The following is a 56672-nucleotide window of genomic DNA, read 5'->3' on the forward strand; positions in this document are numbered from 1 at the left end:
TCGAGCAACTCGCCCAAGGCATCGAAAACACGGTGGTGGTTTTCGGCAGCGCCCGCTTTCCGGCACCCGAGCAGGCCGAGCAAGCCCTGAAACAGGCGCAGGAAGCGAATGATGCGCAAGCCTTGGCGCTGGCCGAGCGGCACGTGCGCAATGCCCACTACTATGACCAGGCACGGCTCTTTGCGCGGCTGGTGGCAGCCTACAGCAAACCCCGGTCCTCGCAAGACCAGCTGTTTATCTGCACCGGCGGCGGGCCAGGCATCATGGAAGCGGCCAACCGCGGCGCGCATGAGATGGGCGCCCTCACCGTGGGCCTGAACATCGCGCTGCCGCACGAGCAAAACTCCAACCCCTATGTGACGCCCTCGCTGAGTTTCAAGTTTCATTACTTCGCCCTGCGCAAGATGCATTTCATGATGCGGGCCAAGGCGTTGGTGGCTTTTCCGGGTGGCTTCGGCACGCTGGACGAATTGTTCGAGGTCATCACCCTGGTGCAAACCGGCAAGGCCAAGCCGGTGCCCATCATCCTGTTCGGCTCGGACTACTGGAAACGGCTGCTGAACTTTGACGTGATGGTTGAAGAAGGCGCAATCTCGCCCGAGGACCTGAAGCTTTTCCAGTATGTCGACGCGCCCCAAGACGCCTGGGACGCCATCAAAACTTTTTACAAGCTCTAGTCAGACGCGGCCCCCGAGGAAATGCATTTTCCTAGGGGTGACCTGTCGGAGAGTGTTCGGTCTTGTCCTTGAGCAGCCAGGCCACGCGGGAGCCGGCCCCCACCAGCGCACCTGTGGCCCAGAACACACCGGCAATCCCCACCACGGCGCCCATGGTGCCGAACAACATCGGCATCAGCACACTGGAAGCATTGATCGCCATCAGGCGCAGACCCAGGGCCTCGCCATGGCGGGCCTCGGGGGTGATCTGGTGCAACATGCTCATGATCATGGGCTGCACCGTGCCCAGGGCAAAGCCCAGCAGCACCGAACACACACCCATGCCCAGCGCCGTCCGCATAAAGGGGTAAACGCCAAACAGCACGGCGGTCATCAGCATGGCGCAGGCCAGCACCCGCCACTCGCGCAGGTGCGCCGCCAGCAGCGGCATCACCATGCGGATGGCGGCCGCCGCCATGGCAAATGCACCCAGGATGGAACCAATCACCGAGGCGCTGATGCCGCGTTCAAACCCCAGCACCGGCACCACAAAGGTGTGGACATCCCAGCAGGACGACAAAAACCAGTTCACCAGCATCAGGCGCCGAAAACTGGGCTCGCGCAACAAGTCCCAAGCCTTGGGCGGTGCGCTGCCAGCGGCAAGCACCACAGGCGGCAACTCGCGGGTGTGCCGCACCAGAAACCAGCTGGCCAGCGGCAACACCGCCATCAGGAAAAACGCAGCGCGGTAGCCGGACAAACTGCCGGGCATGGCGCCGGCGTGGTCAATCAGCAATCCGGCTGTGAAAGGCCCGATGAAATTGGAGATGGCCGGCCCAATCGACAACCAGCTGAACACCTGACGGAGCTGCAAAGCGCCCTCCGCAGCCCGCCCCACGTGGCGCTGCAATGAGATCACGGCCACACCCGTGGCGCCGCCCGTGAGCAGCGCGGCCAGGCACAAGACCGGAAACACCGGAAAAGCCACGGCCATCCCCGCCCCCAACACGGCGGCGATCACGCTGTAAGCAATCGGTCGTTTGAGGCCATTCCGATCAGCAAAACGGCCCGCCGGCAGCGCCAGAAAAACCTGCGTCAGGGCAAACAAGGCCAGCAGCACACCCACCGCCGCCGGGCTGTAGCCCTCGCGCAGCGCCAGCAAAGGCGCGGCCATGCGTGTGCCGGCCATGCAGGCGTGCAGACAGACCTGCGCCAGAATCAGGCGGGCCAATTCAGGGGTCATGCGTCACGGCTCATGAAAAACACATCAGTTGTCGTCCCCATCCTTGTCCAGCGGAATCAGGCGGGCAGACTCGGTCTCTGGCAAGGCTTCAACATTGCGCAAGGCCTTGCCCATCACGCGGCTGCGCTGTTCGGCGCTGCTGAGGGTGTTGAGCACGGTTTCGGTCTGCGATTTGACCTTGGCCAGCACGTCGCCGAACTTGCCGAACTCAGTCTTGACCGCACCCAGCACCTGCCAGACTTCGCTGGAGCGTTTTTCCAGCGCCAGCGTCCTGAAGCCCATCTGCAAGGAGTTCAACATGGCCAGCAAGGTGGTCGGGCCAGCCAGCGTGATCCGGTGATCCCGTTGCAGGCTCTCCATCAGGCCGGGCCGGCGCAAGACCTCGGCATACAAACCCTCGGTCGGCAAAAACAGGATGGCGAAATCGGTGGTGTAAGGCGGTTCAATGTATTTTTCAGAGATTGATTTGGCCTCCAGCCGAATCCGCACCTCCAGCGCCTTGCCCGCCAAGTCGGCCGCCGGTCCATCGGCGCGTTGCTGCGCATCCAGCAAGGCCTCGTAGTCGGCGCTGGGGAATTTCGCATCAATCGGCAGCCACAAGGGCTCCCCGGATTCAGAACGGCCCGGCAGCTTGATGGCAAAGTCCACCGGGTTTTTGCCACCCGGGCGCGTGACAATCTGCGCCGCGTATTGATCGACGGTAAACACCTGCTCCAGCAAGGCGGACAGTTGCGCCTCGCCAAAAATGCCGCGTGTCTTGACGTTGGTCAGCAAGTGTTTGAGGTCACCCACACCTTGCGCCAGCGTCTGCATTTCACCCAGGCCTTTGTGCACCTGCTCAAGACGATCGGCCACCTGCTTGAAGCTTTCACCCAGACGGGTTTCCAGCGTGGTTTGCAGTTTTTCGTCGACCGTCTTGCGCATCTCGTCGAGCTTGGCGGAATTGGTTTGCTGTAGCTGCGCGAGTTGCTTTTCCAGCGTCTCCCGCACTTCGCCCATGCGCCGTGCATTGGATTCGCTGACCGATTGCAGCTGCGTGCTCAAGGTGTCGGACAGCGTTTTTTGCAGCAAGGTCAGCTGCTGCGAAAACGCGTCGATCTGCGCGTTCTGGGTGCGGATGGCCTCGGCACTTTGCTGCACCAGGGTTTGCTGGAAGGTGGCAAAGGTGGTGGCCAATTCCTGGCGGCTGGCGCGCGAATTTTCACTGATCTCGCGCCGCAGTTCACGCTCGACCTTGTCGTGGCCCGCCGCCATGCCGGCCAGCAGTTCAGCATGGCCGCTGTCTGCCGGTTTGCGCAAAAGCAGCCAGACCAGCAGGAACAGGGTGAGCGCTGAAAGAAGCAGCAGCGGCCAGGTTTGCAAAAAATTCATGCTTGCTATTTATTTCGTAGCTAGTACCGCAGGGTTCAAGGGGGTCAGAGGCCTTTTCTCCTTAAAGAAACCGATCAAATTATCAACCGCCAGGTTGGCCATGGCCAGGCGTGTCGGCACCGTGGCGCTGGCGATATGCGGCGTCAGGACGACATTGGGCACGGTCAGCAGATCGGGATGCACCTTGGGCTCACCTTCATACACGTCCAGCCCGGCGGCGGAAATCGTCTTGTCGCGCAAGGCCTTGGCCAGCGCCGCGTCGTCCACAATGCCGCCGCGGGCAATATTGACCAGCGTGGCCGTGGGTTTCATCAGCGCCAGTTCGGCCGCGCCTATGGTGTGGTGCGAGGCCGGTGAATACGGCAGCACCAGCACCACGTGGTCTGCGGTTCTCAGCAGTTCCTCTTTGCTGACGTAGCTGGCCTTGCACTCGGCTTCCAGTGCCGCGTCCAGGCGCGAGCGGTTGTGGTAAATCACCGTCATGCCAAAGCCGAACGCACCACGCTTGGCAATGCCCTGCCCGATCCGGCCCATGCCGAGCACGCCCAGCGTGCTGCCATGGATGTCCGAACCCGCGAACATGTCATAACTCCACTTGTTCCACTTGCCGGCGCGCAGGTAATGTTCGCTCTCGGTCACCCGGCGGGCGGTGGCCATCAGCAGGGCAAAGCCAAAGTCCGCGGTGGTTTCGGTCAGCACATCCGGGGCGTTGGTGGCCAGCACCCCGGCTGCGGTCATCGCATCGAGATCGAAGTTGTTGTAACCCACCGCCATGTTGGCGCAAATCTTCAAGTTCGGGCAGGCGGCCAGCACATCGGCATCAATGCGGTCGCTGCCCGTGGTGAAAGCGCCATCCTTGCCCTGGAGCTTTTCGATCATCTGCGCTTTGGACCAGGACTCGTCGGTGAGGTTGGGCTCGACTTCGAAGTGCTGCTCCAGGCGGGCGATGACTTCAGGAAAAATCGCGCGGGCGACAAGAATTTTCGGTTTGCTCATGGGGCGTCTCTTTGATTTTGAAGAGTGAAAAAGGGGGCGTCTGAATTTACCTGAACCAGATAAATGTCATCACCACAAACAGCGGCACCAGTACCGCACCCGACCAGGCCATGTAGCCAAAAAAGCTGGGCATCTTGATGCCGCGGTCTTCAGCAATGGCCTTGACCATCAGGTTGGGCGCATTGCCGATGTAGGTATTGGCCCCCATGAACACCGCGCCAGCGGAAATCGCCGCCAAGGTCGGTGCCAGCGTGGTCATCAGGGTCTGCGCATCACCCCCGGCCGTGTTGAAAAACACCAGGTAAGTGGGCGCGTTGTCGAGAAAGGAACTCAGCAGCCCGGTGGCCCAGAAATACATGGCCGGATCGGGCTGGCCGTCGGGTCGGGTCACGGCGGACACCACGGCGCCGAAGGGACCGTTCAGCCCCGCCTTGAGCATGGCGATCACCGGAATGATGGTCAGGAAGATACCGGCAAACAGCTTGGCCACTTCCGCCATCGGCCCCCAGGAAAACTGGTTGTCCTTGTGGACCTTGTTGGCCGTCATCTTCAGCGACAGCAAGGTGATGGCCACCAGGCCGACGTCGCGCACCAGGCCCGGCAAGCCAACGTCGGTGCCATACAGGTCAAACACAACAGACGATTTCCAGAAACCGCTGAGCAGCACCAGCCCGGCCACGCCCGCCAGCAAGAAAAAGTTGAAAGCGCCATCAAAACCGAAACGCGGTGTATCGGGTGTCGGGTCGACCGGCAACACACCTTCCTTGCGGTAATACCAGCTGTCCAGCACGTAAAAAATGGCCAGCAGACTGCCAGTCAAAAACAGGGTCTCGGGAAAGATGTGTTTCACGGTCCAGAAAAAATCGATCCCTTTCAAAAAGCCCAGAAACAAGGGCGGGTCGCCCAGCGGGGTCAAGGAACCGCCCACGTTGGAGACGATAAAAATAAAGAAAACAACAATGTGTGCGCCATGACGCCGGTTGTCATTGGCCCGGATCAAGGGGCGAATCATCAACATGGAGGCACCGGTTGTCCCCATGAAACTGGCGAGGACCGCACCAATCAGCAGCAGCCCGGTATTCAGGCCGGGGCTGCCGTGCAGATTGCCGCGTATAAAAATGCCGCCCGCCACAGTGAACAAGGCCGTCAGCAAAATGATGAAGGGGATGTATTCGGCGACCAAGGCATGAACCAGGCTGCTGCCGGCCAGCGCCGGGCCAAAAGTCAGCGTGAACGGCAGGAAAAAGGCCAGTGTCCAGGCGGCGGAGATCTTGCCGAAATGGTGGTGCCAGAACGCCGGGGCCAGCAAAGGCAAGACGGCGATGGACAACAACAAGCCGGCAAAAGGAAGGCCCCACAAGGGCGACAACTGGCCGCCGTCAAAGTCGGCCGCCAGGGCGATGCCGGGCAAAAGAAGCAACCCGGCCAGGGCTGCGCCGCAACGCGAAATTTTCATGATGTCTCCATGGTTGTTGTTATTGACCGAAGGACGCCCGGATGGTCCGGGCCCTGGTCATGCAATTTCAAAAACCTGGCGCAGGTAAGCCAAGTATTTTTCGTCTTCACACATACTCTTGGACGGCGTGTCCGACAGTTTGGCGACCGGCTGGCCATTGCAACGAACCATCTTGATCACGATCTGCAGCGGCTCATAGCCCAGGTCATTGGTCAGGTTGGTACCAATACCGAAGGCCAGCAGGCAACGCCCCTTGAACTGCTGGTACAGCTCGATGGTGCGCGGCATGGTCAGGCCGTCGCTAAAGATCAGGGTCTTGGTCAAGGGGTCCACGCGGTTCTTCGCATAATGCGCGAGCATGCGTTCGCCCCACTGGAAAGGGTCACCACTGTCGTGGCGCGCGCCGTCAAACAGCTTGCAGAAATACATGTCAAAGTCGCGCAGGAAAGCACTCATGCCATACACGTCCGACAAGGCAATGCCCAGATCGCCCCGGTACTCCTTGGCCCAGGACTCAAAACCAAACACCTGGCTGTCACGCAAACGCGGCCCCAGCGCCTGACAGGCCTGCAGGTACTCATGCGCCATGGTCCCCAGCGGGATCAGGCCCAGCTTCATGGCAAACAGCACGTTGCTGGTGCCAGCAAGCTGGCCCTGGCGCCCCGTGCCCAGGCGCGCCATCAAGGTGCGCAAGACCTCTTCGTGCCAGGCCTTGCTGAAGCGCCGGCGCGTGCCGTAATCGGCAATTTTGAGTTCACGTAAACCATCGGCCTGCAGTTCCAGGATCTTGGCGTTCAAACGCTCGCGACCCTGGCTCAGGTCTGGTTTTTTGTGGGTGTTGCGAAAGTAGACCTCGTTGATGATGGCCAGCACCGGAATCTCAAACGGGATGGTATGCAGCCACGGCCCCTTGATGGAGACCTCGATCTCGCCGCTAGGCAAGGCCATGACATCCACATATTTTTCATTGAGCTTGAAGATGCCCAGAAAATCAACAAAGTCACTTTTGATGAAGCGCAGGCCTTTCAGGTAAGCCAGCTCGGCATCCTGAAAACGCAAGCTGCAAAGCCCACGAATCTCCTCACGGATCTCATTCACAAACGGTGCCAGCGGCGCAATGCCGGGGGCACCCGCGTTGCGACACTTGAACTTGTACTCGACCTCCGCCGCGGGAAACTGATGCAGGACAGCCTGCATCATGGTGAACTTGTAAAGGTCGGTATCAAGCAGGCTGGTGATGATCATGAGGAAGCCAGGTGGCGCTGGGCAATGCAGTTCTTACGAAAAAATCAGGTCCCCAGGAAATCCACTTCAAACAGCAAGGTGGCGTTCGGAGGAATCACGCCGCCGGCGCCGCGCGCGCCATAACCCAAAGCCGCCGGAATCACCAGGCGACGGGTGCCGCCCACCGACATGCCCTGCACGCCTTCGTCCCAGCCCTTGATCACCTGGCCGGCACCCAACGAAAACTCGAACGGCTGGCCGCGGTCCTTGCTGGAATCGAACTTGGCGCCCTGCACGCCGTCGTTGTACAACCAGCCGGTGTAATGCACCTTGACGTTCTGGCCGGCCTTGGCGATGGCGCCCGTGCCTAAGACGGTGTCTTCGTATTGCAGGCCGGAGGGAGATGTGATGAGGTTGGTCATAGCCGTGTCTTTCCAAAAAAATAAGGGGAAGCGCTGTTTGCGCGAACCCCTGACTTTACCCGCAAGCAGGCCCGTCCATGCAGCGACAGGCCGGTAAGCCTTAAGGTATGTCGCGCCTGGCTGCCCCAAGGTGAAACAGCCCTCTCTGGGGACAGCGCAGCACACACCGTGGCAAGCGTGGGGGCCCTTCAATCCAGCCAGGTGGTGAAGCCCTGCGGGCTGACGCGCGGCGTGTGATAGCTGTTGACCAGGGCGCTGTCGTCGGCATAACCCAGCGCCATGCCGCAGACCAGCATTTCATGTTCTCCTGCGCCCACGTGCGGCAGGATGATGTTGGCAAACCCGTTCCAGGCGGCCTGTGGACAGGTGTGCAAGCCATGGCCACGTGCGGCCACCATGATGTTTTGCAGGAACATGCCGTAGTCCACCAGGCTGCCGCGACCCATCACGCGGTCCAGCGTGAACATCAGGCCCACGGGCGCATCAAAAAACTGGTAGTTGCGGTGATGCTGGGCATGCATCTTGTCCTTGTCGCCCTTGCCTATGCCTAACAGGCCGTACAAGCCCCAGCCATTCTCACGGCGCCGGTCGATATAGGGCGACACCCATTTTTCCGGGTAGTAGGCATATTCTTCCTGGTACTGCGCCGCCAGTTCCGGGTTGGCGCGGATTGCGTCATGGGCGGCACAGACCTTGTCGGCCAGACTGTCGCGACTGGCGCCCTGCAACACATAAACCTTCCAGGGCTGGGTGTTGGTACCGGAGGGCGCGCGACTGGCGATGGCCAGCAGATGCGCCAGCGTGTCGCGCGGCACCGGTGTTGGCAGGAAAGCACGTGTCGACATGCGGCTGTGGATGGCGGCATCTACCGCGTTCAAGGGTTCGGTCACTTCAAGGTCTCCAATACAGTCAGCAATTGGGGCGGCAAAGGCACAGGCCGGCGGGTCTGCCGGTCCACATACACATGGATGAAATGGCCCTTGGCGGCCGTGAGTTCCGCCGCCGGGTCACCGGCGCGGCCGGAAAACAGGCCGACCTCGTAACGCACACTGGACGAGCCCACATGGGCGACGCGGATGCCGGCCAGCACCGGATCAGGAAAAGCCAGCGGCGAAAAATAATGGCACTGGGTCTCCACCACCAGCCCGATCACCTTGCCGGCATGGATATCGATCGCGCCAGAATCAATCAGATAACCATTCACCGCGGTGTCGAACCAGCTGTAATAAACGACGTTGTTGACGTGGCCATACACGTCGTTGTCGGACCAGCGCGTGGCGATGGGGCGAAAGATCTTGTAGGCGCTGCGGGCTTCGGCTTGGGGACGTGTCGGTGAGCTCATGAGGACCTATTTTGCCAGCGCGGGTTATGAACACGACCACGCTGGGATTTTGACAATTTTCCGACGGGCCGCCCCTAGGAAAATTAGCCCCCTCGGGGGGGGCGAAGCACACGAAGTGACAAGCGTGGGGGCACTATCCGTTCCAACGCTGCCAATAGTCCAGCGCCACGCGGTAAGTGTTGACCTGCACCTGCACGGTCTCGTCGATATCCACGCCATAACCACCGGCCATGGCAAACGCCATGGGAATACGCTTGTGCCAGGCCCAGTCGAAAACACGCCGGTCCCGGGCTTCCAGCCCATCGAAGCTCAGGCTGAGCCGGCCCAGCCTGTCCCCTTCAAACGGGTCGGCGCCGGCCAGGTAAATCACCAGGCCGGGGGAGAAACGCTGGTCGAGTTCGTCCAGTGCATGTTCCAGCGCTTGCAGGTAGGCGGCATCGGTGCAGCCGTCGGGCAGGTCCACGTCCAGGTCGCTGGCCTCCTTGCGGAAGGGAAAATTCTTTTGGCCATGGATAGACAGCGTGAAAACACTGGGGTCGCTGCTGAAAATACTCGCCGTGCCGTTGCCCTGGTGCACATCCAGGTCGATGACCGCGACCCGTAACGGCTGCTGATGGCTGCGCCCCCACTCTGCCTGCATCAGGCGGGCCGCCACGGCCGCATCGTTAAAAACACAAAAGCCGCCACCTTTGCCCGCCGACGCGTGATGCGTGCCGCCGGCCAGGTTGGCCGCCAGGCCTTGGACACGGCCTTGCAGCCCCAGCGCCGCGCGTGCCGCGGCAATCGTGGCACCGGCCGAACGGCGTGAACGCTCGACCATCTCGGGGCTCCACGGAAACCCGATCTCGCGCACGGCCGCCGGGCTCAAGGTGCCGTTCGCCACCGCCTGGATATAAGCCGGCTCATGCGCCAGCGCCAGTTCGCCGTCGCTGGCGCGCGGCGCCACACCCATTTGCACCCGCGGCAACTCCTGCGCCACGCGGTCGCGCAGGCGCTGGTACTTGACCATCGGAAAGCGGTGGCCGTCCGGCAAAGGCAGGACAAAGTGATCGGCGTAAAAGGCTTGCAAGGTCGTGAGCAGGTAGAAAAACAGAGGGGAAACCGCGGGTGACGTCCCTGAGACTGCATTGTGTCCGGATCAAGAACACCCGCATGCCCCCTTTGAAGCTAGAGCTTGACCCCTAAAATGCTGCACTGCAGCAAAAATCACTTGCAATCGTTTGGCCAATCCCTATACTTCAAATTATGTTGCAGTGCAGCAATTGACAAATGAGCCAGCAAATTGTCCAGCAGCGCAACTAGTTGAAATTGTTAAACCCCATTTATATATTGGAGATTTGAATATGTTGACCGCTGAACAAATTATTGCTTCCCACAAAGCCAACATCGAGACCCTGTTTGGTCTGACCAGCAAGGCTTTTGAAGGTGTTGAAAAACTGGTGGAACTCAATGTCCAGGCTTCCAAAGCGGCCCTGGCTGAAACCGCCAACCACACACAATCCCTGCTGGGTGTGAAAGACGCACAAGAACTGTTGGCCCTGCAAGCCGGCCTGTTCCAGCCCCTGGCTGAAAAAACCGCTGCCTACAGCCGTCACCTGTACGACATCGCCACCGCCACCGGTGCTGAAGTCGGCAAGTCGATTGAAGGCCAGGCCGCCGAAGCCCAAGCCAAACTCATGGGCCTGGTGGACAGCGCTTCCAAAAACGCACCGGCCGGTTCCGAAACCGCCGTGGCTGTGATGAAAAGCGCCGTGGCTGCTGCCAACAACGCTGTCGAATCCATGCAAAAAGCCGTCAAACAAGCCACCGAGATGGCCGAAGCCAACTTCACCGCCGTGACCAACACTGCTGTGAACGCTTCCAAGACCGCTGCCAAAAAGCGTTAATTACAGGGCTTGAATTAGCTGGCAAAGCCCGCCAGCTGATTCATACCGGGTTTGCCAGCCAGCGTCGCATTGGCGTTTTGGCTGGAGCACAAACCCTAAACATTCAGGCGTTGGGTCCCGATAATCCCTTATCGGAACCCAGTTCCAACAAGTTGTCTCCTCGGGTCCTTCCAGAAATTCAGTTTCACGGACCCCTTAAAGCCCGATTGCAAGATCGGGCTTTTTTTTGGCCGCTCCAAAGCCGCAACGCCCGCCTGCCCAAGCCTCAGAATTTTTGATGAAATAAGCCTCTAGCCCAGAAAGGACGGGCGCAAGAAGCTATCAATAACAGAGCAAGTAACGGAGCGCTAGCGGGCCTGCAGGGCTTCCAGCCTGGCCTTGAGCGCCGGCAGCGCCGCCAACATCGCTGCCCGGCCGGCGTCGATGGCGCGCTGGCGGGCCGAAAAATCGGCGCTTTTCAGGCCCACTTGTGAGGGCGATACCACCAGGTCGGCGTCCTTAAGTTCGTACTGGTTGATGCTTTTGCCCATGATGGCAAAGGTTTGCAGCAGGATTTGCAGCGTCCCGCTGGCCGGGTTCGCCTCGGGCGGGCTGGAGATGTCGACTGCAATCACCAGGTCAGCCCCCATTTGCCGCGCAAAACGCACCGGCACCGGCGACACCAGGCCCCCGTCCACATACTCGCGCCCATTGATCTTGACCGGCACAAACACCGCCGGCACGGCGCTGGAAGCGCGCACCGCGCTACCGGTGTCGCCGCGCTGGAACAACACGGCCTGGCCGCTGTTCAGGTCGGTCGCCACAATGCCCAGCGGGATCACCATGTTTTCGATGGTCCGGCCCCCCAGCAAGTCGTTGACATAACGGCTCAGCGCCTCGCCGCGAAACATGCCGCGCCCGAAAATCGGCAACATCCAGTCGGTGATGGCGACCTCTTCCATGTTCAGTGCCGTCTGCTGCAACTGCGCGCTGCTTTTGCCGCTGGCGTACAGGGCTGCCACCAGGCTGCCGGCCGAGGTACCGACGACCACCGACGGTTTCAGGCCGGCCTCTTCCAGCACCGCAATCACGCCCACATGGGCGAAGCCGCGGGCGGCGCCGCCGCCCAGGGCCAGGCCGATCTTCACAGGTTTGGACGTGGGCAACTGAACCTGCACGGCCGGTGTGGCCGCAGGCAGACCCGGACCCTGGGTCGCACAACCGGCCATCAACAGCGCGCCGGACAACGCCAACAGACCCCTTCCTCGAATACCCATAAAACGATTAAGAATAATTCGCGTTTGTATTAAAATCTCACACATCACTAGCTTCACGGACTGTTGCCTCATGTTTAAAACTACATCTTCATTGGCCGCCATGGCCCTGGCCACCGCCACCCTGCTGGGCGCAGCAGGCGGAGCCAGTGCGCAAGAACAGGTCGTCAACCTGTATTCTGCACGCCATTACCAGACCGATGAAGGCATGTACGAAGCCTTTACCCGCATCACCGGCATCAAGATCAACCGCGTGGACGCCGACGACGCCGGCATTCTGGCGCGCCTGAAAGCCGAAGGCGCGGCCTCCCCGGCCGACGTGATTTTGCTGGTCGACGCCGCCAGGCTGGCTTCGGCCGACGCCCAGGGCCTGTTCCGGCCCTTCAAGTCCAAGGTGCTGGACGCCGCCATCCCGGCCAACCTGCGCGCCGCCGCCACGCCTGAGGGCGTGACCTGGACCGGTTTCTCCACCCGCGCCCGCGTCATTGTTTTCGATCCGGCCCGTGTCAAGGCCAGCGATGTGGACAGCTACGAAAAACTCGCCGACCCCAAGCTCAAGGGTTTGCTCTGCACACGTTCCGGCTCGCACCCTTACAACCTGTCGCTGTTCAGCACCGTGGTTGAACGCCTGGGCGACGTCAAAGGTGAAGCCTGGCTCAAGGGCCTGGTGGCCAACATGGCGCGTGCCCCCAAGGGCGGCGACACCGACCAGGTCAAGGCCGTGGCCTCCGGCGAATGCGGCGTGGTGCTGACCAACAGCTACTACGTGGCACGCCTGATCAAGTCCGACAAGGCTGAGGACAAAGCCGTCATGCAAAAGGTCAAGGTCATGTTCCCCAACCAGGCCACGGCCGGTACCCACGTGAACATCGCCGGCGCCGCCATGGCCAAACATGCGAAAAACACAGACAACGCGGTCAAGTTCATGGAATTCCTCGCCAGCCCGTTTGCGCAAGACTACTTCGCCAATGGCAACAACGAATTTCCGGCCGCCAAAGGCGTGAGCGCCAGCAATCCGGCGATTGTCGCCATGGGCGGCGCCAGCTTCAAGCAGGAAAACATCCCGCTCGGCGTGATCGCGAAAAACCAGACCAAGGTGCAGCAGATGCTGGACCGGGTGGGTTATAAGTAAGACGCGAAGCGAAGGGCGAGGGCCCCGCGCAGCGGGATCGACCAGCGCAGCGGCTGGCAAACATGGCGCCCTCGATGGGCGCCATGTGAGAGCCCATTGACCCACTCAGCTCTTGCAAAGCCCGGTCCGCCGGGCTTTTTTTATGCGCGATAATCCCCTCTGACGTTGACGTTCACGTCAACCAAAAGTCACTTCCTCTTTACTCTTCCAAGGACACCCAATGGACATCGCAGGCAAAGTATTCATCGTCACCGGCGGCGCATCCGGCCTCGGCGAAGGCACGGCACGCATGCTGGCGGCCAAAGGCGGCAAGGTCGTGATTGCCGACATGCAGGTTGAAAAAGGCGAAGCCATCGCCAAGGACATCGGCGGCGCTTTTGTCAAATGCGACGTCAGCCAGGAGGTCGACGGCCAGGCGGTGGTGACCCAGGCCGTGTCCATGGGCAAGCTCATGGGCCTGGTCAACTGTGCCGGCATTGCGCCGGCGGAAAAAACCGTCGGTAAAAACGGCGCCCACAACCTGGCCGTGTTCAGCAAAACCATCACCGTCAACCTGATCGGCAGCTTCAACATGATCCGCCTGGCGTCCGAGGCCATGTGCAAAAACGAACCCGAAGCCACCGGCGAGCGTGGTGTGATGATCTCCACCGCCTCGGTCGCGGCTTACGACGGCCAGATCGGCCAGGCCGCCTACAGCGCGTCCAAGGGCGGCATTGTTGGCATGACCTTGCCGATCGCGCGCGACCTGGCTCGTAACGGCATACGCAACATGACGATTGCCCCCGGCATCTTCGGCACACCCATGATGTTTGGCATGCCGCAGGAAGTGCAGGATTCGCTGGCCGCGTCGGTCCCCTTCCCTTCACGCCTGGGCACGCCGCAGGACTACGCCAAGCTGGCCCAGCATATTTTTGAAAACGACATGCTCAACGGCGAAGTGATCCGCCTGGACGGCGCGATCCGCCTGGCGCCACGTTAAGAAAACCCAAGGCGCAGACGCTACTGAATCAGTAGCTGCTTGCGCCCGTCCATTAAGGACTAGAGGCCGATTTGACTGTTAACCCAGCCAGATCGGCCTTTTTCATGGTGAAGGCGATCCGCTGGCGACGCCTGCCCCGTCAAGTTTTTGCCGGCTTGCGCGGGTTTAACATGCCATGCTCCCCGGAACATCCATGACAAACCCTCGCCTCCTGACCCTGCCAGCCTTCCCACGCTTCGCCCGGCCCCTGGCCGCTGCCCTGCTGCTCGCGGGCTGTACATCGGCCCCGCCTTTCAGTACCAACACGCCCGAGCAACCCGAAGCCGCGTCAGGCTACACCGCCCAACCCGGCTGGGCGAGCACACGGTTTGCCGTGGCGGCCGCCAACCCGCTGGCCACCGACGCCGGCTACCAGGTGCTCAAGGCCGGTGGCACGGCGGTCGACGCCGCCGTGGCCGTGCAAATGGTGCTGAGCCTGGTCGAGCCGCAATCGAGCGGCATTGGCGGCGGCGCCTTCCTGCTGCACCACGACGGCAAAACGGTCGAGGCCTTTGACGGCCGCGAAACCGCCCCCGCCGCCGTCGACGACAAACTGTTTCTCGGGGCCGATGGCCGGCCCATCGCCTTTTACGAAGGTGTGGTCGGCGGCCGGGCGGTCGGTGTGCCGGGCGCGGTCCGTATGCTGGAGATGGCGCACAGCCAACACGGCAAGTTGCCCTGGGCGCAACTGCTGGCACCGGCCATCCGCCTTGCCGAAGAAGGTTTTCCGATCAGCGCGCGCCTGCACACCCTGCTCAAGAACGACCGTTACCTGAAACAGGATCTAGTGGCTGCCGCCTATTTCTATCAACCCAAGGGCGAGCCCAAGCCTGTCGGCACGATGCTGCGCAACCCCGCGCTGGCCGAGGTGCTGAAAAAAATCGCCGCCCAAGGCGCCAAGGGACTGCTCGAAGGCGAGGTGGCGCAAGACATCGTGCGCAAGGTGCAAGGCCACCCCAGCAATCCCGGCAAGCTGGCGCTCAGCGACCTGGCGGGTTACCCGGCCAAAAAACGCGAACCGCTGTGCCACGACTACCGCGCGCAGGCCAGGGACTACCGCATCTGCGGCATGCCGCCGCCCAGTTCGGGCGCCATCGCCATCGGGCAAATCCTGGGCCTGCTGAACCACACACGGGCGGCCAGCCTGCCGCTGGCCACCGACACAAGTGGCCAGCCCGCGCCATCGGCCGACTGGCTGCATCTGTACACCGAGGCGGCCCGCCTGGCCTTTGCCGACCGTGCCCAATACATCGCCGACCCCGACTTCGTGCAGCCGCCCGGCGGCAGCTGGATGAGCTTGCTGGCGCCGAGCTACCTGACGGAGCGCGCCAGGCTGATCGCCCAACAGCCCGGCGGCCAGCGCATGAAAATCGCCCCTGCCGGCACACCCGGCGGCGTGCAGGCCGCGTATGCGCCCATGGCCGCGCAACCCGAGTACGGCACCTCACACATCAGCATCGTCGATGCCTACGGCAACGCCCTGGCCATGACAACCACCGTCGAGAACCAGTTCGGCGCACGCCAGATGGTGCGGGGCTTTTTGCTGAACAACCAGCTGACCGATTTCAGCTACGCGCCCACCGACGCGCAAGGCCGGCCGGTGGCCAACCGCGTGCAGCCCGGCAAACGGCCGCAATCGTCGATGGCGCCTACGCTGGTGTTTGACAAGGCCAGCGGCCAACTGATCATGAGTGCCGGCAGCCCGGGCGGCGCGCTGATCATTCACTACACGGCCAAAACGCTGTACGGCGTCTTCAACTGGGAGCTGAACGTGCAGCAGGCCATCGACCTGCCGAACTTCGGCACCCTCAACGGTCCGGCCCTGCTGGAAGAAAACCGTTTTCCCGCCGCAACGACAGCCGCCTTGCGCGCCCGCGGCCACGAGGTCCGCGAGCAGGCCCTGACCAGCGGCCTGCAAGGCATCCAGCGCACAGCCACGGGCTGGTTCGGCGGCGCCGACCCGCGCCGCGAAGGCCGGGTGATGGGCGATTAAGCGCGACGGCCGACGCCGTCCCCGGCTCGCACCCGCCGCTTTGTGCGAACATGCTTCGAGGCCACACGCCTGATAATGACGCTCAATTTCCGGAGACCCGCATGCTGAACCTCTTTAAAAAACCCTTTCTCGCCACCTGTTCCCTCTTGAGCCTGGCGGCCCTGACGGCACCGGCCCACGCCGGCAAAACGCTGGATGCCATCAAGGCACGTGGCCAGCTGGTCTGCGGCGTGAGCAGCGGTGTGGCCGGTTTTTCGCAGGCCGACAGCGCGGGCAAATGGTCAGGCCTGGACGTCGACATCTGCCGGGCGATTGCCGCCAGCGTGCTGGGCGACGCCAACAAGGTCAAATGGGTGCCGCTGGTCTCGCAGCAGCGTTTTGCCGCCTTGCAATCCGGCGAGGTCGACATCCTCTCGCGCAACACCAGCTGGACACTGACGCGTGATACCTCGCTGGGCCTGGTCTTCACAGGGACCACTTATTACGACGGCCAGGGTTTCATGGTGCCGGCGAAAAGCAAGGTCAAAAGCGCCAAGCAGCTGAAAAACGCCACCGTGTGTGTGCAGTCGGGCACCACCACGGAAAAAAACCTCTCCGAGTTTTCACGCATCCACCAGCTCAGCATCAAACCCGTGGTGTTTGAAAAATTCGATGCCGCCAACGCGGCTTATTTCTCCGGCCGCTGCCAGGCTTACACCACCGACGCCTCGGGCCTGGCCTCCATCCGCAACAAGGAAGCCAAGACCCCGGCAGAACATGTCGTGCTGCCCGAACTGATTTCCAAGGAGCCCTTGAGCCCGGCCGTGCGCCGCGGTGATGACGAGTTTTTTGCGATTGCCAAATGGGTGGTGTTTGGCCTGATCGAGGCCGAGGAATACGGCGTGACGCAAGCCAACGTCGATGCACTGCAAAAAGACAGCAAGGACCCCAATATCGGCCGACTGCTGGGCACCACGGAAGACACCGGCAAGCTGCTGGGCCTGGACAAGGACTGGCTGGCGCGCGCCGTCAAGGCCGGCGGCAACTATGGCGAGATCTTTGAACGCAACGTCGGCCCCAAAAGCCCGCTGGGCCTGCCGCGCGGCAGCAACAAGCTCTGGTCGCAAGGCGGCCTGATGTACGCGCCGCCCGTGCGCTGATGCCCGAGCCCTCAGCCCCCTTGATCCCGCCGCGCCCTGCCCCTGCGGCAACGCGGCATTTTTCATGGCGCGGCCGAAAGGCGCGCAGCGTGGCCTACCAGGTACTGGCCGTATTCGTGATCGTGCTGCTGGGCTGGCTGCTGGTCAGCAACACGCTGGCGAATATGCGGCTGCGCGGCATCCAGAGCGGTTTTGATTTTCTTTGGCAGCCGGCCGGTTTTGACATCGGTGAAGGCTGGCTAGGCTACGACGCGACCAGCCCCTACTGGAAAGCCTTTCTGGTCGGCATCGTCAACACCCTGCGCGTGGCGCTGATCGGCTGCGTACTGGCCACGCTGCTGGGAACGCTGCTGGGCATCGCCCGCTTTTCGCGCAATGCGCTGCTGCGGGGTTTGAGTTATGGCTACGTCGAACTGTTTCGCAATATTCCGCTGCTGCTGCAATTGCTGATGTGGTACCTGCTCTTTATCGAATACCTGCCGCCATCGAGTGAAGCCTTAAGCATTGGCAAGGCCATCTTCCTGAGCAAGAACGGGCTCTCGTTCCCGGCGCTCACTTGGGAGCATGGGCATCTGCAGTTCCAGTTACCTGTGGCCGGTGAAATGCAGGTCGAAGGCGGCAGCGCGCTCAGCCCCGAGTTCATGGCCGTGCTGCTGGGCCTGGTGCTCTACACCGCCGCGTTTATTGCCGAGGTCGTGCGGGCCGGCATTGCCTCGGTCCCCAAGGGCCAGCATGAAGCCGGCGCGTCGATCGGCCTGTCGCGCGCGCGCTCCATGCGCCTGATCGTGCTGCCGCAGGCGCTGCGCCTGATCATCCCGCCGCTGACCAACCAGTACCTGAACCTGACCAAAAATTCCTCATTGGCCGTCGCCGTGGGTTACCCCGAACTGGTCTCGATTGCCAACACCTCCCTGAACCAGTCCGGCCGCGCCGTCGAGTGCATTGTCATCATCATGGGGGTTTATTTGGTGCTGTCGCTCATCACCTCCGCCTTGATGAACTGGTTCAACCGCCGTGCGGCGATCAAAGAGCGTTAAGCCATGCTTGAGACTTTTCAGCCCATTCCGCCCAGGCCCGCGCCGGTCCACACCGCAGGCGCCATGGCAAGCCTGCGCCGCAATCTTTTCTCCAGCGTGCCCAACACCTTGCTGTCGCTGCTGCTGATGGCCTTGTTCGCCTGGCTGGTGGTGAAAGGCTTCAGCTGGGGCCTGGTGAATGCTGTGTTTGCGCCGGATGCAGACCGTTGCCAGGCCGCACGCGGGCTCGGCGCCTGCTGGGGCGTGATCAACGAAAAAGCCCGCTTCATCTTGCTGGGCCGCTACCCCCAGACCGAACAATGGCGACCCGTACTAGCCACCTTTGCGCTGATGGCACCGGTGCTGGCCAGTTGTAGCACGCGTTTCTGGAAACCTTCACTGGCCCTCATCTGGACGGCAGGGCTGGCGCTGTTTTTTGTGCTGATGGGCGGCGGTGTGGCAGGCCTTGAAAAAGTACCGACCGATGTCTGGGGCGGCCTGCCGCTGACCCTGATGCTGAGCGTGATCTCCATGGTGCTGGCTTTCCCGATCGCCGTGCTGGTGGCGCTGGGCCGGCGTTCGGACATGCCGGCGATACGCTCGCTGTGTGTGGTTTACGTTGAACTGGTGCGCGGCGTGCCGCTGATCTCGGTGCTGTTCATGGCGTCTTTTATGCTGCCGCTGTTTTTGCCGGTGGGAAAGTCGCCCGATGTGCTGGTTCGCGTGATTGTCGGCATCACGCTGTTTGCCGCGGCCTATATGGCCGAGATCATTCGCGGCGGCCTGCAGACGGTGGGCCGCGGCCAGGCGGAAGCAGCCGCCAGCATGGGCCTGAGCTATTGGCAGGCCCAGCGCAAGATCATCTTGCCGCAGGCGCTGGGTGCGGTGGTGCCCAGCATCGTGAACAACTTCATCTCGCTGTTCAAGGACACCTCGCTGGTCACCATCGTCTCGCTCTACGAACTCACGGGCGCGCTGTCGCTCGCGCTGGGTTCTGACCCGAACTGGCGGCCATTCAAGATCGAGGCCTACCTGTTTATTGCCGCCATCTATTTCGCCTTCTGCTACGCCATGTCGCGCTACAGCCTGCGGCTGGAAAAGCGGCTGGCCAGGAACGGGAAATGACGGGAAACAAAAGGACAAGAACGTGAGTAATCCCATCATCCGTTTCGACAAGCTCAACAAATGGTTTGGCAGCTTTCATGTGTTGCGCGACATAAACCTGTCGGTCCAGCCGGGCGAACGCATCGTGATCTGCGGGCCCTCCGGCTCGGGCAAGTCCACGCTGATCCGCTGCATCAATGCGCTGGAGGACTACCAGGAAGGCACCTTGACGGTGGCCGGCACCGTGCTGGGCGACAACCTCAAGGCGATTGAAGCCGTACGCCGTGAGGTTGGTATGGTGTTCCAGCAGTTCAACCTGTTCCCGCACCTGACGGTGCTGGAGAACCTGACACTTGCACCGATCTGGGTGGCCGGCCTGCCGAAAAAAGAAGCTGAGCAGATCGCCATGGCGCAACTGGAGCGCGTGCGTATTGCCGAGCAGGCCCATAAATACCCGCTGCAGCTTTCAGGCGGCCAGCAGCAGCGGGTGGCGATTGCCCGCTCGCTGTGCCTCACGCCAAAAATCATGCTGTTTGACGAGCCGACCTCGGCGCTTGACCCGGAAATGATCAAGGAAGTGCTGGACGTGATCGTCAGCCTCGCCGAGCAGGGCATGACCATGCTCTGCGTCACACACGAGATGGGTTTTGCGCGCGCGGTGGCCGACCGCGTCATCTTCATGGACGAAGGCCAGATTGTTGAAGAGAACACGCCCGAGGCTTTCTTTGCCGCACCCAGCACGGATCGCGGCCGCGATTTTCTGTCAAAAATCCTCGGCCACTAGGCAGCTGCCGGGCCTCCCATATTGAAAGAGAAAAACTGATTTTCTCCATACAGGACGGGCACAAGAAGCTATTTTTTTTATAGCAAACTGTTCGTACCGATCGCGTTCCCGTTCGATTGATCGCAACCGCCATGGAAAAGCAGCGCCGCTTAGCTCTCAGGCGTCCTCCAGCCACGCCAGCGCCTTCGCGTCGTCGGCAAAGGGGAAATGTTTGACTTCGGCCGAGGTGAAGTGTTTGCCGAGTAATTCCGCCATGCCGGCCAGCGGACTGTCCGTGACCACGGCGATGCGTTCGACCTGCTTGTGATGCTCGCGGACGAAATGCATGTGGGCGGTGAAGCCCCCGAAGTCTTCCCAGCCGGGAAAGCCCTTGGCGTAAATCATGACGCCGTGCAGCTTGGCGTTCTCGGCGAGATAGGCGTCCACGTCAGCGCTGAGGCCGGCAAAGTCTTCTTTACTTAGGGGCGTACTGGGGTTGAGCCGCAGAATGCCGCCTGGCCGCGTGATGGAATAGTGAAGCATGGGATTCTCCTGGAGCGGAGCCTTCACTGTAGGCCGTTCCGGGCGCCATGACACGCCCAATGGCATCGCGGCGCGGCCGCCTCAGTCCACCCGCCGGGCCAGGCTCACGCGCAAATCGTTGCCGCTGGGGCTTTGGTAGAGGCGCAGGCCAAACTCGGGAAGAATCGCCAGCAGGTGGTCAAAAATATCGCCCTGCACACTTTCGTAAGCCACCCAGGCCGTGGTGGCGGTAAAACAATACAACTCCAGCGGCACACCTTCGGGCGTGGGCTCCAGCGAACGAACCATCAAGGTCATGCCCTTGTGCACGCCCGGGTTGGCCCGCAGGTAAGCCTCGACGTAGGCGCGAAAAGTCCCGATATTGGTCAGGCGCCGCTGGTTGGCCAGCAACTCGGCCTTGTCACCCAGTTCGGCACGCGCCTGGGCATTGGCCTCGCGCACAGACACCATCTTGGCGTCCATATAGGACTGCAGCAGGCCGATGCGCGAGAAATAAGTCATTTCCTCCTCGTCCAGGAAACGCACCGAACTGGCATCCAGCCGCAGAGTGCGCTTGATGCGCCGCCCGCCCGACTCACTCATGCCGCGCCAGTTCTTGTAACTTTCGGACATCAGCCGCCAGGTCGGAATGGTGGTGATGGTTTTGTCCCAGTTCTGCACCTTGACGGTGTGCAGCGCAATGTCCACCACATCGCCATCGGCGCCGACCTGCGGCATTTCTATCCAGTCGCCCAGGCGCAACATGTCGTTGGACGAGAGCAGCACACCGGCCGTGAACGACAAGATGGTGTCCTTGAACACCAGCATCAGAACCGCCGACATGGCGCCCAGGCCGGACAACACAATCATGGGCGAACGGTCCAGCAAGGACGCCACCGCCACAATGACACCGGCCAGCATCAGCATCAACTTGGCCAGTTGCACATAACTTTTGATCGAACGCGCCTTCTGCACCGCCGCCTGGGAGCCGTCCAGTCCCTGGGCTTGCTGCAACTGCAACACGGCATCCAGCATGGCCATCAGTGCGCGCGCCACCTGGATCGCCACAAAGGCCACGGCCACGTTGCCAAGCACGGTGGCAAAGGTGCTGTCCAGGTGCGGCACCTGGTCCACCCCCGCACGCACCACGATCAAAGGCAGAATCCGCGCCAGGCGGTGCAACACCTCGTCATGCAGGACCACATCCGTCAGCCTGGATTGCGCGCGTGCACGCACCCGTCTGACCACGGGCATGAACAACCACAAGGCCAACAGACGCGTGGCCGTGGCCAGCAGCAGCAACAGCACCAGGCCGGCCGCGGCCTGGATCCAGGGGTCGGCCTGCGCCAGAAAGTTCAATGACAAGGTGTACGCCTCCAAAACTCAACCCAAGGGAAGAACGCAGCGACCGTCAAACATCAATCGCCACCGCCGAGCCGGCCAGCTTGCGCAACTCGAATTTCTGGATCTTGCCGGTCGAGGTTTTGGGCAGCTCGCCAAACACCACAGAGCGCGGCACCTTGAAACCGGCCAGGTGTTTCTTGCAGTGCGCCACGATGTCTTCGGGCGTGGTGCTTGCGCCGGCCTTCAACTCGACAAACGCACACGGGGTTTCGCCCCAGCGTAGATCGGGCTTGGCCACCACGGCCGCGGCCAGCACGTCGGGGTGGCGGTACAACACGTCTTCCACTTCAATGGAGGAGATGTTTTCGCCGCCGGAAATGATCACGTCCTTGCTGCGGTCCTTGATTTTCATGTAGCCGTCGGGGTACATCACGGCCAGGTCGCCACTGTGAAACCAGCCCCCGGCAAACGCCTCTTCGGTGGCCTGGGCGTTTTTCAGGTAACCCTTCATCGCGATATTGCCCTTGAACATGATCTCACCCATGGTTTCGCCGTCCAGGGGCACCGGTTGCATGGTTTGCGGGTCCAGCACACGCACATCGCGCTCCAGATGGTAACGCACGCCCTGACGCGCATTCAGGCGGGCGCGTTCGCCGATGTCGAGCTTTTCCCAGCCGTCCTGCGCGGCGCACACCGTCGCCGGGCCATACACCTCGGTCAGACCGTAGACATGGGTCAAATCAAAACCCAGCGCCTCCATGCCTTCGATCATGGACGCCGGTGGCGCCGCGCCGGCCACCATGGCCTTGACGCCACTGGGCAGGCCGTGTTTCATGCTCTCGGGCGCGTTGACCAGCAAGCCGTGCACGATGGGCGCGCCGCAATAATGGGTCACGCCGTGCTGGCGGATCGCATCAAAAATAGCTTGCGCCTCGACCTTGCGCAGGCAGACGTTGACACCGGCACGCGCCGCCACCGTCCACGGAAAACACCAGCCATTGCAGTGAAACATGGGCAGGGTCCACAAATACACCGCATGTTTGGGCATGTCCCACTCGAGGATGTTGGAGACCGCGTTGAGCGCCGCGCCGCGGTGGTGGTAAACCACACCCTTGGGATTACCGGTGGTGCCGCTGGTGTAGTTCAGCGCAATCGCATCCCACTCGTCGGCCGGCAGTTTCCAGGCGTAGGCCGCGTCGCCGTCGGCCAGAAATTCGTCGTAACGGATGCTGCCGATACGCACCACCGGCCCGGTGTACATCGCATCCTCCACATCAATCACCAGCAGCGGCGCGGTGGACTGGCGTAAAGCCAGGGCTTGTTGCATGACAGTGACAAACTCCGGATCGACGATCACCACTTTGGCCTCGCCATGGTCCAGCATGAAAGCAATGGTTTCTGCGTCCAGCCGCGTGTTCAGCGCATTGAGCACCGCGCCCGTCACCGGGATGCCGAAGTGGGCTTCGACCATGGGTGGGGTGTTGGGCAACATCACGGCCACCGTGTCGCCTTTGCCAACGCCGTGCCGCTCCAGCGCGCTGGCCAGCTGGCGGCAACGTATGAACACCTCAGACCAGCTGCGGCGCAAACCGCCATGCACCACCGCCGTGCGCTGCGGGTAAACCTCGGCGGCGCGTTCAATGAAAGACAGCGGCGACAAAGCAGCGTAATTCGCCTCGGTGCGTGGCAGGTCCTGGTCAAAAATGCTGGGCATGGGCAATTCACTCCGGTAGGTCTGAAGGGCCATGGTAGCCGCAGAACCGGGCACTGGCCTCCAGGCTGCTTGTAAAACAAGGTCGCCAATTTTTTATTTTGGCGAACGACAGAGGAGGCAATCCATTTTCCGCCGGGCCGCCCCAAGGAAAATGAAGCCCCCTCGGGGGGCAGGGAGCTACGCGAAGTGAGCGAGCGTGGGGGCAAGGAAGGCACAATACAGGTGTGGCCATTCCTCAATCATTTATCCAGGAGCTTTTAGCGCGCGCCGACGTGGTGGACATCGTCGGTCGTTATGTGCAGCTCAAAAAAGGCGGCGCCAATTTCATGGGGCTGTGCCCCTTTCACGGCGAAAAATCACCCTCGTTCAGCGTCAGTCCGTCCAAGCAGTTCTACCACTGCTTTGGCTGCGGCAAAAACGGCAATGCCATCAGTTTTCTGATGGAACACGGCGGCATGACGTTTGTCGAAGCCGTGAAAGACCTGGCCCAGCAATACGGCCTGCAAGTGCCCGAAGACGATGTGTCGCCGCAGGAGCGGGCGCGGGCAGCGCAGGCGCGCGAGCAGCAGGCAACGCTGACCAGCGTGCTGGAAAAAGCCGCCATCGCCTACATCAAAAATTTGCGCACCTCGCCGCGCGCGATTGATTATTTCAAGGGCCGCGGCCTGTCCGGTGAAGTCGCCAAAACCTTTGGCCTGGGTTATGCGCCCGAAGGCTGGCGCGCGCTGGCCAGCGTTTTCCCCGACTACAACGACGCACTTCTGGTCGAAAGCGGCCTGGTCATCACCGGCGAGCCCGGTGAAGAAAACGCGCAGGGTGAAGCCAAACGCTACGACCGCTTCCGCGACCGGGTGATGTTCCCTATCCGTAACGTCAAGGGCGAATGTATTGGTTTTGGCGGGCGGGTGCTGGGCGACGAAAAGCCCAAATACCTGAATTCGCCGGAAACCCCGGTGTTCAGCAAGGGCCGCGAACTTTATGGTCTGTTCGAAGCGCGCACCGCCCTGCGCGAACACGGCTACGCGCTGGTCACCGAAGGTTACATGGACGTGGTGGCGCTGGCCCAGCTGGGTTTTGCCAACGCCGTCGCCACCCTGGGCACGGCCTGTACCGCCGACCATGTGCAAAAGCTGTTTCGTTTCACCGATGCGGTGGTCTTCAGCTTTGACGGCGACAACGCCGGCCGTCGCGCCGCGCGCAAGGCGCTGGACGCCGCCCTGCCCTTTGCCACCGACGTGCGCAGCGTCAAGTTTTTGTTTTTGCCGCAAGAACACGACCCCGACAGCTATATCCGCGAACACGGCAAGGACGGTTTTGCGGCCTACGTCAGCAAGGCCGTGCCCTTGAGCAAATTCATGCTGGAAGCCGCCGGCGAAGGCTGCGAGCTGGAGACCGCCGAAGGCCGCGCCCACATGGCCAGCAACGCGCGTCCTCTGTGGAGCTTGCTGCCCGACGGCACCCTCAAGCGCCAGTTGCTGGCCGAGATCGCCGACAACGTGCAGATCGACAGCCGCGAGCTGCTGCAGCTTTGGCAGCCAGCCGCCACTGGCTATAAAAACAATAGCAACTCACGCCCGACCAGCAAGGGCCAGAGGCCAAAACAGCCCGAATATTCGGCGCCCGAGGAGCATTTCGAGGAGTTTTCCGGCAATTTTGCCGACTTGCACGACGAAGACGCGTACGCCGCCTCGTTTTCGGCCGCGTCCAGCGCCCCCGCCTCCGGGAGTTCCTCCGGCCGCAGTTTCCGGCGGGACGCGTCCGCCCCCCGTGCGCCGCGCCGCGTCGCCGGGCGCATGTTGCCCGCCAGCCGCGAAGACCGGGTGCTGCGCCTGATGCTGACCGCGCCGCAAAGCTGGGACAAACTCAGCAACGAGGAACATGTGTTGCTGTCGGAGCTGCCGGCGCCGCACGGCCCGCTGTTCGTCTGGCTGGAAAGTCAGCTGCATGAACACGGCCCACAGCCCTGGGCGGCGCTGCGCGAAGGTTTGCGCGAACATCCGCAGGAAAATTACGCGGTGCAGCAACTGGCGCAGATTCCCGAAGGCATCGAGGTCGACTGGAACGAGGTCCGCAGCATCGTGCAGCAGCTGGGCGCGCTCAAACGCCAGCAAATGCTGCAGGAACTGGCGGAAAAAGCCGCCACCGACCCGGCCGCCATGCAGGCCTACCGCGAGTTGCTGGCACGCCCTAAAAGCGTCTAAAAAAGGGGCCGGCGGGCGCGGAAAAACAAGGCTTCAGGGTATAATCCGATTTTTCCGCTACGGCAAGCGCGACAGCAGCACCTCCGGCACCAGCCCCCCGCGACATCGGGACCAACAGGTAACAGGGCCCCCTTCCCGCAAGGACTGCACACCAAATGTTCGCCCAAACAGCTTGCCCACAATGCCCAGCCTGACGGCGCGGGCATTTTTTGTGCCCGTGCCTTGATGCCCTCAAGCGCCGGGAGCCTGTTTGAATACGACGTTTTGACATCTGGAGTTCGCCATGCCTGCTCACCAGTCCGACAAGTCCGCCAAGCCCGTTGTGAAACCCAAGGCCGCGGCCCTGGCCTCTGGAAAGCCGCTTGCCAAAGCAAGTGCCAAAGGCGGCAAGCTTGAAAAACCCGGAAAAACCGCCATATCCAAACCAGCTCCCGGCCGTCCAGCCACGGCGCCCCAAGCGGCCCTGAAATCCGACAAGCCCCCGAAGAAAGCCCTCACCGTGACCCCCAAGTCCAGCCAAGCCAAGCTCATCGAAGCCGCTAACGCCCTGCTCGCCGCAGCCGCGCCTGCCAAAAAGAAACCCGGCCGCCCGCCCAAAAACCCGGCTGCCGCTGTAGAAGGCGCCGTCCCGGCTGCCGGTGCCAAGCGCGGCCGCAAGCCCAAAGCCACGATCAAGGGTGACGGCGACGAAGACATGTCCGACATCGAGGACGATCTGGTCGGCGAACCCGTGGTGGAAACGACTGAAAAGGTCAAACCACTGCGCATGAAAATCAGCAAGGCCAAAGAACGCGCCTTGATGAAGGAATTCGGCCTGGACGAAACCGTGCTGTCCGAAGAAGACATGCTCAAGCGCCGCATGCGCCTGAAGGCACTGATCAAGCTGGGCAAAACCCGCGGCTACCTGACCCACGGCGAAATTTCCGATCACCTGCCCGACAAGCTGATCGACGCCGAGACGCTGGACGCGGTGATCGTCACCCTGAACGATCTGGGTGTGGCTGTGTACGAGCAGACGCCTGACGCGGAAACCCTGCTGATCACCGCCAACGCGCCGGCCGGCTCCACCGAAGAAGAGGCTGAAGAAGCCGCCGAAGCCGCACTGTCCACCGTCGACAGCGAGTTCGGCCGCACCACCGACCCGGTCCGCATGTACATGCGCGAAATGGGCACGGTCGAGCTGCTGACACGTGAAGGCGAGATCGAGATCGCCAAGCGTATCGAGGGCGGCCTCATGAAAATGATGGAGGCCATCTCCGAAAGCCCCGCCACGATCGCTGAAATCCTGCGCCTGGGCGAAGAAATCCGCGAAGGCAAGGTCGTTATTTCCACCGTGGTTGACGGCTTCACCATCGCCAACGAAGCCGACGATTACGTGGCCGAGGAAGACTTTGATGAGTTCGACGAAGAAGACGACGACGACGGCAAAGGTGGCTCCAAGGCCCTGACCAAAAAACTCGAAGAGCTGAAAAAAGAAGCGCTGAGCCGCTTCGACAGCATTGCCATCCTGTTCGACAAGGTCCACAAGACCTACGACAAGGAAGGTTACGGCACACCGGCTTACACCAAGGCGCAAACAGCTCTGAGCGACGAGCTGATGACCGTGCGTTTCACCGCCAAAACCATTGAAAAGCTGTGCGATCTGTTGCGCGGCCAGGTGCTGGACGTGCGCAAGAAGGAGCGCGAGCTGCGCAAGATCATTGTCGAGAAATGCGGCATGCCGCAAGAAGTCTTCATCAAGGATTTCCCGCCCAACCTGCTGAACCTGAAATGGGTGGAAAAACAAGTTGCTTCCGGCAAGCCCTGGTCCATCGTGATGGCGCGCAACATCCCGCCCATCCAGGAGCTGCAGACCAAGCTGGCTGAACTGCAAGCCCGCGTGGTGGTGCCGCTGGCCCAGCTCAAGGACATCAACAAACGCATGAACGAAGGCGAGTCCAACTCGCGCGACGCCAAGAAAGAGATGATCGAGGCCAACTTGCGCCTGGTGATCTCGATTGCGAAAAAGTACACCAACCGCGGTTTGCAGTTCCTGGATCTGATCCAGGAAGGCAACATCGGTTTGATGAAGGCCGTGGACAAGTTCGAATACCGCCGCGGCTACAAATTCTCGACCTACGCCACCTGGTGGATTCGTCAGGCCATCACGCGTTCGATCGCGGACCAGGCCCGCACCATCCGTATCCCGGTGCACATGATCGAAACCATCAACAAGATGAACCGTTTGTCGCGCCAGCATTTGCAGGAATTCGGCTTTGAGCCGGATGCCAGCATCCTGGCCGAAAAGATGGAAATCCCTGAAGACAAGATCCGCAAGATCATGAAGATCGCCAAAGAGCCGATCTCCATGGAAACACCGATTGGTGACGATGACGACAGCCACCTGGGCGACTTCATCGAAGACGGCGCCAACACCGCACCGCTGGAAGCCGCGATGCAGGCCGGCCTGCGCGATGTGGTCAAAGACATCCTCGACAGCCTGACACCGCGCGAAGCCAAGGTGCTGCGCATGCGTTTCGGTATCGAAATGTCCACCGACCACACGCTGGAAGAAGTCGGCAAGCAGTTCGACGTGACACGTGAACGTATCCGCCAGATCGAAGCCAAGGCGCTGCGCAAACTCAAACACCCTTCGCGTTCGGACAAGCTGCGCAGCTTTATCGATACGCTGTAAATTGAAGTAAGCGCTGCAAGGCCAAACAAAAGGCCGCCACCCGTTTCGACGGGCGGCGGCCTTTTTCATGGAAGGTGCTGCAGAGGCTGGTCATCATTGCACAGCATTCCGGCAGACGCGGACCACTTCACTGGTGTTGAGCACCGAATGTCGGCTTCGGAGATAACCGAACTGCCCCTTAGGGAGACGGAAGTACACCTTTCCCGCAAGCCGACGCCAGGAAATCGCCGGGCGACGAGCGGCTAGCCCGGTTAATACTCAGACCCTCTCAAGGCGGATGTGTATGCCCATGCCCATGCCGATGATGGATGTCCGGATAGTGCGGATGCTTGTGTATCAACACCTCATGCCGGTGGGCATGCGTGTGTGCTTCCGCAGCCTTCCAGGCAAAGGCATGCGCGTGTTGGTGATGCGCGTCATGTGCATGCCTGTGGCTGTGCTCCAGCGGTTCATGGGCGTGTTCGTGCTCATGTCGCTCTCGAACGTGCAACCAGACGCCAAGGGCCATCAGCGCGGCAGCCATCCAGAAGAGTGGGCCAGGCAGGTCGGGCCACAGCACCAAAGAAATGGCCACGCCAAACAACGGCGCCACCGAAAAATAGGCACCCGTCCTGGCTGTGCCCAGCGTCCGCAGGGCCAGCACAAACAGCATCAAGCTCAGTCCGTACCCAAAAAAGCCCACAACCAGGCTGGCGCCCAGAGTCGTCAGCGATGGCAACGAAGCGCCACTGAGAAGTGCAAGAGCTGTATTGCTGACTCCGGCCAACAGCCCCTTCAGCCCGGCGACCAGCATGGCATCGTGCGTCGAGACCTTGCGGGTCAGATTGTTGTCTATCGCCCAACACAGGCACGCGCCGAAGATGAGCAATGCGCCGGACGAGAAGGCCGCGCCACCTGGCGCCCAGGACAGCAGCAAACCGCCGAGGACGATGACGACCATGCCCAGCACAATTGAACGGTCCGCGTTCTCCTTGAACACCCACCAAGCGATAAGAGCCGTCAGCACGCCCTCGACGTTCAGCAGCAGCGATGCTGACGCCCCGCTGGTCTGGGTCAGCCCGAGCATCAGCAGCGCTGGGCCGAGCACGCCGCCAAACACGATGGCGCCCAAGAGCCAGGGCATTTCGGCCCGGGGGATGCGCAGGGCCTCGGACGCGTGCTCGCCTTTTTCTCGCCTCAAGTGGCGAAACGCCAGCAACAGACACAGGCCGAGTCCACTGCCCAGGTAAAGCAGTCCGGCCAGCAGCAAAGGCGCGACCTCACCGACCAGCAACTTGGCCAGCGGGGTACTGGCGCCAAACAGCAGCGCTGCGGCCAGGGCGGGAGTGGCAGAACGAATCGACATGACGAAAGTAAAGCACAGCCGCAAAGACGGGTGGAAAAAAATTAGTGTTCCTTTTCTTGTATCAATCATCACTTTATGAGATATTTGCTACATGAATTCATGGCTTATCTTGACCGCGACCCTCCCGACCCATCCCAGCGCGCTTCGCGTGAGGGTATGGCGGGCCCTCAAAGCGACCGGAGCCGGAACGCTGCGGGATGGGGTGTACCTGCTGCCCTCCACTGCGCCTACGGCCCAGGCGCTGTGGGACATTGAGCGGCTGATTCAGGAGAGCGGCGCCGACGGCCACATGCTTGTCGTCACTGCGCGCGACGAGGCGCAGGAGACGACGTTTCGAGGGCTGTTCGACCGCTCCGAGCTCTACGCCGAGCTGCTTCAGTCCATCAAGGAAGCCCGGGGCACCCTCAAAAGTGCCAGCGAGGCCGAACTCCACAAGACACTGCGGGGGCTTGAGCAACAGCTTCATGTCGTGCTGGCCAGTGACTTCTTTGCGGGGAAGCCCGCCGAAAAGGCCAGTGCCGCACTGACGGCGCTGCGGCATGAAATCGAACGGCATTTGTCGCCCGGCGAGCCGACGCCGCGCGCCGAAGCCATCCAAGGCCAAACCATCGAAGATTTTCAGGGTCGGACCTGGGCGACGCGAAAACGTCCCTGGGTCGACCGCCTGGCGAGCGCCTGGCTGATTCAGCGCTTTGTCGACAAATCGCCGCAATTCATCTGGCTGGATGACCCGACAAAATGTCCGAAGACAGCGCTGGGCTTCGATTTCGACCATGCCCGCTTCACCCACTTGGGCGACAAGGTGACGTTCGAAGTCGTGGCGCAGACCTTTGGCCTGGACGGCGATAACGGCATCCATCGCCTGGGCGAATTGGTGCACTACATCGATGTCGGCGGCATCCCCGTCGACGAGGCGGCCGGCGTCGAGACCCTGGTGCGCGGCCTGCAAGCGCAGCACAAGGAGGACGATGCCTTGCTGGCCGCCTCTTTCCCCATTTTTGACACCTTGTATGCAGCGATGAAGGCACGCCAATGACCACGAACACCATCACCGAGGCGCCCGAACGCCTGAGCTTCGGCGAAGCCTTTGCCTACTGGCTCAAGCTCGGTTTCATCAGCTTCGGCGGCCCCGCTGGGCAGATAGCCATCATGCATGAGGAGTTGGTGGAGCGCCGCCGCTGGATTTCCGAGAGCCGCTTCCTGCATGCCTTGAACTACTGCATGTTGCTGCCGGGCCCGGAAGCCCAGCAATTGGCGACCTATATCGGCTGGCTGATGCACCGCACCTGGGGCGGCATCGTTGCCGGCGTGCTGTTCGTGCTGCCTTCGCTTTTTATCCTGATTGGTTTGTCCTGGGTCTACATGGCCTATGGCAACGTGCCCGCCATCGCCGGGGTCTTCTACGGCATCAAGCCGGCTGTCACGGCCCTGGTCATGCACGCGGCCTACCGGATTGGCTCCCGGACCTTGAAGAACGCCTGGCTGTGGGGCATCGCGGTGGCGGCCTTTATCGCCATATTCGCGCTGCAGTTGCCGTTCCCGGTCATCGTGCTGGCGGCCGGCGTCATCGGTTACCTGGGCGGCCGCTATGCGCCCGACAAGTTCTCCCCGGGCGGCGGTCACGGCAAGGCGACCCAATCGCTCGGCCCTGCGCTCATCGACGACCACACCCCGACACCCGAACACGCCTTGTTTAGCTGGCGGCGTTTCAGCCGGGTCCTTGTCGTGTGTCTTGCCCTGTGGTTGGCCGGCATGGGGGCTTTGATGGCGCTTTATGGCTGGGATGCGGTGTTGACGCAGATGGGCTGGTTCTTCACCAAAGCCGCGCTGATGACCTTCGGCGGCGCTTATGCCGTGTTGCCCTATGTGTTCCAGGGCGCAGTCGAGCACTACCAGTGGCTGAGTGCGCCGCAAATGATAGACGGCCTGGCGCTCGGCGAGACGACACCCGGGCCGCTCATCATGGTGGTGTCCTTCGTCGGCTTTGTCGGCGGCTGGACCAAGGCCATCTTTGGCGCGGAGTCGCTGTTTCTGTCAGGCGCAGTCGCGGCGACCGTGGTGACCTTCTTCACCTTCCTGCCCTCCTTCTTTTTCATCCTGCTGGGCGCACCTTTTATCGAGTCCACGCACGGCAAGCTGAAATTCACAGCGCCGCTGACCGGCATCACGGCCGCCGTGGTCGGCGTCATCGTGAACCTGGCGGTGTTCTTCGCCTACCACGTGCTCTGGCCGCTAGGCCTCTCGGGGCATTTTGAGTGGGCGTCGGCATTCATAGGCGCGGCGGCGGCCGTGGCGCTGTTCCGTTTCAAGGTGGGTGTCATTCCCGTCGTCCTGGCTGCTGGCCTGGCAGGACTGGCACTGACGTTTCTGCGGCCTGTTTTCTCCTGAGGAGATTGTTATGGAACATCGCATCCAGGACCTGCCCTTTGACCCCGCCGCGCTGCGTGGCCTGTCCGAGAAGCTGCTGCGAAGCCACCATCAAAACAATTACGCTGGCGCCGTCAAACGCCTCAACGCCATTCGCACGCAGTGGGGCGCGCTGTCCCCGGCGACCACGCCCGGCTTTCTGCTCAATGGTCTGAAACGTGAGGAACTCCTTGCCAGCAACTCCATGCTCCTTCACGAGCTTTATTTCGGCAGCCTCGGTGGCGACGGGCACACGATGGCGCCGGCCATGGAGCTGGCATTGCAGGCCAGCTTCGGCAGCCTGGCCCGCTGGCGTGATGAGTTCGTCGCCATGGGCAAGGCGCTTGGTGGCGGCTCCGGCTGGGTGTTGCTCGTGTTCCAGCCGCGTGACGGAACGCTTGTGAACCAATGGGCCGCAGACCACACGCAGGCGCTGGCTGGTGGTGTTCCCATCCTCGCGCTGGACATGTACGAGCATTCCTACCACATGGATTTTGGCGCAGCGGCAGGCAACTACGTCGATGCCTTCGTGGAAAACGTCCACTGGGAGGCGATCTACGCACGTTATCAGCTCGCGGTGCACGGGGCCAGCGAACCCTATGGAGCGACGCATGAGGAAGTCGCTGGCGCGCTGGTGCTGGATGTGCGCCGCGCAGCCGTGTTCGAGGCGGCGACAACGCGGCTTGCCGGTGCCCGCTGGCAGGACCCCGCCACCGTCGACAGTTGGGCCAACACCTTGCCAGCCGACCGCGACATCGTCGTCTACTGTGTTTACGGACACGAGGTCGGGCGCGCAACGGCGCTGCGGCTGAGGGCTGCGGGTCTGCACGCGCGCTATCTGCGTGGCGGCTTTGACGGCTGGCAAGCGGCCGGCCGTGCCCTTGAACCGAAAGGAGCTGCCTCATGAAATGGATCACACGCGAGCGTCCCAAGATTGACCGAATAGCCTGCCCGTGGCTGATCGCACGCTTCATCGACAAGGCGCCGGAGTTTCTGTATGTCCCGGCCGACAAGGTGCTGGAGACAGCGAAACAGACAGGTGCGACTCCCTACGACATCCCCGGCGTCGAGATGACGCACGTTGGCGCCTTGTGCAGCTTCGACGCCTTTCTCTCGAAGTACGAGCTACATGAGCCGGCATTGCAGCAACTGGCCCTGATTGTTCGTGGCGCGGACACATCACGGCTGGAGCTGACGCCACAGTCGGCCGGTTTGTACGCCTTGTCGCTCGGCCTGTCGCAAAACTTCAGCAATGACCACGAAATGCTTGCGCATGGCATGGTGATGTATGACGCGCTCTACGCCTGGTGCAAAAAATGCCAGGGAGAGACGCACAATTGGCCGCCCAAGATCTGAGCGCAAGCTAGGCTGTGCAGAGCACGCACGCCAAGCTAGGGGCCCAATTCGGGCAGAGGCCCAGGAAGGCCGTCATTGCCCCTTGGATTTTGTCTTTGCGAAGCGCCTCAAAAAACTCCGTACCGGTACGCAAAATACAGCGCAGCCAGGACGCCAACGACGGCAAGGATGGTCATAACTCTTCCCATGCTTACTCCTTAGTGAAAGCTCAATGCTACTGGGTTGCGCTACCAGCCTGCTTGTCCACACCATCCCGAAGTGGCCGATCTCGCCATGTCACCACCAAGAACCAAGGGACTCGCTGGTAGCTGAGCCGTACGCCCCTTGAATTGAGCGTTCGCCACGGATGACCGGTGTTGGCCTTATTTTGCTTCAGCGTCAGGCACGCCACAGCAGCAAACAGCCAGCGGAAAGATATACGTTCAAGCCCGCTCAATGAATACCAGTCGCCATGGTCAGCGATTGCCGGCACAAGTGCTCCATGGCACCGAAAAGCGCAAGTTACAAGCCTTTTAGGCCTCTAGCCCTTATGGTACGGGCGCAATAAGCTATTAAAACAATAGCAACTGACCTCCGCGCGGTGCGGCTGAATCAGGACCAGTACAGCCGCGTCGGGTTGTCCACCAGCAGCTTGTGTTGCAAGGCCGGTGTGCTGGCAATCTGCGGGATGAAGTCCACCAGCAGGCCGTCGTCGGGCATGTGGTCCTTCAGGTTGGGATGGGGCCAGTCGGTGCCCCACAACACGCGCTCGGGAAAAGTCTCGACCACACGCCTGGCGAACGGCACCACATCCCGGTAAGGCTGCGGTTCGCCGTTCAGGGCCTGGGGCCCGGTCACGGACAAACGTTCGGGACAGCTGACCTTGCTCCAGATGTTGCCGTGTTCACGCATGAGTTGCATGAACAAGGCAAACTCCGGCCCGTCCACCCCTTGGCGCACATCGGGCCGGCCCATGTGGTCCACCACCACTGTCGTCGGCAGCGCAGTGAAAAAGTCCCATAACTCGGGCAGATCCACCGCCTCGAAATAAATCACCACATGCCAGCCCAGCGGCGCAATGCGGCCGGCGATTTCCATCAACTCGTCCCGGGGCGTGAAGTCCACCAGGCGTTTGACGAAGTTGAAACGCACGGCGCGCACGCCGGCGCCATGCATGTCCAGCAGTTCCGCATCCGTGACACTGCGGCGCACCGTGGCCACGCCGCGCGCCCTGCCCCCGGACGCACGGCAGGCATCGACCATGGCCCGGTTGTCCGCACCGTGGCAGGTGGCCTGCACAATCACGTTTTTGTCAAAACCCAAATGATCGCGCAGCGCAAACAGCTGCTGTTTGCTGGCATCACACGGCGTGTATTTGCGCTCGGGCGCGTAGGGAAACTCGGCGCCGGGGCCGAACACATGGCAATGTGCGTCCACGCTGCCAGGTGGCAAGATAAAACGCGGCTTGGTCGGGCCGGCGTACCAGTCCAGCCAGCCAGGGGTTTTGGGAAACATCACGACAACCAGCCTTTAGTCCGGTTTGATGCCGGCTTCGCGCACCAGTTTTTCGTAACGCTGGCGCTCGCTGCGGATCAGTTTGGCGACCATGTCCATGCTGCCGGGCAAGACCTCGCCGCCAACAGCCGTCATACGTTGCTGTACTTCAGGCGTCTTCAGCGCTTTCTGGACTTCGGCATGCAGCTGCGTGACGATGGGCTTGGGTGTGGCTGCCGGCGCCATCAGCGCGTACCAGACCGAGGCCTCGAAGCCGGGAAAGCCCGACTCGGCAATGGTCGGCACGTCGGGGAATATCGCCGAACGATTCGGGCTCAACACGGCCAGCACCTTGAGCTTGCCACTTTTCACATGCGGGCTGACCTCGAGCGCGTTCATGGCCAGCAGCGGCACCTGGCCGCCTATCACGTCGGTGATCGCCTGCGCGCCGCCGCGGTAGGGAATGTGTTGCAGTTGCATACCGGCCGCACGTGCGAACAATTCGGCCGCCATGTGCGGTGTCGAGCCGTTGCCCGGGCTGGCAAACGCGAGTGAGCCGGGTTTGGCCTTGGCTGCTTCGATCAGCTTGCCGATATTGGCATACGGTGCGTTGATATTGGCTGCAATCACGACGGGCACGCGGCCCACCAGCGAAATCGCCACCAGGTCGCGCTCGGCGTCAAACGGTGCGGGCTGGTACAGCGACATATTGGCGGCCAGCGCATTGGCGGCCAGCATCAGGGTGTAACCGTCGGCTGGCGCATCGATGACCTGTTTGACCGCGATGTTGGTGCCGGCACCCGGTTTGTTGTCGACGATGAAGGGCTGGCCCAGGCTGCCGCCCAGGCTTTGACCCAGGGTGCGGGCCACGATGTCCACCGCGCCGCCGGCGGAATAACCAACGACAATTTTCACGGGTTTGGAAGGATAGGCCTGGGCAGCGACCTGCAGCGGCAGGGCGGCGGCTGTGGCGGCCAGCAGGCCGAACAAGCCCGAGCGAAGAAGTGACGTATTCATGGTGATGTCCTGTTAAATGAAAAAATAGGGGGAAGGTCAGTCGACGCGCACGCGGTAGCCAAGCTTCAGCCGGATCAGCGGCTCGGTGAAGTCCATGTGTGTCTCTTGATCAATCCGGCTTGCGCGTGCCGCGCAGGCCTGCCTTGGCTATGAACGACTGGAGCTGTCCGCCCGATTGCATGTCCTGCGCGAACTGGTGCACATAGGGCATGCCCGCTTCGCGGCCCTTGGGGATGGCAATCGCCATGTTCTCCACGCCCCAGCTGCCCGGCAGGATCTTGAAGCCCGGCAGGCTGTCGAGCATTTCGCTCAAGATGCCCTTGTTGGTGGCAAACGCCTCCACCTCACCGCGGCGCAGCATGTCCTGCGCCTGCTTGAGCGAATTGGCGGGAACAAGCGTGACCTTGTTCTTGTACAGGCGCGCGAGCGCCGCCTGCGAACTGCTGCCCTGACTCACGCCCAGGCGGCGGCCGTCCATGTCCATCTCGGCAACCGATGCGATAGTCGACTGCATGGGCAGCAGGTAACCCAGTTCCACCTGCAGCAGGATGGGCGTGAAGTTCATGTCACGCGCACGTGCCTCGCTGGCATTGGTGAAGGTCAAATCAACCGCGCCGGTCTTGACCGCATCGACCACGAGTGCGAGGCGCTCGTATTCGACGATCTGCACCGGCACGCCCATGCGCTGCGCCAACGCCTGGCCGAGCTGGTAGGTGACGCCGGCCGTCTCGCCCGTCTGGGGGTTGGTGACCATGGACGAGGGGCTGCCGGGATAGACGCCGACGCGCAATACGCCCGTGGGTGCCAACGCTTGGCGCACCGCCGGATCTGCAGGCTGTGCGAAACCAGCGCAGGCGGCGAGCAGGCTGGAGGCGGCCGCGAGCAGCAAGGAAAGGCCGAGACGGCGGGACAGGCTTGGAGGTATCACTGAGGTCTTTCAAAGCGCTGTCATGCCGGACCTGATCCGGCATCCATGACGATGTACTGGCACACCACCATGGATTGCGGATCGAGTCCGCAATGACAACAATTCATTCAATCGATGTATTTGAGGCCGGCCTTGGCCAGCGGCTTGCGCATGTTGTACATGTCCAGGCCCAGCACGCCCGAAGCGAGCTTGTCGCGCTTGGCGCCTTCGTTGGCCTCCCGTAGCTGAGCGGCGGCCAGGGTCTGGGCCACGAGGTGCCGCGGCACCACCACCACGCCATCGTCGTCGGCCACGACCGCGTCACCGGGGTGAACGGACATGCCGGCGCAGACCACGGGAATGTTGACCGAACCGATGGTGGCCTTGATCGTGCCCTTGGCGCTGATAGCCTTGCTCCAGACCGGAAAGTTCATGGCCTTGAGCGTCTTCACATCGCGGCAACCCGCGTCGATGATCAGGCCACGCGCGCCGCGCGCCTGAAAACTGGTGGCCAGCAGGTCGCCGAAATAACCATCGGTGCAATCGGCCGTGATGGCCGCGACCACGATGTCGCCGGGCTGGATCTGCTCGGCCGCCACATGCATCATCCAGTTGTCACCCGGGTGCAGCAACACCGTGACCGCCGTGCCGCTGACCTGGGCACCCGGGTAAATCGGCCGCATGAAAGGCTTCATCAGGCCGACACGGCCCATGGCTTCGTGCACCGTGGCCGAGCCGAGCGACGCCAGCGCGTCCGTGGCCGCGCGATCGGCACGGGTGATGTTGCGGTAAACCACGCCAAGTTCAAACATGGTCAGCGTCCTTTTGCTTTGAGTTGCGCATCCAGGCGCGGGAACACGCGGCGGGTGTTGGCTTCATAAATCTGATGCCGGTCATCGGCGCTGAGGATCTTGCTGGCCTCGATATACCGTTTGGTGTCGTCGTAGTAGTGGCCGGTTTCGGGATCAATGCCACGCACCGCGCCTATCATTTCCGAGGCAAACAACACGTTTTTCACCGGGATCACGGTGTTGAGCAAATCAATGCCGGGCTGGTGGTACACACAGGTGTCGAAAAAGATGTTGTTGAGCAGGTGTTCGGACAGCAGCGGTTTTTTCAGCTCTTGCGCCAGGCCGCGAAACCGCCCCCAGTGGTAAGGCACGGCCCCGCCGCCATGCGGAATCAGAAAACGCAAGGTCGGAAAGTCCTTGAACAAATCACTGGTCAGGCACTGCATGAAGGCCGTGGTGTCGGCGTTCAGGTAATGCGCGCCCGTGGTGTGAAAACAGGCGTTGCAACTGGTGCTGACGTGGATCATCGCCGGAATGTCGTGCTCCACCATTTTTTCGTAAATCGGGTACCAGTGCCTGTCGCTCAGCGGCGGCGAGGTCCAGTGGCCGCCCGATGGATCGGGATTCAGATTGATGCCGACATTGCCGTATTGCTTGACGCACTTTTCCAGCTCGGGGATACAGGTGGCGGGATCGACGCCGGGCGACTGCGGCAACATGGCCACGGGCACAAAATGATCGGGGAAGAGCTGGCTGACGCGGTAACACAACTCGTTGCAGATAGCGGCCCAGGTGGCCGACACATTGAAGTCGCCGATGTGGTGCGCCATGAAGCTGGCGCGTGGCGAGAACAGCGTGAGGTCACTGCCGCGCTCCTTCATCAGGCGCAGCTGGTTGTTTTCTATCGATTCGCGCAACTCGTCGTCGCTGATGTTCAGCTCCGAGACCTTGGGCATCATGGACGGCACCTTGATGCCGGCGATCTGCCGGTTACGCCAGGTCTCCAGCGCCTTGGGGGCCGTGGTGTAGTGACCGTGGCAATCGATGATGAGGCTCATTGTTTTCCTTGTGAAAGTGCCGCGTGGGCAAAAAATTCAGGCGGCATCCATGCCGTGGCGGCGTTTGATGGCGATGGTCTCGGGCGAGGCCATGAAGGCCAGCATCCGGCGCACGGCATCTGTTTGCGAAGAAGCGGGGCACAGGCCGGCCGAAAAAATCGTGGTGATCTGCACGGCCGCGGGCAACAGGCCAATCACGCTGATGCCGTCGAGCGACATCAACTCACTCAGTTGTTGAAAGCCCAACGCCACCTCACCGCGCGCCACCTGCGCGCCCACCGGTATGCCCGGCGGCGCCTGGACGCTGCGCTGCAGCACTTCCGTGGCAATGCCCCAGCGCTCGAAAAGTTTCATCAAGGCGACACCGCTGGGCCCGGTGGAGTAGCCTATGCTTCGCGCGGCCAGGACGGCGCGCCGCAAAGCCTCTTCGGTGCTGATGTCCGGCCGCGAGGCACCGGCCCGCACACAAACGGCCACCCCGGAACGGACCAGGTCCACCCGGCTGCCGGCAAGCACACGACCGCCAGCCATCAACCTGTCAATGGCATCCGACGCGAGGATCACCACGTCGAAGGCTTCTCCTCCCTGAACCCGCCGGGCGGCATCCACCCCGCCGACTGCCTCGATGCTGACAACGTCGCCGGTCCGCTGCTGCCAGGTCGCTGTCAACTCGGCCAGCAACTGGCGGGTCGCCATGGAAGAAATCCCGCGTATCGGCACTGTCATGGGCGTTGCTTCCTGGGCGGGGGAAAGACTGAAGGTGGGGCATACGGCAACATGCGGCGATTGTGCCCAGCACGCGCTCTCCGGCCAAGCGGCTCTGCCCGCTATCAGCTATAACAAGCCAGCATAATTGACACCCTGTTATCAACTTTCACCATGGACCTCAAGCAACTCGAATATTTTGTGCGTGTCGCCGAGCTGGGCAGCTTCACCCGCGCCGCGATCGCCCTGGACATCGCCCAGCCGGCCTTGAGCCGGCAGGTGCGGCTGCTGGAAGTCGAGTTGCGCCAAAACCTCTTGACCCGCAACGGCCGCGGTGCTTTGCCGACCGAAGCTGGGCAGTTGCTGCTGGCCCACGCGCGCGGCATCCTGCACCAAGTGGCGCGCGCACGGGAAGAACTGGGTCGTGTGCGCGGCGCACTCGACGGTCGTGTGGCTATCGGCCTACCGCCCAGCTTGGCACGGGCGCTGGTGGTGCCTTTGACCCGCGCGTTTCGCCAGCAGTTGCCAGAGGCCACGCTGTCGATCAGCGAAGGGCTGTCGGTGGCGCTGCAGGATGAACTGGTCAACGGCCGACTCGATATCGCGGTCTTGTACAACACCCAGCCCAGCAACGACATCGAGCTCAGCCCCCTGGCCGAAGAAGAACTGGTGCTGGTGCAGGCCTGTGCTCCAGGCATGCAGGACACGCCTTCGGCAGAACCGGTCACGCTGCAAGCCCTGGCGGCTTTGCCGCTGGTGATCCCCAGCCGGCCCAATGCCATTCGCATGCATGTCGAGTCCGCGCTGGCTGCCGTGGGTTGCCGGCCCGTGATTGCGCTGGAGATTGACGGTGTGGCCGCCATCCTGGCCCTGGTCGCCGATGGCGCCGGTTACGCCGTGCTCACCCGCAACGCCGTGATGAATCTCAGCCAGCCCGCGGCCTTTTCGGTGCGCCAAATTGGCGCCTCGTCCCTGCGTATCCCCGTGTCGCTGGCCATCAGTTCACGCCGGCCCTCGACCCTGACGCAACAAACCACCTTGCAGTTGCTGCGCGACACGGCGGCACGCTGCCTTTGACGCTATTGCTTGGGAATCCCGGCGCGGGTGATGACCTCGCCCCAGCGTTTGGTGTCGCCGGCCAGCAGCGCGGCCGCCTGTTCGGGTGAACCGCTGCGGGCTTCCACATTCAGTTCCGCCAGCTTCTTTTTCACCTCAGGCGTATTGACGGCGGCGGCGATGTCGCGGTTCAGCCGCGCGATCACGGCGGCTGGCGTCCTGGCCGGCACAGCCAGCGCGTTCCAGCTTGTCGCCACAAAGCCGGGCAAACCACTTTCCCTGGCGGTCGGCACATCGGGCAACACGGCGGCACGTTTCTCGCCGGTCACCGCCAGCGCACGCAAGGCTTGCGCTCGGATCTGCGGCAACACCGGCCCCAGAATCTCCACGGCGGCATCGATCTGGCCACCACGCAGTGCGGTGATGACGGCCGGCGTGCCATTAAAAGGAACGATCTGCACGTCGGTACCCGAGCTGGTCTTGAAAAGTTCGCCCGCCAGGTTTTGCGTGCTGCCGACGTTGATAGTGCCGACATTGAGCTTGCCCGGGTTGGCCCGGGCAAACGCCAGCAGCTCGGCCAGGGTCTTGAACTTCGAATTCATCGGCGTGATCAGCGCGATGTCAAAAAATCCTAGCGTGGAGACCGGCGCGAAGTCGCGCAAGGTGTCGAACGGCAGGGATTTGAACAGGCCAGCACTGACCGCCGTGCCGTTGGACATCAGCAGCAAGGTGTGGCCGTCGGGCTCGGCCTTGGCCACCAAGTCCCCGGCCACCACACCGCCGGCGCCCGGCTTGTTGTCGATGACCACCGGCTGGCCCAGCGACTCACCCAACTTCTGGGCGACGGTGCGCGCCGTCAGGTCGGCGACGCCACCCGCACCAAAAGGCACAATAATGCGCAGCGGCTTGGTGGGAAAAGTCTGGGCCGTGGCGGCATGTACCGCCATCAGGGCCAGCAGCAGGCTGCAGGCAAGGCGCGGAAGGCGCATGGATTGTCCTTGTTCTAGGGGTATCGCGGTATTCTGGCCCGGCCGGCGCCGCCGCGTAAGCCACCCAGCCCTCTAGCTGCCAGAACAAAGACGCATAACCAGCGCGGGAGGGTGCCGAGCGCTGGTGGCCATTTTTATAAGAGAAATATGGCTACAGCCCTTATGGGGTGAGCGCAAGTAGCTACTAATTTAATAGCAACACAGAATCAGCGAGCAACACCCAGCAGATGCTCCAGCAACTGCGGCTGCTCGCGCAACTGCTGCGCCGAGCCGGCATGCACCACCGTGCCGCGGTCCAGCACCACCGCGCTGTCCGAGATCGCCAGGACGGCTTGTGGATGCTGCTCAACGATGATGGCCGACAGGCCTTCGTCGCGCGTGATGCGGCGAATGGCGCGCAGCAGTTCTTCCACAATGATGGGCGCCAGGCCTTCCAGCGGTTCGTCCAGCAGCAACAGGCGCGGGTTCAGCACCAGCGCGCGACCCACGGCCAGCATCTGCTGCTCGCCCCCCGACAGTTGTGTACCCAGGTTGGTTTTGCGCTCGGCCAGGCGTGGAAACATCTCGTAGACACGCGCTGGCGTCCAGCGGCCAGGCCGCGCCACCGCCGTCAGGTTTTCATGCACCGTCAACGACTTGAAGATGTTGCGCTCTTGCGGCACCCAGCCTATGCCGGCCGCCGCCCGTTCATGGGAGGGTCGCTTGTGCAGGGCCAGGCCACCCAGGCTGATGCTGCCGCCGTGCTGGCGCGTGGCGCCAGCCAGAGTGTTGATCAGAGTGGTTTTGCCGGTGCCGTTGCGGCCCAACAGCGCCAGGGTTTTGCCTTCATCCAGCGCCAGCGAAATGTTGTTGAGCACCACGGCTTCGCCGTAACCGGCGCTGAGATTTTCTACCTTCAGTAGTTCAGTCATATTGGGCCTCCTCGCCATGGCCCAGGTAGACCGCCTTGACTTCCGGGTCATTGGCGATCTGGTCCGGGTCACCTTCGGTGAGCACCGTGCCGTTGACCAGCACCGTCATGCGTGTGGCAAAACTAAAAACCAGGTCCATGTCATGTTCGATCAGCAACACCGACACATCGGCCGGCAAGGCCGCGACGGTCTGTAGCAACTCTTCGCGCTGGCCGGCCGGCACACCGGCCACCGGTTCGTCCAGCAACAGCACACGCGGCTCGCAAGCCAGCGCAATCGCAATTTCCAGCAGACGGCGCTTGCCGTAGGCGAGTTCGCGGGTCGGCTGGTTCATCACCTCGGTCAGGTGAAATTGCTCCAGCAATTGTTCGCAGCGTTCGGTCACGGCCCGATTCCGGCCCAGCGCCTGCCACCAGCGCAAGCCCAGGCCGCGCTGCTGAGACAAGGTCAGCGCCAGTGTCTGCAGCGGTGTCAAGGAATCGAAGAGCTGGTTGATCTGAAAGGTACGCACCAGGCCGCGCTGCACACGCTGGTGCGGCGCGAGTTGGGTGATGTCTTCACCCAGCAGAATGATTTGCCCTTCGGTCGGCTGCAACACCCCTGTCAACAAATTGATCAGGGTGGTTTTGCCCGCACCGTTGGGACCGATCAAGGCGTGGCGCGCGCCGGGTTGCAGGTTTAGCGTCACATGGTTGGTGGCCGTGATGCCGCCAAAACGCATCACCAGGCCACGGGCCTCCAGCACCGGGGCGGTCATGCGCCACCCCGCTTGTTGAACCAGGTCCAGGGCCGCAGCAACCGTTCACGGCCGACCAGCACCAGCACCACCAGGAACAAACCTATCCAAAACGTCCAGTATTGCGGCGTGATGTTGGACAAAGTGTCCTGCATCAGCTTGAACACCACGGCGCCGACGATGCCGCCGTACAACCAGCCAACACCACCGACCACCAGCATCAGCATCACGTCCGCCGAGCGGTGAAACTCGAACAGGTCCAGCGACGCAAAACCCGTGGTCTGGGTCAGCAAGGCGCCGGCGGCACCGGCCACACCGGCCGCCACGGTGTACGACAAGGCGAGTCGCGACGACACCGGAATCCCAATCGCCATGGCGCGCAGCCGGTTGTCGCGAATCGCCGTCAGCGTCGCGCCAAACGGGGAATGCACGATGCGGCGCATTAGCAAGAAGAAAATCAGCAGCACGGTCAGGGAGTAATAAGCGGCCGTGCGACCAGTCAGGTCAAACTCGAAACGCCCCAGCACCGGGCCCATGACCACGCCCTGCAGGCCATCGGCGCCGCCTGTGAGCCAGTCCAGCTTGTTGGCCAGCTCCATCAGGATCAAGCCCGCACCCAGGGTCACCATCAGCCGCGTCAGGTCACTGCCGCGCATGATGGTCAGCGAGAACAGCGCCCCCATCAGGGTGGCCACCACAATACCCACCGCCAGCCCGACCAGCGGATCGGGCATGACCAGTTTGGCGAACAGGGCCGCGGCATAGCCGCCCAGGCCAAAAAAGGCCGCGTGGCCGAGTGAGACGATGCCGGTGTAACCGAGGATCAGGTCCAGCGAAATCGCAAACAGCGCGACGATGGCGATTTCGCTGATCAGCATGGCATGGCTGGGCAAGGCCACAGGTGCGGCAAAAGCCAGCAGCCACAGCAGCGGCTCCCAGGCTTTCCAGCGGCTTTTGTTAAGCAGGGATTGCTGAGCAGTCATCTCACTTGCCTCCCTTGCGCACAAACAGGCCTTGCGGACGCCAGATCAGAATCAAAATCATCAGGCTGTAAACAATAAAAGCGCCCAGCTTGGGGATGTAGTATTTGCCCGCCACGTCGGCAATGCCCAGCGGCAGCGCCGCCAGCAAGGGGCCGGTGATGGACGAGGTGCCACCCACGGCTACCACGATCAAAAAGTAAATCATGAATTTCAGGGGAAAGGTCGGGTCCAGGCCCAGCACCTCAGCCCCCAGCGCGCCGCCCAGGCCGGCCAGGCCAGAGCCGAAGGCAAAGGTCGAGAGGAACACCAGATTGACATTGATGCCCAGGCCCGCGGCCACGCGCTGGTCGTCGACCGAGGCACGCAGCCGGCTGCCGAAACGTGTGCGCGCCAACACATACTGCAGCGCCACCGTCAGTGCGGCGCACACGGCAATGATGAACAGGCGGTAATGCCCCATGCCCAATATCCAGTCGCCGCTGCCGATTTCGGTGCGGCCCTTGAGCCAGGTGGGCAGCTGGATGATTTGCTGGGTCGAGCCGATGAAATAGTCCACGCTGGCCACGGCCATGAAGACCAGGCCGATGGAAAACAACACCTGGTCCAGGTGTGGCTTGTTGTACAGCGGTCGGTACAAGGTGCGCTCCAGCACACCACCGATCAGCGCCGAACCGATGAAAGCGATCGGCAGGCACAACAGAAAGGGCACGTCCAGGCGTTGCATCAGCAACACCGTGATGTAACCGCCCACCATGGCAAAGGCGCCATGCGCCAGGTTGATGAAATTCATCAGCCCCATGGTCACGGCCAGGCCCACCGCAAGGATGAACAGCAGCATGCCGTAGGCAATACCGTCAAAAAGAATGGTCAACATGTTTTGGCCAGATCGTCAGAAGCTGCTTGAAGGGGCCATTCCAGGAACGCCGCGGAACCGGCTTTGCCGGGCCGCAGGCGTTGCCCCCTGCAAGGGGGAAACAGGCTACACGCAGTGAGCCTGGATGGGGGTCTGCAATTACTTCGTCTTTCCGGGATCCTTGACGTCCTTGATCACGTCAAATTCCACGTTGTAAAGCTGGCCGTCTTTTTTCTCGACCTTGCGCAAGTAGACGTCCTGCACAATGTCGCGCGTCTGCGCGTCAATAAAAATCTTGCCGCGCGGGCTCTCGAAAAGCTGACCCTTCATGGCCGCCAGCAAGGCATCACCGCCGCCCTGCCCCTTGCTGGTTTTGAGCGCTTCGTAAATCACCCGCATACCGTCGTAACCGCCCACCGCCATGAAGTTGGGGCGCATGCCTTTGTTGGCTTTGCCAAAGGCCTCGACAAACTTCTTGTTCATCGCCGACGGATGAGCCGCCGAATAATGGTGGGAGGTGACCACGCCCAGCGCGCCGTCGCCCATGTCGTTGAGCTGGTCGTCGTCGGTCACGTCGCCAGTAGCGATCAGCTTGATGCCGGCCTTGTCCAGGCCACGTTCCAGAAATTGCTTCATCACCGCCGCACCGGCGCCGGAGGGCACAAACACAAACAGCGCGTCGGGCTTGCCGTCACGCACTTTTTGCAGGAAAGGCGCGAAGTCGGGGTTGCGCAGCGGCACACGCAAGGCCTCCGTCACCTGGCCGCCGTTAAAGGTCAGGCGCTCCTTGAAGTATTTTTCGGCGTCCAGGCCAGGGCCGTAATCGGACACCAGCGTGATGACTTTCTTGATGCCGTTTTTGGGCGCCCAGTCGGCCAGCGCGACCGACACCTGCGGCAGCGTGAAACTGCTGCGCACGATGTAAGGCGACGCCTGGGTGATGCTGGAGGTGGCCGCGGCCATCACCACCATGGGGGTCTTGGATTGTGTCGCAATCGGGGCCGTGGCCATGGCCGAAGGTGTGATGCCGAAACCGGCCAACACGTTGACCTTGTCATTCACCACCAGTTCCTGCGCGAGCCGGCGTGTGACATCGGGCAAGCTGGTGTCATCCTTGACGATCAGCTGGATTTTTTTTCCAGCAACCGTATCGCCGTTCTGCGCCATGTACAGACGGGCCGCTGCTTCGATCTGGCGGCCGGTGGTGGCTTGTTGCCCGGTCATCGGCAGGATCAGGCCGATCTTGAAGGTGTTGTCCTGGGCCTGTGCGGGCACGGCGACCAGGGCGGCGGTGGCAAGGGCCAGGGCTGTGAACGTTCGTCTTTGCATGCTTGTCTCCGGAGGATTTACGGGGAACGACTTGTCTGATTTCACGGGCGAGATTAGTATAGTAATTGTTCGTAACAAGCACAAATGTTCTATATACGAACACAACATAAGCATCAAGGAGACGTTTTTACATGGCTTTTCGCCTTTCCTCTGCGTGGCTTGCTGCGCTTGCCCTGACCGCCACTTTCACGGCCCTGCCCGCCCGCGGCGCCGACATTGTTCTGGGTCAGGTCGGCCCCTTCACCGTGATCCCCGTGCCCGATGCGCCCGAGATCAACCAGGGCATCAAGGCCTATGTGAATGAAGCCAACAAACAAGGCCTGCGTGGTCGCAAGATCAGTTTTTTCGAGCTCGATGACCGATATTCGGCAGACGGTTTTGCCGAACAGTTCGGCAAGGCGATGGAGAAAAAACCGCTCGCCCTGCTCTCGCCGATTGGCTCCAACGCGCTCAAACGCATGCTGGACGACAAGCTGCTGGACAAGGCCGACGTGGTGGTGATGAATGCGATTCCCGGCGCCGAGAGTTTTCGCTCGCCCGGCCACCCCAAGCTGTTCCACATCCGCGCCGGTGACAAGCAGCAGATCGAAAAAATGGTGAATCACTCGCGCACCATCGGCATGACCCGGTTGTCGGTCTTGTACCAGGACCTGTCCATAGGCACCTCGGGCATGGCGGTGGCGCAGGAAACCGCGGGCCGCACAGGCAGCCTGGAGATCAAGGGCGTGAAGTCCGGCCCCGATGCCGCGGCGCTGGCCGCGGCCAGCCAGCAGATCGCCACCCTGGGCGGCCAGGGTGTGCTGGTGCTGGGCGCGCCACGTTTCATGGCCGACGGCGTGGCCGCGCTGCGCAAGGCGGGCGTATCGCAATCGCTGTTTGTGTTGTCCTATGTGCCGGCCGCGCTGATCGTCAAACTCGCCGGTGTTGAAGGCGCGCGCGGTGTGGGTATCGCACAAACCTTCCCCAACCCCAATGGCCGCACCTTGCCGGTTCACCGCGACTTTCAGGCCGCGATGAAAGCCACCTACCCGCAACTGACGGAGTACACCTCTTTCCATCTGGAAGGTTATCTGTCTGCGCGCACCGTGGCCGAAGCCGTGAAGCGCAACACCGAAAAAGAACCCACCGCGACCGGTCTGGCCAAAACCCTGCGCAGCATGGGCGAACTGGACTTTGGCGGCTTCAGGGTGGACTTTTCCAAGAGCAATGTCGGCAGCAACTTCGTCGACATCGGCGTGATTGGCAGCGACGGCCGCTTGCGTTATTGAGCTTGCAGAACAACGCGCCGCCCGGGGATGCGAAAGCCCTCTTGGTTGCGGCGCCGTTGGCAAGGTCTCAGGCATGGCGATTTGACTCAGTCGGGCCGCCACGCCGAATCCAGCGTGATGGCGCCCGCCACCCGGGAGACACAGGCGCAGATGCGCCGGTTCTCCTGCTTTTCGTGCGCGCTGAGAAATACATCGCGGTGATCGGCCTCGCCGTCCAGCGCCAGCACCTCCATCACACACAAGCCACATTCACCGCGCCGGCAATCAGACAGGGTTTCGACGCCCGCACTTTCCAGCGCATCCAGCAAGGTAGTGTCGGCCGGCACCATGATGTCGACCTGGTGACGCGGCACCTGGACCCGAAAACTCTGTGCGGCAAAACGCCCGCTGCTGCCAAAGGTTTCAAAACGCAGGTCGGCCGGCACACGCCCGGCATCAGCCCAGGCTTTTTTGATCGCTTCCAGCATGGACACCGGACCGCAGGTGTACAACTGCCCGCCCGCGGGCAAGGCGGCAATTTCGGCGGCCAGGTCCATGCTTTCGCCGCGTTCGGCCACAAAGGACTGCAAGGAGTCGCCCAGGGTTTCGCGCAACAGCGGCAAAAACGCCAGCTCGTCCTGCGTGCGCACGCCGTACAACATACGCAGCGTGGCACCGGTTCGGCGCGCGCGGGCCTGCAACTGCTGGGCCATCATCACCAGCGGTGTGATGCCTATGCCGCCGGCCGCCAGCAGGTAATGCGGCGCCGAAAAATCCAGCGGGAAATGGTTTTGCGGCGTACTGATTTGCAGCCGGTCACCGGCGGCCAGTTGCCACATCGCACGTGAACCACCCCGGCCGTCGGCCATGTGTTTGACGCCGATACGGTAGCTCTGTCCGTCGGGCACGCCGACCAGCGAATAAGAACGTGTCTGCACCTGGCGGTTGACCAGCACTTGCACCTGCAAATGCGCGCCTGCATCCCAAGGCAAGGCGGCGCCTTGTACAGGATGAATCTCGAACTCACGCACGGTGGGCGTCAGGTCGCGCAGCGCGACGATGGTGGCCTCGTAAAGGGTCTGGTTGCTTTTCATGATTCATCAATGGTTGGCATCTGTCTCTTCAAGCCGGGGCCGCGGAACCGGCTTTGCCGGGCCGCAGGCGCAGCGCCCCCTCGGGGGGGGGGGCAGCGAAGCACACGAAGTGGCTAGCGTGGGGGCCATATTTAGCCGCGCCGGCGAATCAGTTTCATCGCTTTCATGGAGGCCGGCATCTGTGCGCCGCCCTGGCCTGACAGCGCATGGCGCAGGTTGCGCTGGGCCAGGCGTGAGTGTTCGCGCATCAACGCTTCGGCGCGTGTGCCCTCGCCGCGCTCAATCGCATCCAGCACCTGCCAGTGCTGGTCTTGCGCCACCACCAGCATGTCGCGCGCCTGCGGCGAGTTCGACTGCACCACCACAAAAGCCGAGGGCGAGGCGAAAGGCAGACCGGCCACACGCGCCAGCTGTTTGACGGTGACCGGGCTGTCGGCCATTTCGTACAACAGGGTGTGAAAGCGCTGGTTCAAATCCACATAGGCGGAAAAAGCTTCGTCGCTCAGCGCGGTGTCGGCCAGCACGGCATCGACCTGGCGCAAGCAATCTTTGGCTTCGGCCAGCACCACGGCCGGCGCACCGCGCTCGGCCGCCAGCCGCACCAGAAGGCCTTCCAAAGTACCGCGCAGCTCGATCGCATCGGCAATGTCGCGCTCTGAAAAAGTTTTGACCGCGTAACCACCATTGGGCAGCGCTTCAAGCAGGCCTTCCTGCTCCAGCCGCATCAGGGCCGCACGTATGGGCGTGCGCGACACACCGATACGTTCCACAATCGCCAGCTCGGCAATCCGTGTGCCGCCAGCCAGTTCGCCGGACAGAATCAGCTCGCGCAGGCGCAGCAGCGCCCGCACCTGCGCACTTTCAGTGCCTAATTGGCCTTCAGCCCTTTCAGGATCTGCGTCAATAGCTCTGTTTTTGATAGCGAATGCCATGGAAGTCCTTTGTCTGAATTGCGTACTCATGCTGCCCGGCGAATCGGGATCACCGGTGTTGGCGTGCTTTCCTGCGTCAACATCTTGTCGATCAGCTTGCGTGCCCACATCGAGCCGGCGTCGATGTTGAGGTTGTAAAACTGGTGGTCCGGGTGTTCGTCCATCGCGACCTGCTGCGCTTCCAGCACATGTTCGTCTTCGCGAAAGATGGTGGCCACGCCTTCGCGCAGGCGATGGGTGAGGCTTTGCTCCCCCAGGCAGTAGTTGCGGGCAAAGGCCCAGAAGTAATGGCAGGTACCGTCGGTCTCGGGTGTGATGGTGTTGAGCACAAAACCGTTGACGCCCTTGCTGCGGTCGCCGGGCTGGCCGTCCCGGGGTTGCGCACCGCTGCCGGCTTCGGCCACACCCACATCGATAGTCACCGTGCACGGCGCTTCAAAACGGATCACCTGCCAGCGGTCCACCGGCCCGGTGTAGCCACGCGCATGCTGTATCTGTCCAGCCCAGAATGGCGGGGCTTCGATGTTGTCCATCCAGCGTGTCACGGTCGCCGTGCGGTTGCCGTGTGTCGCCACAAACGGCGCTTCAGCGACCTCGCGGTTGCCTATGCTGGAGCCGTGCACAAACGCCTCGTGGGTCAAGTCCATCAGGTTATCGACCACCAGGCGGTAGTCGCATTTCACGGTGATGAGTTTGCCGTCACCGGCCCAGGCCGGGTCATCGTTCCAGTGCATGTCGGGAACCAGCGCCGGGTCGGCCTTGGCCGGGTCACCGGGCCAGATCCAGACGAAGCGGTGTTTTTCCAGCACCGGGTAGGCGCGCACACAGGCGGATGGGTTGAGTGTTTCCTGGCTCGGCATGTGGGTGCAACGGCCTTGCGCGTTGTAGACCAGGCCGTGGTAGCCGCAGGTGAGTTCGTCACCATCAAGCCGGCCCATGGACAGTGGCAGCAGCCGGTGCCAGCAGGCATCTTCCAGCGCCGCCACCGAGCCATCGGTCTTGCGGAACATCACGATTTTTTGTTTGCAAATGGTGCGCGGCAACAATGTGCGCGCGACTTCCACGTCGTAAGCCGCGGCGTACCAGGCGTTGAGCGGAAACAGAGGTTTTTCAGCTTTCATGAATACACACTGTATACATTTATCCTGAAAAATCAAGAATTTCTGGCGAAATACGGCTTTAAAAGCCCGTTAATGTATTCATTACTGACATTTCCAGATGCCTTAATATTCCAGCTTCGATCCAGAATCTCAAAGGACATCCCATGAGCACCCCCGCCCTGCATCTGCCGGCCCACTACGACCATGTCGGCAGCTTTCTGCGTCCCAAATACCTGCTCGAAGCCCGTGAGCAACAAGCCAAGGGCGAGATCACGCCCGAGCAGTTGCGCCTGGTCGAAGACAAGGCCATCACCGAGATCGTGAAGTTCCAGGAAGACGTGGGCCTGAAAAGCATCACCGACGGCGAGTTTCGCCGCACCTACTTTCACATCGATTTTCTGGAGCAGATCGGCGGCGTGAAAACCGACATCCCGGTCACCGTGATCCGGCCTGACGGCACGCAGGAGCTGGCACCGCCGGTGATGCGTGTGGTCGACAAGGTGCGCCACGTCAAGGACATCCAGCTCGCCGACTTCCAGTACCTCAAGAGCCAGGTCTCTGCCGGCAACACGCCCAAGGTGACGATTCCCTCGCCGACCATGTTGCACTTCCGCGGTGGCCGCGCCGGCATCAGCAGGGAGCACTACCCCGAGCTGGACCCTGAGTTCTACCAGGACGTGGCCAATGCCTATGGCGACGAACTGCGCAGCCTGGCTGCCGCCGGCTGCACCTATGTGCAGATGGACGACACCAACCTGGCCTACCTGTGCGACGAAAAAATGCGTGAAGCCGCCCGCCAGCGCGGCGACGACCCCAATGAGCTGCCACACCGCTACGCCAAGTTCATCAACCTCGTGGTGGCGCAAAAACCTGCCGGCATGACCCTGGCCATGCACCTGTGCCGCGGCAACTTCAAGAGCACGCATGCCGCCGCCGGCAACTACGAACCCGTGGCCGAAGCCCTGCTCCAGGAAATGAACCTCGACGCCTACTTCATGGAGTACGACGACGCCCGCAGCGGCGACTTCAAACCCCTGCGTTACCTGCCCAAAGGCAAAACCGTGGTGCTGGGCCTGGTGACCACCAAGTTCGGCACCCTGGAAGACAAGGACGACCTGAAACGCCGCATCGACGCCGCCGCGCTTTACGCGCCGCTGGAACAACTGGCGCTGTCGCCCCAGTGCGGCTTCAGCAGCACCGTGCACGGCAACGACATCGCCGTCGAAGCGCAGCGCGCCAAGCTGCGCCTGGTGATTGAGACAGCGCAGGAGGTGTGGGGTTAAGCCTGAACCGCTAACACCAACGCTCAAAGGCCGCCTTTTTGGCGGCTTCTCTTATGCCAAATTGGCCTCTAGCCCAATCGATATGGGCGCCAGTAGCTATCAAATAATGAGCGACACGCCAGCCTCACGCGCCCCGGTTCGGGTCGGGGATATCGGTGTATTTCTGGCTGGAGCCGCGTGCACGCTCCACCGGATACTTGTCGGCATTGACGAGCAGCTTCAGGCGCGCCGCCTCCACCAGATCAATGTGCAGCTTGTCGCAGAGCTGCAGCAGGTACAGCAACACATCGGCCGCCTCCGCCGCCACCTCGGCCTTTTTGGGTGCAGCCAAGTTGCGGCTCTGCTCTTCCGTCAGCCACTGGAAGTGCTCCAGCAGTTCCGAAGCCTCCACCGTCAGTGCCGAAGCCAGATTCTTGGGCGAGTGAAATTGCTCCCAGTCCCGCGCTTTGGCAAAGTCACGCAGGGATTGGGTCAGGGAGGGAAGATCGTTGTTCATGGGGAGATGGCGTTCACAAAATCGGATTAGACCTCACGATCGTGAGGCCCTGCCAACCTATCGAGGCTGGCCCAGCCCGGCCGCAGCGTGCATGGCAAGGAGATTGCTGTGAAAGTTCAGCGCGCCAAGCTGCGGCTGGTGGTGGAGACAGCGCAGGAGGTGTGGGGTTCGGTGTAATACTCTTACTAAATAGCCATGCAAAAGCCGCCGGGGTCACCGGCGGCTTTTTTCAAATTCCCACTCCAGCCCTTGTACTCATTGCAAGTACAGCTTCATTTTTAATAGCGTTTCAGCGCTCTTCCCGAATAATCGGCACTTGTGACCCGCGCGCCGCGGCAACTACTGCCTTGTGGAGTACCTCTACACCTTGCTGTACAAGGGCAATCGATGAGGTCTTCCTAGTACGCTCGATACCAGCCTTGAACAGGCACAAACACCCATGGCTCGGATGCTGGGCTGACGCATAAAGGATGCCGTGCAAATCTTGGCGCCTGCAGTCTTGTGCAAAGGTTTGGCTGGTTTCGTAGCGCATGGACTGCAGCACCGGGTAGCGCTCCTCCAGGCCGCGCAGGTCTGCCAAACGTAAATAGGCTTGGGTTTCGAAGCCGACCAGCATACGCTGCTCTATGCGGCCCCAGCTACAACTACGCACCTCGCGGCGAAAGAGTGACTCGTAAAGCGCCGTCTCCGGGCTGTCGGCCAAATAGGCCGTGGGTTCATCGGCTAGGTCAAACCGCCCGGCCAGAACGCCCGGTGGCGCCAGCACATAGCCCTTGAGCCGCACGCTATCTCTCCGGGCGGTTTTTCGCTGTACCCGATGCCAGCCCTGGTGCGCGGGTATCTCAATGATGGGGGGATGAAAGTCGTGAAAGTTCATGGATGAGGTCAATGTGCCTCAGCCGTTGCCAGTGCCAGTACGCGATCCAGCGCTACGCCTTGCTCCAAAGCAGCGCGCGGCGTCTGGCCGTCCAACGCTGTGGCGGGGGACTCCAAAAACGCCAGCAGCTGCCAACCATCGGTGGACCCCAACTGCTTGGCCACAGGCTGCAGCGCAGGCCAGATAGCAGGCTCAAACTGCCAGCGCGGCAGCTTGAAACCCCGGCGCAGGTTAGACAGTCCAATGCAACGCCCGGTTTTGATCCAAGCATTGATCGTCACCCGCGTGGTGCCCGCCAGCGCGGCGGCTTCGTCGGTGGTGATCATGTCGGCGGCATCCATGCGGTCACGGCGGTACTGAGCACCAGAGCGTAATACGGCAGTGGTCTGCGTCGCAGTGGCATAAGGGCTACCGCTGGAACCATGGCGCGATTGGTCAGATTCAGTGGCAAACGGTGAAGTAAGGGTTAAAGTGTTCATGCGTGTGTCTGGAAAAAGTTGCGCCTCAGGGCGCGTTACGCAAATTGGCTTTGCTGGCTGAGAAGAAGCCGCTGAAACGTGAACTGGCACCCAGCATTACGCGACACCCCTGCCGCAAGGGCGCAACAAACACATCACGCCCCGTCATAGCCATCCCGGTTGTGGCTCTACTAATTTGTTCGGGGAAATCTGTGCTTGTCTTGCGCAGCAATACGTTGGAAAGAATGGGCAGGGTGTACCGCCGCTCGACAATGCCTGCCACAGACTGCAAGACGCGAAGTACTTCGTCTTGTGTTGCTTTAAGAACGATCATTTGAACCCTTTCAAGGCCTGCATCAATTTGGAAAACTGCTACCCCGAATACTGAGAGCCGGAACTAGTTGCCTATTTGATGGCTTGATTTTAGTTCAATTAGAAAATTTAGACAAATTCGTTAAGTTTGTAAAATTACCTCCCTTAATCTTCATCAAACGTTAGCGAAAAATTAGCCTCCAGCCCTTGAGGGGCGCTCGCAAGCAGCTACTATATTTATAGCAAATTTCGCTTCAAGCGCGGGTGTCAGGACGCGCGTTTTAGCGCCACCACAAATCCAGGCGCCACCGCCGGCCGCGCCATCATCGCCTCATACCAGCGCCGCACATGCGGAAAATCCGCCAAGTCAATCTTGTGCCGCTCATGCCGCCAGGCCCAGCCCACGATGGCGAAGTCGGCGATGGACAAATCTTCCCCCGCAAAAAAAGTGTTGTCGGCCAGCCGGCGATCCATGACGCCGTAAAGGCGGCGCGTTTCGGCCATAAAACGCTCCAGGCCATAACGCCGGTCGGCTTCGTTGTCCAGGCCAGCGAAGTGGTGCACCTGGCCGGGCATGGGGCCGAAGCCGCCCATCTGGAACATCAGCCACTCCATGACGGCCACGCGGACGCGCGGCTCTTTGGGTAAAAATTTTCCGGTCTTTTCAGCCAGGTAGATCAGGATGGCGCCGGACTCAAACACGCTGATGGGCAGGCCGCCGGGGCCATCCGGGTCAACAATCGCGGGGATTTTGTTGTTGGGGCTGATCTTCAGGAATGCCGGGGCGTTCTGTTCGCCCTTGGTGATGTCCACCACCTGCACCTCGTAGGGCAGGCCCATTTCTTCCAGGGCGACGCTGATCTTGCGGCCGTTGGGGGTGTCGAAGGCGTAAAGCTGGATGGTCATGGTGTGTCTGTTTTTTGTTGGATGAATTCGCGCAGACGTACTGCGCGTCGGTCGGAAGGCAGTCTGCCACAGCTGACCGAATGCTGCTGCGTGGAGATGACACACGCTGCGGTCTCGGCTTGGCGTCGGTCGGCGACGCGGCGATACTGGCGCCATGACAAGTCGACTCCCCGCCTTTGCCGCCTGCTGTATTGCCGTGTTCTTGGGCCTTGTCAGCAGCCTCTGCTTCGCTGCACCCTCCCCCGACGACACGCTGCGCATAGGTTCCAAACGTTTCACCGAGTCCTACATCCTGGCGCAGGTGCTGGCGCAAACGGCGGCGCCGCATACCCCCACCCCGCCATCGGTGCTGCAAGGGCTAGGCAACACGGCGATTGTTTACGAGGCGTTGCGTTTGGGCAGCATCGACCTGTACCCGGAATACGTGGGCACCATCAGCCTGGAGATTCTCAAAAGCAGCGCCCCCCTGCCCCTGGACGGCATGAACGCGGCGTTGGCGCCGCTGGGCCTGGGTGTGGCGGTGCCGCTGGGTTTTAACGACGGCTACGCGCTGGCCATGCGTGCGGACACGGCACAGCGCCTGAGCATCACGTCGCTCAGTGACCTGGCCAAGCATCCAGAACTCAAGCTCGGCCTGTCCAATGAATTCATAGGCCGCGCCGATGGCTGGAAGGGATTGGCGCAGCGTTATGGCGCGCCGCAGACACCTATCGCACTGGACCACGGCCTGGCTTACGACGCGATTGCGCAGCAGCAGGTGGACGTGATCGACATCTACACCACCGATGCGAAGATTGGCCATCTGGGTCTGTACGTGTTGCAGGATGACCGCGCTTATTTTCCGCGTTACGACGCGGTGCTGCTCTACCGGCTCGATGTACCGACACGATTTCCGCAAGCCTGGACGGCGCTGCAAGGCTTGCGCGGCAGCATCGACGAAAACGCCATGATTGCGATGAATGCGCGGGCCGAGTTGCAGGGTGTGGCATTTGATGTGATTGCGCGCGATCACCTGGTGGCCAAGGCGTCGGGAGGTACACCCAGCGCCAGCACCACCGACGCATCACAACGCGGCTTCTGGGTCAAGCTTTTCGGGCCCGACCTGGCGCGCCTGACACGGCAGCACCTGGCGCTGACGCTGGCCTCGGTGGGCCTGGCGGCGCTGCTGGGCATCCCACTGGCGGTGTGGGTGTTTCCGCATGCGCGGCTGCGCGCTGTGGTGCTGGGTGCGACCGGCCTGCTGCAAACCGTGCCTTCGCTGGCGCTGCTGGCGATGCTGATTTCACTGCTGGGCGTGATCGGCACCGTACCGGCACTGATTGCGCTGATGCTTTACGCGCTGCTGCCCATCATGCGCAACACCGTGGCGGGCCTGGGCGAGGTATCGACCGGCTTGCGGCTGGCCGGGCAGGCACTGGGCATGACGGCAGGCCAGCGCATGCGCCTGGTCGAGCTGCCGCTGGCGCTGCCGACCATCGTCGCGGGCCTGCGCACCGCCACGGCGATTGCCATCGGCACCGCGACGATTGCCGCCTTCATAGGCGCGGGTGGCTACGGCGAGCGCATCGTTACCGGCCTGGCGC

At 61.8% G+C, this 56672-nt stretch carries 52 protein-coding genes and 1 pseudogene (2 of these 53 running past the window's edge); 19 read left to right on the forward strand and 34 right to left on the reverse strand.

What is annotated here, in order from left to right:
• Positions 1–677: the 3' portion of an LOG family protein gene (locus R6254_RS05590; protein ID WP_318405056.1), read on the forward strand. It extends 187 nt beyond the left edge of the window; the window shows 677 of its 864 coding nt (coding positions 188–864); its start codon lies off the left edge, out of view; the stop codon is at positions 675–677.
• A gap of 31 nt (positions 678–708) precedes the next feature.
• On the opposite strand, the gene R6254_RS05595 is transcribed toward R6254_RS05590, so the two are convergent.
• From R6254_RS05595 to R6254_RS05635, 9 genes are all read right to left on the reverse strand, one after another.
• Positions 709–1899: an MFS transporter gene (locus R6254_RS05595; protein ID WP_318405059.1), complete on the reverse strand. Its 1191-nt coding sequence runs from the start codon at positions 1897–1899 to the stop codon at positions 709–711.
• A 24-nt stretch (positions 1900–1923) separates the two neighbouring features.
• The gene (locus tag R6254_RS05600) at positions 1924–3270 is read right to left on the reverse strand and encodes a DNA recombination protein RmuC (protein ID WP_318405060.1); all 1347 of its coding nucleotides are present in this window, start codon (positions 3268–3270) and stop codon (positions 1924–1926) included.
• 9 nt (positions 3271–3279) lie between these two features.
• Positions 3280–4266, reverse strand: a complete 987-nt coding sequence (locus R6254_RS05605; RefSeq protein ID WP_318405061.1) for a 2-hydroxyacid dehydrogenase — start codon at positions 4264–4266, stop codon at positions 3280–3282.
• Between the two features lie 46 nt (positions 4267–4312).
• Positions 4313–5722 (reverse strand): sodium:proton antiporter, encoded by a 1410-nt coding sequence (locus R6254_RS05610; protein ID WP_318405062.1) that lies wholly within the window; start codon positions 5720–5722, stop codon positions 4313–4315.
• Between the two features lie 57 nt (positions 5723–5779).
• A complete protein-coding gene (pncB, locus tag R6254_RS05615; RefSeq protein ID WP_318405063.1) occupies positions 5780–6967 on the reverse strand; it encodes a nicotinate phosphoribosyltransferase in 1188 nt (395 codons plus the stop codon).
• A 44-nt stretch (positions 6968–7011) separates the two neighbouring features.
• Positions 7012–7368: an FKBP-type peptidyl-prolyl cis-trans isomerase gene (locus R6254_RS05620; protein WP_318405065.1), complete on the reverse strand. Its 357-nt coding sequence runs from the start codon at positions 7366–7368 to the stop codon at positions 7012–7014.
• A 188-nt stretch (positions 7369–7556) separates the two neighbouring features.
• Positions 7557–8213, reverse strand: coding sequence for a nitroreductase (locus R6254_RS05625; RefSeq protein WP_318405221.1), 657 nt, complete (start codon positions 8211–8213; stop codon positions 7557–7559).
• Between the two features lie 41 nt (positions 8214–8254).
• The gene (locus R6254_RS05630; protein WP_318405067.1) at positions 8255–8710 is read right to left on the reverse strand and encodes an acyl-CoA thioesterase; all 456 of its coding nucleotides are present in this window, start codon (positions 8708–8710) and stop codon (positions 8255–8257) included.
• Positions 8711–8843: 133 nt separating this feature from the next.
• Entirely contained in the window at positions 8844–9779 is a 936-nt protein-coding gene (locus tag R6254_RS05635; protein WP_318405069.1) for a histone deacetylase family protein, read from the reverse strand.
• 274 nt (positions 9780–10053) lie between these two features.
• Here R6254_RS05635 and R6254_RS05640 point away from each other — a divergent pair, with 274 nt between their 5' ends.
• Entirely contained in the window at positions 10054–10596 is a 543-nt protein-coding gene (locus R6254_RS05640) for a phasin family protein (RefSeq protein WP_318405071.1), read from the forward strand.
• A 347-nt stretch (positions 10597–10943) separates the two neighbouring features.
• Here the strand turns inward: R6254_RS05640 and R6254_RS05645 are convergent, their stop codons facing one another.
• Positions 10944–11852, reverse strand: coding sequence for a patatin-like phospholipase family protein (locus R6254_RS05645; RefSeq protein WP_412103108.1), 909 nt, complete (start codon positions 11850–11852; stop codon positions 10944–10946).
• A gap of 70 nt (positions 11853–11922) precedes the next feature.
• Here R6254_RS05645 and R6254_RS05650 point away from each other — a divergent pair, with 70 nt between their 5' ends.
• From R6254_RS05650 to R6254_RS05680, 7 genes are all read left to right on the forward strand, one after another.
• Positions 11923–12981, forward strand: a complete 1059-nt coding sequence (locus tag R6254_RS05650) for an extracellular solute-binding protein (RefSeq protein WP_318405074.1) — start codon at positions 11923–11925, stop codon at positions 12979–12981.
• A 220-nt stretch (positions 12982–13201) separates the two neighbouring features.
• Complete coding sequence (locus R6254_RS05655; protein WP_318405076.1) at positions 13202–13960, forward strand: 3-hydroxyacyl-CoA dehydrogenase; 759 nt, start codon at positions 13202–13204, stop codon at positions 13958–13960.
• 193 nt (positions 13961–14153) lie between these two features.
• Positions 14154–15992 (forward strand): gamma-glutamyltransferase family protein, encoded by a 1839-nt coding sequence (locus R6254_RS05660; protein WP_318405078.1) that lies wholly within the window; start codon positions 14154–14156, stop codon positions 15990–15992.
• Positions 15993–16093: 101 nt separating this feature from the next.
• A complete protein-coding gene (locus R6254_RS05665; RefSeq protein ID WP_318405079.1) occupies positions 16094–17131 on the forward strand; it encodes an amino acid ABC transporter substrate-binding protein in 1038 nt (345 codons plus the stop codon).
• Positions 17131–18168, forward strand: a complete 1038-nt coding sequence (locus R6254_RS05670) for an amino acid ABC transporter permease (protein ID WP_412103109.1) — start codon at positions 17131–17133, stop codon at positions 18166–18168. The genes R6254_RS05665 and R6254_RS05670 overlap by 1 nt, the downstream gene beginning before the upstream one ends.
• Before the next feature lie 3 nt (positions 18169–18171).
• Complete coding sequence (locus R6254_RS05675) at positions 18172–19272, forward strand: amino acid ABC transporter permease (protein ID WP_318405083.1); 1101 nt, start codon at positions 18172–18174, stop codon at positions 19270–19272.
• A 22-nt stretch (positions 19273–19294) separates the two neighbouring features.
• A complete protein-coding gene (locus R6254_RS05680; protein ID WP_318405085.1) occupies positions 19295–20035 on the forward strand; it encodes an amino acid ABC transporter ATP-binding protein in 741 nt (246 codons plus the stop codon).
• A gap of 156 nt (positions 20036–20191) precedes the next feature.
• Here R6254_RS05680 and R6254_RS05685 read toward each other — a convergent pair whose 3' ends face one another.
• The 3 genes from R6254_RS05685 to R6254_RS05695 form a co-directional block, all read right to left on the reverse strand.
• The gene (locus R6254_RS05685; protein WP_318405087.1) at positions 20192–20557 is read right to left on the reverse strand and encodes a SpoIIAA family protein; all 366 of its coding nucleotides are present in this window, start codon (positions 20555–20557) and stop codon (positions 20192–20194) included.
• A gap of 81 nt (positions 20558–20638) precedes the next feature.
• A complete protein-coding gene (locus R6254_RS05690; RefSeq protein WP_318405089.1) occupies positions 20639–21901 on the reverse strand; it encodes a mechanosensitive ion channel family protein in 1263 nt (420 codons plus the stop codon).
• 46 nt (positions 21902–21947) lie between these two features.
• Entirely contained in the window at positions 21948–23594 is a 1647-nt protein-coding gene (locus R6254_RS05695) for an acyl-CoA synthetase (protein WP_318405091.1), read from the reverse strand.
• Positions 23595–23818: 224 nt separating this feature from the next.
• On the opposite strand from R6254_RS05695, the gene dnaG reads away from it, so the two are divergent.
• Both dnaG and rpoD read left to right on the forward strand, forming a co-directional pair.
• Complete coding sequence (dnaG, locus tag R6254_RS05700) at positions 23819–25795, forward strand: DNA primase (RefSeq protein ID WP_318405093.1); 1977 nt, start codon at positions 23819–23821, stop codon at positions 25793–25795.
• A 283-nt stretch (positions 25796–26078) separates the two neighbouring features.
• Positions 26079–28469 (forward strand): RNA polymerase sigma factor RpoD, encoded by a 2391-nt coding sequence (rpoD, locus tag R6254_RS05705; protein WP_318405095.1) that lies wholly within the window; start codon positions 26079–26081, stop codon positions 28467–28469.
• A 268-nt stretch (positions 28470–28737) separates the two neighbouring features.
• Here the strand turns inward: rpoD and R6254_RS05710 are convergent, their stop codons facing one another.
• Entirely contained in the window at positions 28738–29814 is a 1077-nt protein-coding gene (locus R6254_RS05710; protein ID WP_318405222.1) for a DMT family transporter, read from the reverse strand.
• A 91-nt stretch (positions 29815–29905) separates the two neighbouring features.
• Between R6254_RS05710 and R6254_RS05715 the strand changes: the two genes are divergently transcribed.
• From R6254_RS05715 to R6254_RS05730, 4 genes are read left to right on the forward strand one after another with little or no spacing between them, the layout of a single operon-like run.
• Positions 29906–30850, forward strand: a complete 945-nt coding sequence (locus tag R6254_RS05715) for a chromate resistance protein ChrB domain-containing protein (RefSeq protein WP_318405097.1) — start codon at positions 29906–29908, stop codon at positions 30848–30850.
• Positions 30847–32202 carry a chromate efflux transporter gene (gene chrA / locus R6254_RS05720; protein ID WP_318405099.1) on the forward strand — a complete coding sequence of 452 codons (1356 nt, stop codon included), beginning with the start codon at positions 30847–30849 and terminating at the stop codon, positions 32200–32202. The genes R6254_RS05715 and chrA overlap by 4 nt, the downstream gene beginning before the upstream one ends.
• Before the next feature lie 10 nt (positions 32203–32212).
• Entirely contained in the window at positions 32213–33127 is a 915-nt protein-coding gene (locus R6254_RS05725; RefSeq protein ID WP_318405101.1) for a Fe-Mn family superoxide dismutase, read from the forward strand.
• Positions 33124–33576, forward strand: coding sequence for a chromate resistance protein ChrB domain-containing protein (locus tag R6254_RS05730; RefSeq protein WP_318405102.1), 453 nt, complete (start codon positions 33124–33126; stop codon positions 33574–33576). Before R6254_RS05725 ends, R6254_RS05730 begins: the two co-directional genes overlap by 4 nt.
• A gap of 591 nt (positions 33577–34167) precedes the next feature.
• On the opposite strand, the gene R6254_RS05735 is transcribed toward R6254_RS05730, so the two are convergent.
• The 6 genes from R6254_RS05735 to R6254_RS05760 form a co-directional block, all read right to left on the reverse strand.
• Positions 34168–35070: an amidohydrolase family protein gene (locus tag R6254_RS05735; RefSeq protein WP_318405104.1), complete on the reverse strand. Its 903-nt coding sequence runs from the start codon at positions 35068–35070 to the stop codon at positions 34168–34170.
• Positions 35071–35085: 15 nt separating this feature from the next.
• Positions 35086–36066 (reverse strand): tripartite tricarboxylate transporter substrate binding protein, encoded by a 981-nt coding sequence (locus R6254_RS05740; protein WP_318405105.1) that lies wholly within the window; start codon positions 36064–36066, stop codon positions 35086–35088.
• A 109-nt stretch (positions 36067–36175) separates the two neighbouring features.
• Positions 36176–36994, reverse strand: a complete 819-nt coding sequence (locus R6254_RS05745; RefSeq protein ID WP_318405106.1) for a transporter substrate-binding domain-containing protein — start codon at positions 36992–36994, stop codon at positions 36176–36178.
• 107 nt (positions 36995–37101) lie between these two features.
• Complete coding sequence (ligK, locus tag R6254_RS05750; RefSeq protein ID WP_318405107.1) at positions 37102–37785, reverse strand: 4-carboxy-4-hydroxy-2-oxoadipate aldolase/oxaloacetate decarboxylase; 684 nt, start codon at positions 37783–37785, stop codon at positions 37102–37104.
• 2 nt (positions 37786–37787) lie between these two features.
• Positions 37788–38822, reverse strand: a complete 1035-nt coding sequence (locus tag R6254_RS05755) for an amidohydrolase family protein (RefSeq protein WP_318405108.1) — start codon at positions 38820–38822, stop codon at positions 37788–37790.
• 36 nt (positions 38823–38858) lie between these two features.
• Complete coding sequence (locus R6254_RS05760; protein ID WP_318405109.1) at positions 38859–39548, reverse strand: substrate-binding domain-containing protein; 690 nt, start codon at positions 39546–39548, stop codon at positions 38859–38861.
• Between the two features lie 153 nt (positions 39549–39701).
• Here R6254_RS05760 and R6254_RS05765 point away from each other — a divergent pair, with 153 nt between their 5' ends.
• Positions 39702–40604: a LysR substrate-binding domain-containing protein gene (locus R6254_RS05765; RefSeq protein ID WP_318405110.1), complete on the forward strand. Its 903-nt coding sequence runs from the start codon at positions 39702–39704 to the stop codon at positions 40602–40604.
• A 2-nt stretch (positions 40605–40606) separates the two neighbouring features.
• On the opposite strand, the gene R6254_RS05770 is transcribed toward R6254_RS05765, so the two are convergent.
• From R6254_RS05770 to R6254_RS05795, 6 genes are all read right to left on the reverse strand, one after another.
• Positions 40607–41572 carry a Bug family tripartite tricarboxylate transporter substrate binding protein gene (locus R6254_RS05770; RefSeq protein WP_412103110.1) on the reverse strand — a complete coding sequence of 322 codons (966 nt, stop codon included), beginning with the start codon at positions 41570–41572 and terminating at the stop codon, positions 40607–40609.
• Between the two features lie 206 nt (positions 41573–41778).
• Complete coding sequence (locus R6254_RS05775; protein WP_318405111.1) at positions 41779–42483, reverse strand: ABC transporter ATP-binding protein; 705 nt, start codon at positions 42481–42483, stop codon at positions 41779–41781.
• The gene (locus tag R6254_RS05780; RefSeq protein ID WP_318405112.1) at positions 42476–43240 is read right to left on the reverse strand and encodes an ABC transporter ATP-binding protein; all 765 of its coding nucleotides are present in this window, start codon (positions 43238–43240) and stop codon (positions 42476–42478) included. Before R6254_RS05780 ends, R6254_RS05775 begins: the two co-directional genes overlap by 8 nt.
• Positions 43237–44202: a branched-chain amino acid ABC transporter permease gene (locus R6254_RS05785; RefSeq protein WP_318405113.1), complete on the reverse strand. Its 966-nt coding sequence runs from the start codon at positions 44200–44202 to the stop codon at positions 43237–43239. The genes R6254_RS05780 and R6254_RS05785 overlap by 4 nt, the downstream gene beginning before the upstream one ends.
• Position 44203: 1 nt before the next feature.
• The gene (locus tag R6254_RS05790; protein WP_318405114.1) at positions 44204–45076 is read right to left on the reverse strand and encodes a branched-chain amino acid ABC transporter permease; all 873 of its coding nucleotides are present in this window, start codon (positions 45074–45076) and stop codon (positions 44204–44206) included.
• A 138-nt stretch (positions 45077–45214) separates the two neighbouring features.
• Positions 45215–46384 carry an ABC transporter substrate-binding protein gene (locus tag R6254_RS05795; RefSeq protein WP_318405115.1) on the reverse strand — a complete coding sequence of 390 codons (1170 nt, stop codon included), beginning with the start codon at positions 46382–46384 and terminating at the stop codon, positions 45215–45217.
• A gap of 131 nt (positions 46385–46515) precedes the next feature.
• On the opposite strand from R6254_RS05795, the gene R6254_RS05800 reads away from it, so the two are divergent.
• Entirely contained in the window at positions 46516–47652 is a 1137-nt protein-coding gene (locus tag R6254_RS05800) for an ABC transporter substrate-binding protein (protein WP_318405116.1), read from the forward strand.
• An 86-nt stretch (positions 47653–47738) separates the two neighbouring features.
• On the opposite strand, the gene R6254_RS05805 is transcribed toward R6254_RS05800, so the two are convergent.
• From R6254_RS05805 to R6254_RS05815, 3 genes are all read right to left on the reverse strand, one after another.
• On the reverse strand, positions 47739–48725 hold the full coding sequence (locus R6254_RS05805; protein WP_318405117.1) for a PDR/VanB family oxidoreductase: 987 nt from the start codon (positions 48723–48725) through the stop codon (positions 47739–47741).
• 131 nt (positions 48726–48856) lie between these two features.
• Positions 48857–49657 (reverse strand): GntR family transcriptional regulator, encoded by an 801-nt coding sequence (locus R6254_RS05810; RefSeq protein ID WP_318405118.1) that lies wholly within the window; start codon positions 49655–49657, stop codon positions 48857–48859.
• Positions 49658–49683: 26 nt separating this feature from the next.
• The gene (locus R6254_RS05815) at positions 49684–50778 is read right to left on the reverse strand and encodes an aromatic ring-hydroxylating dioxygenase subunit alpha (protein WP_318405119.1); all 1095 of its coding nucleotides are present in this window, start codon (positions 50776–50778) and stop codon (positions 49684–49686) included.
• A gap of 143 nt (positions 50779–50921) precedes the next feature.
• On the opposite strand from R6254_RS05815, the gene R6254_RS05820 reads away from it, so the two are divergent.
• Complete coding sequence (locus R6254_RS05820) at positions 50922–52040, forward strand: 5-methyltetrahydropteroyltriglutamate--homocysteine S-methyltransferase (RefSeq protein ID WP_318405121.1); 1119 nt, start codon at positions 50922–50924, stop codon at positions 52038–52040.
• A 124-nt stretch (positions 52041–52164) separates the two neighbouring features.
• On the opposite strand, the gene R6254_RS05825 is transcribed toward R6254_RS05820, so the two are convergent.
• The 5 genes and pseudogenes from R6254_RS05825 to R6254_RS05845 form a co-directional block, all read right to left on the reverse strand.
• Positions 52165–52536 (reverse strand): nucleotide pyrophosphohydrolase, encoded by a 372-nt coding sequence (locus R6254_RS05825; RefSeq protein ID WP_318405122.1) that lies wholly within the window; start codon positions 52534–52536, stop codon positions 52165–52167.
• A 289-nt stretch (positions 52537–52825) separates the two neighbouring features.
• On the reverse strand, positions 52826–53413 hold the full coding sequence (locus R6254_RS05830; RefSeq protein WP_318405123.1) for an RES family NAD+ phosphorylase: 588 nt from the start codon (positions 53411–53413) through the stop codon (positions 52826–52828).
• Positions 53414–53421: 8 nt separating this feature from the next.
• Entirely contained in the window at positions 53422–53892 is a 471-nt protein-coding gene (locus R6254_RS05835; protein ID WP_318405124.1) for a hypothetical protein, read from the reverse strand.
• Positions 53893–54088: 196 nt separating this feature from the next.
• Positions 54089–54205: pseudogene (locus tag R6254_RS05840) on the reverse strand (DNA polymerase III subunit beta); the annotation flags it as partial.
• A 245-nt stretch (positions 54206–54450) separates the two neighbouring features.
• Positions 54451–55089, reverse strand: coding sequence for a glutathione S-transferase family protein (locus R6254_RS05845; RefSeq protein ID WP_318405125.1), 639 nt, complete (start codon positions 55087–55089; stop codon positions 54451–54453).
• Positions 55090–55243: 154 nt separating this feature from the next.
• Between R6254_RS05845 and R6254_RS05850 the strand changes: the two genes are divergently transcribed.
• A protein-coding gene (locus R6254_RS05850) for a glycine betaine ABC transporter substrate-binding protein (protein WP_318405126.1) crosses the window boundary here: on the forward strand, positions 55244–56672 show its 5' portion. It continues 116 nt past the right edge of the window; 1429 of the gene's 1545 nt are visible here — the first part of the coding sequence; its start codon is at positions 55244–55246; its stop codon lies off the right edge, out of view.

The sequence above is a fragment of the Polaromonas potterensis genome, assembly GCF_033446725.1.
Classification (GTDB): Bacteria; Pseudomonadota; Gammaproteobacteria; order Burkholderiales; family Burkholderiaceae_C; genus Polaromonas.

Coding starts and splice junctions, on each gene's coding strand:
- R6254_RS05835 (WP_318405124.1), bottom strand. CDS start 53,892: ATGAACACTTTAACCCTTACTTCACCGTTTGCCACTGAATCTGACCAA.
- R6254_RS05610 (WP_318405062.1), bottom strand. CDS start 5,722: ATGAAAATTTCGCGTTGCGGCGCAGCCCTGGCCGGGTTGCTTCTTTTG.
- R6254_RS05715 (WP_318405097.1), top strand. CDS start 29,906: ATGAATTCATGGCTTATCTTGACCGCGACCCTCCCGACCCATCCCAGC.
- R6254_RS05780 (WP_318405112.1), bottom strand. CDS start 43,240: ATGACCGCCCCGGTGCTGGAGGCCCGTGGCCTGGTGATGCGTTTTGGC.
- R6254_RS05725 (WP_318405101.1), top strand. CDS start 32,213: ATGGAACATCGCATCCAGGACCTGCCCTTTGACCCCGCCGCGCTGCGT.
- chrA (WP_318405099.1), top strand. CDS start 30,847: ATGACCACGAACACCATCACCGAGGCGCCCGAACGCCTGAGCTTCGGC.
- R6254_RS05675 (WP_318405083.1), top strand. CDS start 18,172: ATGCTTGAGACTTTTCAGCCCATTCCGCCCAGGCCCGCGCCGGTCCAC.
- R6254_RS05790 (WP_318405114.1), bottom strand. CDS start 45,076: ATGTTGACCATTCTTTTTGACGGTATTGCCTACGGCATGCTGCTGTTC.
- R6254_RS05815 (WP_318405119.1), bottom strand. CDS start 50,778: ATGAAAGCTGAAAAACCTCTGTTTCCGCTCAACGCCTGGTACGCCGCG.
- pncB (WP_318405063.1), bottom strand. CDS start 6,967: ATGATCATCACCAGCCTGCTTGATACCGACCTTTACAAGTTCACCATG.
- R6254_RS05775 (WP_318405111.1), bottom strand. CDS start 42,483: ATGACTGAACTACTGAAGGTAGAAAATCTCAGCGCCGGTTACGGCGAA.
- R6254_RS05695 (WP_318405091.1), bottom strand. CDS start 23,594: ATGCCCAGCATTTTTGACCAGGACCTGCCACGCACCGAGGCGAATTAC.
- R6254_RS05845 (WP_318405125.1), bottom strand. CDS start 55,089: ATGACCATCCAGCTTTACGCCTTCGACACCCCCAACGGCCGCAAGATC.
- R6254_RS05645 (WP_412103108.1), bottom strand. CDS start 11,852: ATGGGTATTCGAGGAAGGGGTCTGTTGGCGTTGTCCGGCGCGCTGTTG.
- R6254_RS05795 (WP_318405115.1), bottom strand. CDS start 46,384: ATGCAAAGACGAACGTTCACAGCCCTGGCCCTTGCCACCGCCGCCCTG.
- R6254_RS05665 (WP_318405079.1), top strand. CDS start 16,094: ATGCTGAACCTCTTTAAAAAACCCTTTCTCGCCACCTGTTCCCTCTTG.
- R6254_RS05685 (WP_318405087.1), bottom strand. CDS start 20,557: ATGCTTCACTATTCCATCACGCGGCCAGGCGGCATTCTGCGGCTCAAC.
- R6254_RS05630 (WP_318405067.1), bottom strand. CDS start 8,710: ATGAGCTCACCGACACGTCCCCAAGCCGAAGCCCGCAGCGCCTACAAG.
- R6254_RS05830 (WP_318405123.1), bottom strand. CDS start 53,413: ATGAACTTTCACGACTTTCATCCCCCCATCATTGAGATACCCGCGCAC.
- R6254_RS05770 (WP_412103110.1), bottom strand. CDS start 41,572: ATGCGCCTTCCGCGCCTTGCCTGCAGCCTGCTGCTGGCCCTGATGGCG.
- rpoD (WP_318405095.1), top strand. CDS start 26,079: ATGCCTGCTCACCAGTCCGACAAGTCCGCCAAGCCCGTTGTGAAACCC.
- R6254_RS05765 (WP_318405110.1), top strand. CDS start 39,702: ATGGACCTCAAGCAACTCGAATATTTTGTGCGTGTCGCCGAGCTGGGC.
- R6254_RS05760 (WP_318405109.1), bottom strand. CDS start 39,548: ATGACAGTGCCGATACGCGGGATTTCTTCCATGGCGACCCGCCAGTTG.
- R6254_RS05640 (WP_318405071.1), top strand. CDS start 10,054: ATGTTGACCGCTGAACAAATTATTGCTTCCCACAAAGCCAACATCGAG.
- R6254_RS05800 (WP_318405116.1), top strand. CDS start 46,516: ATGGCTTTTCGCCTTTCCTCTGCGTGGCTTGCTGCGCTTGCCCTGACC.
- ligK (WP_318405107.1), bottom strand. CDS start 37,785: ATGTTTGAACTTGGCGTGGTTTACCGCAACATCACCCGTGCCGATCGC.
- R6254_RS05810 (WP_318405118.1), bottom strand. CDS start 49,657: ATGGCATTCGCTATCAAAAACAGAGCTATTGACGCAGATCCTGAAAGG.
- R6254_RS05740 (WP_318405105.1), bottom strand. CDS start 36,066: ATGAATACGTCACTTCTTCGCTCGGGCTTGTTCGGCCTGCTGGCCGCC.
- R6254_RS05595 (WP_318405059.1), bottom strand. CDS start 1,899: ATGACCCCTGAATTGGCCCGCCTGATTCTGGCGCAGGTCTGTCTGCAC.
- R6254_RS05655 (WP_318405076.1), top strand. CDS start 13,202: ATGGACATCGCAGGCAAAGTATTCATCGTCACCGGCGGCGCATCCGGC.
- R6254_RS05785 (WP_318405113.1), bottom strand. CDS start 44,202: ATGACTGCTCAGCAATCCCTGCTTAACAAAAGCCGCTGGAAAGCCTGG.
- R6254_RS05710 (WP_318405222.1), bottom strand. CDS start 29,814: ATGTCGATTCGTTCTGCCACTCCCGCCCTGGCCGCAGCGCTGCTGTTT.
- R6254_RS05825 (WP_318405122.1), bottom strand. CDS start 52,536: ATGAACAACGATCTTCCCTCCCTGACCCAATCCCTGCGTGACTTTGCC.
- R6254_RS05755 (WP_318405108.1), bottom strand. CDS start 38,822: ATGAGCCTCATCATCGATTGCCACGGTCACTACACCACGGCCCCCAAG.
- R6254_RS05805 (WP_318405117.1), bottom strand. CDS start 48,725: ATGAAAAGCAACCAGACCCTTTACGAGGCCACCATCGTCGCGCTGCGC.
- R6254_RS05625 (WP_318405221.1), bottom strand. CDS start 8,213: ATGTCGACACGTGCTTTCCTGCCAACACCGGTGCCGCGCGACACGCTG.
- R6254_RS05650 (WP_318405074.1), top strand. CDS start 11,923: ATGTTTAAAACTACATCTTCATTGGCCGCCATGGCCCTGGCCACCGCC.
- R6254_RS05660 (WP_318405078.1), top strand. CDS start 14,154: ATGACAAACCCTCGCCTCCTGACCCTGCCAGCCTTCCCACGCTTCGCC.
- R6254_RS05605 (WP_318405061.1), bottom strand. CDS start 4,266: ATGAGCAAACCGAAAATTCTTGTCGCCCGCGCGATTTTTCCTGAAGTC.
- R6254_RS05820 (WP_318405121.1), top strand. CDS start 50,922: ATGAGCACCCCCGCCCTGCATCTGCCGGCCCACTACGACCATGTCGGC.
- R6254_RS05730 (WP_318405102.1), top strand. CDS start 33,124: ATGAAATGGATCACACGCGAGCGTCCCAAGATTGACCGAATAGCCTGC.
- R6254_RS05670 (WP_412103109.1), top strand. CDS start 17,131: ATGCCCGAGCCCTCAGCCCCCTTGATCCCGCCGCGCCCTGCCCCTGCG.
- R6254_RS05620 (WP_318405065.1), bottom strand. CDS start 7,368: ATGACCAACCTCATCACATCTCCCTCCGGCCTGCAATACGAAGACACC.
- R6254_RS05600 (WP_318405060.1), bottom strand. CDS start 3,270: ATGAATTTTTTGCAAACCTGGCCGCTGCTGCTTCTTTCAGCGCTCACC.
- R6254_RS05735 (WP_318405104.1), bottom strand. CDS start 35,070: ATGTTTCCCAAAACCCCTGGCTGGCTGGACTGGTACGCCGGCCCGACC.